Origin of the sequence: Kitasatospora sp. RG8 (assembly GCF_017813315.1) — a bacterium.
GTDB lineage: Bacteria > Actinomycetota > Actinomycetes > Streptomycetales > Streptomycetaceae > Kitasatospora.
The window spans coordinates 1-49,164 of record NZ_JAGIYX010000048.1 but is presented as its reverse complement, the minus strand read 5'-3'; the positions used below and the strand labels follow the sequence as shown (position 1 = coordinate 49,164).

44 protein-coding genes and 1 pseudogene are annotated in these 49,164 nt (G+C 73.0%); 24 read left to right on the top strand and 21 right to left on the bottom strand.

Annotated elements, in window-relative coordinates; all coding sequences use genetic code 11:
* Positions 1-980: pseudogene (locus tag J5Y04_RS38985) on the top strand (protein phosphatase 2C domain-containing protein); the annotation flags it as partial.
* 52 nt (positions 981-1,032) lie between these two features.
* Here J5Y04_RS38985 and J5Y04_RS38980 read toward each other — a convergent pair.
* Positions 1,033-1,638 (bottom strand): TetR/AcrR family transcriptional regulator, encoded by a 606-nt coding sequence (locus tag J5Y04_RS38980; protein WP_209417281.1) that lies wholly within the window; start codon positions 1,636-1,638, stop codon positions 1,033-1,035.
* A gap of 152 nt (positions 1,639-1,790) precedes the next feature.
* On the opposite strand from J5Y04_RS38980, the gene J5Y04_RS38975 reads away from it, so the two are divergent.
* Positions 1,791-2,015, top strand: coding sequence for a hypothetical protein (locus J5Y04_RS38975; protein WP_209417280.1), 225 nt, complete (start codon positions 1,791-1,793; stop codon positions 2,013-2,015).
* 120 nt (positions 2,016-2,135) lie between these two features.
* Here J5Y04_RS38975 and J5Y04_RS38970 read toward each other — a convergent pair whose 3' ends face one another.
* The 3 genes from J5Y04_RS38970 to ureA form a co-directional block, all read right to left on the bottom strand.
* The gene (locus J5Y04_RS38970) at positions 2,136-3,179 is read right to left on the bottom strand and encodes an agmatine/peptidylarginine deiminase (RefSeq protein ID WP_209417279.1); all 1,044 of its coding nucleotides are present in this window, start codon (positions 3,177-3,179) and stop codon (positions 2,136-2,138) included.
* Between the two features lie 32 nt (positions 3,180-3,211).
* Entirely contained in the window at positions 3,212-4,933 is a 1,722-nt protein-coding gene (locus tag J5Y04_RS38965) for an urease subunit alpha (protein WP_209417278.1), read from the bottom strand.
* 70 nt (positions 4,934-5,003) lie between these two features.
* Entirely contained in the window at positions 5,004-5,714 is a 711-nt protein-coding gene (gene ureA, locus J5Y04_RS38960; protein ID WP_209417277.1) for an urease subunit gamma, read from the bottom strand.
* Positions 5,715-6,304: 590 nt separating this feature from the next.
* Between ureA and J5Y04_RS38955 the strand changes: the two genes are divergently transcribed.
* Together J5Y04_RS38955 and J5Y04_RS38950 are read left to right on the top strand one after the other, a co-directional pair.
* Positions 6,305-6,754: an ATP-binding protein gene (locus J5Y04_RS38955; protein ID WP_209417276.1), complete on the top strand. Its 450-nt coding sequence runs from the start codon at positions 6,305-6,307 to the stop codon at positions 6,752-6,754.
* 332 nt (positions 6,755-7,086) lie between these two features.
* Positions 7,087-9,336: a SpoIIE family protein phosphatase gene (locus tag J5Y04_RS38950; protein WP_209417275.1), complete on the top strand. Its 2,250-nt coding sequence runs from the start codon at positions 7,087-7,089 to the stop codon at positions 9,334-9,336.
* Positions 9,337-9,454: 118 nt separating this feature from the next.
* Here the strand turns inward: J5Y04_RS38950 and J5Y04_RS38945 are convergent, their stop codons facing one another.
* From J5Y04_RS38945 to J5Y04_RS38925, 5 genes are all read right to left on the bottom strand, one after another.
* Positions 9,455-10,489: a DUF2637 domain-containing protein gene (locus tag J5Y04_RS38945; protein ID WP_209417274.1), complete on the bottom strand. Its 1,035-nt coding sequence runs from the start codon at positions 10,487-10,489 to the stop codon at positions 9,455-9,457.
* A 201-nt stretch (positions 10,490-10,690) separates the two neighbouring features.
* Positions 10,691-11,569 (bottom strand): (2Fe-2S)-binding protein, encoded by an 879-nt coding sequence (locus tag J5Y04_RS38940; protein WP_209417273.1) that lies wholly within the window; start codon positions 11,567-11,569, stop codon positions 10,691-10,693.
* 178 nt (positions 11,570-11,747) lie between these two features.
* On the bottom strand, positions 11,748-12,599 hold the full coding sequence (locus tag J5Y04_RS38935; protein ID WP_374106212.1) for a hypothetical protein: 852 nt from the start codon (positions 12,597-12,599) through the stop codon (positions 11,748-11,750).
* A 180-nt stretch (positions 12,600-12,779) separates the two neighbouring features.
* Positions 12,780-13,649, bottom strand: a complete 870-nt coding sequence (locus J5Y04_RS38930) for a hypothetical protein (protein WP_245206346.1) — start codon at positions 13,647-13,649, stop codon at positions 12,780-12,782.
* 187 nt (positions 13,650-13,836) lie between these two features.
* Positions 13,837-14,436 carry an NTP transferase domain-containing protein gene (locus J5Y04_RS38925; protein WP_209417272.1) on the bottom strand — a complete coding sequence of 200 codons (600 nt, stop codon included), beginning with the start codon at positions 14,434-14,436 and terminating at the stop codon, positions 13,837-13,839.
* 145 nt (positions 14,437-14,581) lie between these two features.
* Between J5Y04_RS38925 and moaA the strand changes: the two genes are divergently transcribed.
* Positions 14,582-15,577, top strand: coding sequence for a GTP 3',8-cyclase MoaA (gene moaA, locus J5Y04_RS38920; RefSeq protein ID WP_209417271.1), 996 nt, complete (start codon positions 14,582-14,584; stop codon positions 15,575-15,577).
* Positions 15,578-15,616: 39 nt separating this feature from the next.
* Here the strand turns inward: moaA and J5Y04_RS38915 are convergent, their stop codons facing one another.
* The gene (locus tag J5Y04_RS38915) at positions 15,617-15,883 is read right to left on the bottom strand and encodes a hypothetical protein (RefSeq protein ID WP_209417270.1); all 267 of its coding nucleotides are present in this window, start codon (positions 15,881-15,883) and stop codon (positions 15,617-15,619) included.
* Between the two features lie 127 nt (positions 15,884-16,010).
* Between J5Y04_RS38915 and J5Y04_RS38910 the strand changes: the two genes are divergently transcribed.
* The 3 genes from J5Y04_RS38910 to J5Y04_RS38900 all read left to right on the top strand — a co-directional run bounded on the left by J5Y04_RS38910 (position 16,011) and on the right by J5Y04_RS38900 (position 19,000).
* Positions 16,011-16,358, top strand: a complete 348-nt coding sequence (locus J5Y04_RS38910; protein ID WP_209417269.1) for an NAD-dependent epimerase/dehydratase family protein — start codon at positions 16,011-16,013, stop codon at positions 16,356-16,358.
* 176 nt (positions 16,359-16,534) lie between these two features.
* The gene (locus tag J5Y04_RS38905) at positions 16,535-17,284 is read left to right on the top strand and encodes an HNH endonuclease family protein (RefSeq protein ID WP_209417268.1); all 750 of its coding nucleotides are present in this window, start codon (positions 16,535-16,537) and stop codon (positions 17,282-17,284) included.
* 99 nt (positions 17,285-17,383) lie between these two features.
* Positions 17,384-19,000, top strand: coding sequence for an alpha/beta hydrolase (locus tag J5Y04_RS38900; RefSeq protein ID WP_209417267.1), 1,617 nt, complete (start codon positions 17,384-17,386; stop codon positions 18,998-19,000).
* A 112-nt stretch (positions 19,001-19,112) separates the two neighbouring features.
* Here J5Y04_RS38900 and J5Y04_RS38895 read toward each other — a convergent pair whose 3' ends face one another.
* Both J5Y04_RS38895 and J5Y04_RS38890 read right to left on the bottom strand, forming a co-directional pair.
* The gene (locus J5Y04_RS38895) at positions 19,113-21,476 is read right to left on the bottom strand and encodes a glycosyltransferase family 39 protein (protein WP_209417266.1); all 2,364 of its coding nucleotides are present in this window, start codon (positions 21,474-21,476) and stop codon (positions 19,113-19,115) included.
* Positions 21,477-21,887: 411 nt separating this feature from the next.
* Positions 21,888-23,006: an alpha/beta hydrolase-fold protein gene (locus tag J5Y04_RS38890; protein WP_307853528.1), complete on the bottom strand. Its 1,119-nt coding sequence runs from the start codon at positions 23,004-23,006 to the stop codon at positions 21,888-21,890.
* Between the two features lie 242 nt (positions 23,007-23,248).
* Between J5Y04_RS38890 and J5Y04_RS38885 the strand changes: the two genes are divergently transcribed.
* The 3 genes from J5Y04_RS38885 (at position 23,249) to J5Y04_RS38875 (ending at position 25,401) form a co-directional block, all read left to right on the top strand.
* The gene (locus tag J5Y04_RS38885) at positions 23,249-24,208 is read left to right on the top strand and encodes a hypothetical protein (RefSeq protein WP_209417264.1); all 960 of its coding nucleotides are present in this window, start codon (positions 23,249-23,251) and stop codon (positions 24,206-24,208) included.
* A 294-nt stretch (positions 24,209-24,502) separates the two neighbouring features.
* The gene (locus tag J5Y04_RS38880; RefSeq protein ID WP_209417263.1) at positions 24,503-24,952 is read left to right on the top strand and encodes a MarR family winged helix-turn-helix transcriptional regulator; all 450 of its coding nucleotides are present in this window, start codon (positions 24,503-24,505) and stop codon (positions 24,950-24,952) included.
* Complete coding sequence (locus J5Y04_RS38875) at positions 24,949-25,401, top strand: hypothetical protein (protein WP_209417262.1); 453 nt, start codon at positions 24,949-24,951, stop codon at positions 25,399-25,401. The genes J5Y04_RS38880 and J5Y04_RS38875 overlap by 4 nt, the downstream gene beginning before the upstream one ends.
* 69 nt (positions 25,402-25,470) lie before the next feature.
* Here J5Y04_RS38875 and J5Y04_RS38870 read toward each other — a convergent pair whose 3' ends face one another.
* Together J5Y04_RS38870 and J5Y04_RS38865 are read right to left on the bottom strand one after the other, a co-directional pair.
* Positions 25,471-26,259 carry an isoprenyl transferase gene (locus J5Y04_RS38870; RefSeq protein WP_148645674.1) on the bottom strand — a complete coding sequence of 263 codons (789 nt, stop codon included), beginning with the start codon at positions 26,257-26,259 and terminating at the stop codon, positions 25,471-25,473.
* 143 nt (positions 26,260-26,402) lie between these two features.
* On the bottom strand, positions 26,403-27,137 hold the full coding sequence (locus J5Y04_RS38865; RefSeq protein WP_209417261.1) for a dienelactone hydrolase family protein: 735 nt from the start codon (positions 27,135-27,137) through the stop codon (positions 26,403-26,405).
* Between the two features lie 230 nt (positions 27,138-27,367).
* Between J5Y04_RS38865 and J5Y04_RS43810 the strand changes: the two genes are divergently transcribed.
* From J5Y04_RS43810 to J5Y04_RS38845, 4 genes are all read left to right on the top strand, one after another.
* Entirely contained in the window at positions 27,368-28,912 is a 1,545-nt protein-coding gene (locus J5Y04_RS43810) for a putative Ig domain-containing protein (protein WP_209417260.1), read from the top strand.
* Between the two features lie 312 nt (positions 28,913-29,224).
* Positions 29,225-29,386 (top strand): HNH endonuclease signature motif containing protein, encoded by a 162-nt coding sequence (locus tag J5Y04_RS44095; protein WP_209417259.1) that lies wholly within the window; start codon positions 29,225-29,227, stop codon positions 29,384-29,386.
* Between the two features lie 456 nt (positions 29,387-29,842).
* Entirely contained in the window at positions 29,843-30,598 is a 756-nt protein-coding gene (locus tag J5Y04_RS38850) for a DUF6879 family protein (RefSeq protein WP_209417258.1), read from the top strand.
* Complete coding sequence (locus J5Y04_RS38845) at positions 30,595-30,978, top strand: helix-turn-helix transcriptional regulator (protein WP_209417257.1); 384 nt, start codon at positions 30,595-30,597, stop codon at positions 30,976-30,978. Before J5Y04_RS38850 ends, J5Y04_RS38845 begins: the two co-directional genes overlap by 4 nt.
* 121 nt (positions 30,979-31,099) lie before the next feature.
* Here J5Y04_RS38845 and J5Y04_RS38840 read toward each other — a convergent pair whose 3' ends face one another.
* Positions 31,100-31,717 carry a hypothetical protein gene (locus tag J5Y04_RS38840; RefSeq protein WP_209417256.1) on the bottom strand — a complete coding sequence of 206 codons (618 nt, stop codon included), beginning with the start codon at positions 31,715-31,717 and terminating at the stop codon, positions 31,100-31,102.
* Positions 31,718-32,007: 290 nt separating this feature from the next.
* On the opposite strand from J5Y04_RS38840, the gene J5Y04_RS38835 reads away from it, so the two are divergent.
* Both J5Y04_RS38835 and J5Y04_RS38830 read left to right on the top strand, forming a co-directional pair.
* Positions 32,008-34,809 (top strand): PKD domain-containing protein, encoded by a 2,802-nt coding sequence (locus J5Y04_RS38835; protein WP_209417255.1) that lies wholly within the window; start codon positions 32,008-32,010, stop codon positions 34,807-34,809.
* 204 nt (positions 34,810-35,013) lie between these two features.
* Positions 35,014-36,261 (top strand): hypothetical protein, encoded by a 1,248-nt coding sequence (locus J5Y04_RS38830; RefSeq protein ID WP_209417254.1) that lies wholly within the window; start codon positions 35,014-35,016, stop codon positions 36,259-36,261.
* A gap of 48 nt (positions 36,262-36,309) precedes the next feature.
* Here J5Y04_RS38830 and J5Y04_RS38825 read toward each other — a convergent pair whose 3' ends face one another.
* Complete coding sequence (locus tag J5Y04_RS38825; RefSeq protein ID WP_307853527.1) at positions 36,310-36,894, bottom strand: hypothetical protein; 585 nt, start codon at positions 36,892-36,894, stop codon at positions 36,310-36,312.
* Between the two features lie 166 nt (positions 36,895-37,060).
* Between J5Y04_RS38825 and J5Y04_RS38820 the strand changes: the two genes are divergently transcribed.
* The gene (locus J5Y04_RS38820; protein WP_209417253.1) at positions 37,061-37,645 is read left to right on the top strand and encodes a SigE family RNA polymerase sigma factor; all 585 of its coding nucleotides are present in this window, start codon (positions 37,061-37,063) and stop codon (positions 37,643-37,645) included.
* Positions 37,635-38,843, top strand: coding sequence for a hypothetical protein (locus tag J5Y04_RS38815; protein ID WP_209417252.1), 1,209 nt, complete (start codon positions 37,635-37,637; stop codon positions 38,841-38,843). Before J5Y04_RS38820 ends, J5Y04_RS38815 begins: the two co-directional genes overlap by 11 nt.
* 45 nt (positions 38,844-38,888) lie before the next feature.
* Here the strand turns inward: J5Y04_RS38815 and J5Y04_RS38810 are convergent, their stop codons facing one another.
* Positions 38,889-39,608: an aspartate/glutamate racemase family protein gene (locus J5Y04_RS38810; protein ID WP_209417251.1), complete on the bottom strand. Its 720-nt coding sequence runs from the start codon at positions 39,606-39,608 to the stop codon at positions 38,889-38,891.
* 101 nt (positions 39,609-39,709) lie between these two features.
* Here J5Y04_RS38810 and J5Y04_RS38805 point away from each other — a divergent pair, with 101 nt between their 5' ends.
* The gene (locus J5Y04_RS38805; RefSeq protein WP_209417250.1) at positions 39,710-40,714 is read left to right on the top strand and encodes a phosphotransferase; all 1,005 of its coding nucleotides are present in this window, start codon (positions 39,710-39,712) and stop codon (positions 40,712-40,714) included.
* A 358-nt stretch (positions 40,715-41,072) separates the two neighbouring features.
* Here J5Y04_RS38805 and J5Y04_RS38800 read toward each other — a convergent pair whose 3' ends face one another.
* From J5Y04_RS38800 to J5Y04_RS38790, 3 genes are all read right to left on the bottom strand, one after another.
* Positions 41,073-41,546 carry a hypothetical protein gene (locus tag J5Y04_RS38800; RefSeq protein WP_209417249.1) on the bottom strand — a complete coding sequence of 158 codons (474 nt, stop codon included), beginning with the start codon at positions 41,544-41,546 and terminating at the stop codon, positions 41,073-41,075.
* Between the two features lie 42 nt (positions 41,547-41,588).
* Positions 41,589-43,448: a CocE/NonD family hydrolase gene (locus tag J5Y04_RS38795; protein ID WP_209417248.1), complete on the bottom strand. Its 1,860-nt coding sequence runs from the start codon at positions 43,446-43,448 to the stop codon at positions 41,589-41,591.
* A 272-nt stretch (positions 43,449-43,720) separates the two neighbouring features.
* The gene (locus J5Y04_RS38790) at positions 43,721-44,686 is read right to left on the bottom strand and encodes a hydrolase (RefSeq protein ID WP_209417247.1); all 966 of its coding nucleotides are present in this window, start codon (positions 44,684-44,686) and stop codon (positions 43,721-43,723) included.
* A gap of 280 nt (positions 44,687-44,966) precedes the next feature.
* Between J5Y04_RS38790 and J5Y04_RS38785 the strand changes: the two genes are divergently transcribed.
* Entirely contained in the window at positions 44,967-46,088 is a 1,122-nt protein-coding gene (locus tag J5Y04_RS38785) for a HoxN/HupN/NixA family nickel/cobalt transporter (RefSeq protein WP_209417283.1), read from the top strand.
* 124 nt (positions 46,089-46,212) lie between these two features.
* Here J5Y04_RS38785 and J5Y04_RS38780 read toward each other — a convergent pair whose 3' ends face one another.
* Positions 46,213-47,199 (bottom strand): LuxR C-terminal-related transcriptional regulator, encoded by a 987-nt coding sequence (locus tag J5Y04_RS38780; RefSeq protein WP_209417246.1) that lies wholly within the window; start codon positions 47,197-47,199, stop codon positions 46,213-46,215.
* Between the two features lie 318 nt (positions 47,200-47,517).
* Between J5Y04_RS38780 and J5Y04_RS38775 the strand changes: the two genes are divergently transcribed.
* The 3 genes from J5Y04_RS38775 to J5Y04_RS38765 form a co-directional block, all read left to right on the top strand.
* Positions 47,518-47,754 (top strand): hypothetical protein, encoded by a 237-nt coding sequence (locus J5Y04_RS38775; RefSeq protein WP_209417245.1) that lies wholly within the window; start codon positions 47,518-47,520, stop codon positions 47,752-47,754.
* Positions 47,755-47,791: 37 nt separating this feature from the next.
* Complete coding sequence (locus J5Y04_RS38770; protein ID WP_209417244.1) at positions 47,792-48,067, top strand: hypothetical protein; 276 nt, start codon at positions 47,792-47,794, stop codon at positions 48,065-48,067.
* A 236-nt stretch (positions 48,068-48,303) separates the two neighbouring features.
* Positions 48,304-49,164, top strand: an 861-nt coding sequence (locus J5Y04_RS38765) for an FG-GAP-like repeat-containing protein (protein WP_245206345.1), incomplete at its 3' end; no start/stop codon positions are given.

Here is a 49,164-nt window from a genome sequence, read left to right as displayed (position 1 = left end):
CCACCCCCGCCCCCGAACCCGCCCCCGCGCCGCGCCCCGCTCAGCGGTCGGTGCTCGCCGGTGCCGGGCCCGCCGTGCCGCACGTCGGCGAGCGCCCGCCCACGTACGCGCCCGAGCCGACCGCCGTGCCGGAGGCGGACCCGGGCATGCTGGGCGCCGTCGTACCGGACACCGTGCTGGAAGGCGCCCAGTACGGCGCCGCCACCCTGCGCGCCGTCTCGGTCCGCGGCGACTCCGCCCGCTACCGCGGCGAGCCGCGCCGGGACACGTTGCTGGTGACCAGGTTCGGCGAGGCGCCCGACGGCCTGCTGCTCGCCGCGCTCGGCGGCTTCGACCGCAGCGCCGCGGACGGCGAGGTGGCCCCCGAGGCCGTCGCCACCGCCACCGCCGAGGCCGTCCGTCAGCTCGCCAGCGCGATCGGCCGCAGCCGGACCGGGCTCGCCGCCGACCTGCGCGACGGCGCCCGCGACCGGCTCCGGTACGGCCTCCAACGGCTCGCCACCAGCGCCGCCGCCCCGCTGCGCGCGCTCGCCCCCGAACCGGAGGGCGACGACGGCGCTCAGTCCCCCGCCGCGTTGCACTGCATGCTGCTCTCGCTCGACCCGGAGGCGTCCTACCGGGCGGCCTTCGGGGTCGGACCGGGCGGGCTCTACCTGCTGCGCTCCGGCCACTGGATCGACGCGTACGCCGCGCGGCTGCTGCACCACCCGGACGGTCAGCCGCCGGTGCCGGACACCCCGGTGCCGGACCCGCGCCCGTTCCGCTTCCGGATGGTCCCGGCCACCGTCGGCGACATCCTGCTGCTCTGCACCCCCGGCCTGGCCCGTCCGATCGCCGACGAGCCGGCCGTCGCCCACTTCCTCTCGTCCCACTGGGCCCACCCCCACCCGCCGGGCACCGTCGACTTCCTCCGCCAGGTCCAGGTCAGGGCGAGGGGCTACGCCGACGACCGCACGGCCGCCGCGATCTGGACCGGCTGAGGGCCGACCCGGAGCAGGTCCCCCGGAGCACGCTCCCCGGAGCGGGGGCGCGTCAGCGGCCGGCGCCCAGCAGGGTGCCGCATGCCGACTCGGCCAGGTGCAGTGCCCGGGGGCGTCCGGAACCGGGGAGGCCCAGGGCCAGGGGGACGGCGAGGCCGTCGAGGAGGGCGCGGATCTGGGCGGCCCGGTCCGCGGCGGTCCCGGGGGTGAAGCGGCCGGAGGCGCTGCCCTCCTCCAGGAGGGCGACGAGGTCCGCGTCCCACGGGGCCTCGATCTCCAGCTGCCCCTGCCGGAGCTCCTCGCTGGCGGGGGAGCGGCCCCAGACCTCGACCCAGAGGATCCACCGGGGGTCGCCGGGGCCCTCGGGGAGGTAGAGGCGGGTGTAGGCGGTGAGCCGGTCCCAGACGTCCCGGGTGCCGTCGGTCAGGGCGGCGTGGCGGCGGGTGCCGAGCTGGTCCTCGCTCCAGCGCAGGGTCTCCAGCAGGAGCTGGTCCTTGCTGCCGAAGTAGTAGAGCAGGTGCCCGGCGCTCATCTGGAGCTGCTTGCCGAGGCCGGCCATGGTGAGTTTGGCGAGCCCGTGTTCGGCGATCGCGGCCCGCGCGGTGGCGAAGACCTCCTCGCGGGGGCGCGCCGGGCGGCGCGGGCGGGCGTCCGCCATCTGCTGTTCTCCTCTGTGCGGTGGCGGCCGTGCCGCCTGCTGCCCACGATACTGGCCGTGCCCGCAGGGGCACGGAGCGGGACGACGTCCGGTTCGGCCGCCAGTCCTCCGGGTACGTACCAGTGGGGGAACGACGACCTTGAGGGGTGGCCATGGCCACGTTGATCGCCCTGATCACCGGTCTTGCCGTGATCGTGACCGGCCTGGCGGTGTACCTGCACCACCGCCGCAACGGACCGACCGAGAACGTGGACGGCCTGCTCGCCGAGCAGGCCCACCTCGCGCAGGCGCGTGCCCGGCGCGCCGCCTGCAGTTCGATCGCGATGCACAGCACGCACGGCCTCACCACCGACGACCTGGGGAGGCATCTCAAGTGACGGTGACGGAGACGTCTGTCGTCCCCTGGTACGGGGGCGATGTGACGGAGCAGTGACGGGGGCGTCGGGTGGTGCGGCGCGACCCGACGGGTCGCGCCGCACCACCCGACGGCCGGCCGGTCAGGCCTTCGGCTGCTGCTGGGTGATGCAGTGGATGCCGCCGCCGTTGGCGAAGATCTCGCGGGCGTCGACCAGTTCGACGGTCCGGCCGGGGTAGGCCTCGCCGAGGATGGCGGCGGCCTCCTGGTCGCGCGGGTCGTCGAAGCCGCAGAGGATCACGGCGCCGTTGGCCACGTAGTGGTTGATGTAGGAGTAGTCGACCGGCTCGCCCTCCTCGTCCAGCAGGACGGTGGGGGCGGGCAGCTCGATGACCTGGAGCTCCCGGCCCTGTGCGTCGGTGGACGCGCGCAGGATGGCCACGAGCTCCTTGCACACCTCGTGGTCGGGGTGCGACGGGTCCGGCTGGACGTGGGCGACCACGACGCCGGGGCGGACGAAGGAGGCGACGATGTCGATGTGGCCGCGGGTGCCGAACTCGTCGTAGTCGCGGGTGAGTCCGCGCGGCAGCCAGACCGCCTTGGTGGTGCCGAGGAAGGCGTGCAGCTCGGCCTCGACCTCCTCCTTGGTCCAGTCGGAGTTGCGGCCCTCACCGAGCTGGACGGTCTCGGTGACCAGCACCGTGCCCTCGCCGTCGACGTGGATGCCGCCGCCCTCGTTGATCAGCCGCGAGACGAAGCGCTGGACGCCCGTCAGTTCGCCGATGTGCTCGGCGATGTGCTGGTCGTTGTCCCAGCGGGCCCAGGACTGCGCGCCCCAGCCGTTGAAGATCCAGTCGGCGGCGGCGAGCGAGCCCTTGCCGTCGATCAGGAACGACGGGCCGATGTCGCGCATCCAGGCGTCGTCCAGCGGGCGCTCGACGATCTCGACCTGCTCGGAGACGTACTTGCGGGCCTCCCCGGACTCACCGGTGTTGACCACCAGGGTGACCGGCTCGTACCGGACGATCGTGTTGGCCACCGCGGCCCAGGCCTCGCGGCCGGCGTGCAGGCTCTCCGGGCTGTCGAAGGTCGGGTTGGAGGTGGGGAAGGCCATCCAGGTCCGCTCGTGCGGGTGCCACTCGGCGGGCATCCGGAAGCCGAGCGAGGCGGGGGTGGGGGAGGTCATCGTGGAGTCCTAGTGGTGGAGGTGAGGGCGGGTCAGAGGAAGTACAGGCGGCTGAGCGAGACGCTGTCGGCCGGCTCGGAGCGCAGCGGGGAGCCGTCCAGCGAGACCAGGCCGGTCTCGGTGACCTGGACGTTGCCGACCCGGGCGTTGCGCACCATGTCGCGCGGGCCGATGCCGCGGGTGCCGCGGACGCCGACGCGCCGGCGCCGGGTGGGCATGCCGTCGGCGGCCCGGTCCAGGTAGGCGCCGTCGGCGGCGGCCTGGGCGACGAAGGCCACCGAGATGTCGGCGGCGGTCGCGCCGTGGGCGCCGAACTGCGGTCCCAGGACGAGGGGTTCGCAGCGGTCGGTGGAGGCGTTGGGGTCGCCGACCACGCCGTACGCGGGGAAGCCGGCCTTCAGGACCAGCTGCGGCTTGGCACCGAAGTGGTCGGGGCGCCAGAGCACGATGTCGGCGAGCTTGCCGATCTCGATCGAGCCGACCTCGTGCGAAAGGCCGTGCGCGATGGCGGGGTTGATGGTGAGCTTGGCGATGTAGCGCAGCACGCGCTCGTTGTCGTCGCCGCCCTCGGTGGTGCCGTAGGAGCCGGTGCCGTCGAGGGGGCCGAGTTCGGCCTTCATCTTGCCGGCCATGGCGAAGGTGCGGCGGACGGTCTCGCCGGCCCGGCCCATGCCCTGGGCGTCGGAGGAGGTGATGCCGATGACCCCGAGGTCGTGCAGCACGTCCTCGGCGCCCATCGTGCCGGCCCGGATGCGGTCGCGGGCCATCGCGGCGTCGCCGGGCAGGTCGACCTTGAGGTCGTGGGCGGAGACGATCATGCCGAAGTGCTCGCCCAGCGCGTCCCGGCCGAACGGCAGGGTCGGGTTGGTGGAGGAGCCGATGACGTTCTCGACGCCGGCCATCTTCAGCACGTTGGGGACGTGCCCGCCGCCGCAGCCCTCGATGTGGAAGGCGTGGATGGTCCGGCCCTCCAGCACCTTGAGGGTGTCCTCGACCGAGAGGCACTCGTTGAGGCCGTCGGTGTGCAGGGCGACCTGGACGTCGTACTCCTCGGCGACCCGCAGCGCGGTGTCCAGCGCGCGGGTGTGCGCGCCCATGTCCTCGTGCACCTTGAAGCCGGAGGCGCCGCCCTCGGCGAGGGCCTCGATCAGCGGGGCCTCGTCGGAGGAGGAGCCGCGGCCGAGGAAGCCGATGTTGACCGGCCAGGCGTCGAAGGCGTTGAAGGCGTGCCGCAGCGCCCAGGGCGAGTTGACGCCGACGCCCCAGACCGGGCCGAACTCCTGGCCGATGATCGTGGTGACGCCGGAGGCGAGCGAGGCCTCCATGATCCGCGGCGAGAGCAGGTGGACGTGCGTGTCGATGGCGCCGGCGGTGGCGATCATGCCCTCGCCGGAGACGATCGTCGTCCCGGTGCCGACCACCACGTCCACGCCGTCCAGCGTGTCCGGGTTGCCGGCCCGGCCGATCGAGGCGATCCGGCCGCCGATCAGACCGATCGAGGTCTTCCGGATGCCCTGGACGGCGTCGATCACCAGCACGTTGCTGATCACCACGTCGCAGGTGTCGCGGACGGCGGCGGGCTTGAGGTGCAGGCCGTCGCGGGCGGTCTTGCCGAAGCCGGCCAGGAACTCGTCGCCCGGGGCCTGCGAGTCGGACTCGACCCGGACGATCAGGCCGCTGTCGCCGAGCCGGATCCGGTCACCGGCGCGGGGGCCGTGCACGGAGATGTAGTCGTGGGGGCTGATCGCGGTCATGCTCCGGCCTCGCTTCGCTCGGTGGGCCACGCCGGCGCGGCCGCTCTGTCCAGGTGCTCGCCCCGCTCGCTCATGAGGGCACCTCGGCGTCGTCGAAGCTGGTCAGGTAGCCCGTCGCGCGGGCCTTGGCCAGCGCGGCCTCCTTGGCGCCGGGGGCGTCCAGCGGGCCGTCCACCAGGCCGGCGAAGCCGATGGCGACACGCGCGCCGCCGATGGGGACGAGGCCGACCTCGACGGTGGCGCCGGGGTCGAAGCGGACCGAGGAGCCGGCCGGCACCGCGAGGTGGGTGCCGTAGGCGGCGGCGCGGTCGAAGGCCAGGCGCGGGTTGGCCTCGAAGAAGTGGAAGTGCGAGGTGACCGAGATCGGCACCTCGGAGGTGTTGTGGACGGGCACCACGACCGACTCCTCGACGGGGTCGTAGCCGGTGCCTTCGCCGATCAGCGCGCCGCCGGGGGCCTCGTCGCCGAGCGAGCCGGCGCCCTTGAAGGGGTCGTTGACCACGGCGAGGCGGGTGCCGTCCTCGAAGACCGCCTCGACCTGGATCACGGTGACCACGTCGGGCACGCCGGGCAGGACGTCGGCGGCGGTGAGCACGGAGCGGCCGGCCTCGATGGCCTCGGCGAGGCGCTTGCCGTCGCGGGCGGCCTCGCAGACGGTGTCCGCGATCAGGGCGTGCGCCTCGGGAATGTTGAGGCGTACGCCTCGGGCACGGCGGGCACGGGCCAGCTCGGCTGCTGTGAAGATCAGCAGCCGGTCCCGCTCGGTGGGGGTCAGTCGCACGGTTCCTCGCTCGCGGTCGCCGGGGAGGGTGGGGGGTTGAAGTTAGAACGGCGTTCAAACATCCCGGGCCATTGAACCCGGACCCGGCCGCCCTGTCCAGCGTTGCCCGTCCCCGGGTGTTCGGCTCGCCGGACGCCGCCATCGGGTCCGCGGGCGTGTCGCGGGCCGCGGCGGGACCGGGTCCGGCAAGGCAGGGCGGGACCGGGCCGGGCTGGGCCGGGCCGGACCGGGCCGCAGGCCGGGGTGCGCCGGGCGCGCGTCCTGCCCCGCGATGACCGGACGGCGTCGAAAGCCGCCCGTACGCTTCGCAAACCTGTCCGGCCCCGGCAGTTGGATCACGCGGACCGTCCCGTGCCCCTTTCACCACGGGTGATCGCACGCGCACTGTTGCAAACGCCGAAAGCTGGGCATGAGGATGGTGGTCAGAACGAGGGGGCCACCCGGCCGGCGGGGGATCCGGCACCGGGTGCCCGGATTGAGGGCGGGGGCATGTGTTGATGGACGGTCAGTCGCGATTCCCGCGGCAGCGGACGAGTTCGGGGGACGCATTCCGGCCCAGGGCCCACGGCGGCGCACCGGGCGTACCGGGAATGCCCGGCGTCACCGGCGCAGCGGGCCCGGCGCTTCCCGGCACACCGGCGCCCGGCTGTGCGCTGCACCGCCGGCTCCACCTGGCGGTCGACGCGGCCGACCTGGTCGCGGTCGGCGCGGTCCGGCACCGGCTGCGCACCGCGCTCGGCGACTGGGGGGTGCCCGAGCTGGCCGACACGGCCGAGCTGCTCTCCTCCGAGCTGGTCACCAACGCGCTGCTGCACACCGGCCAGGGCGCGGTCTTCGACGCGGTGCTCACCGCCGACCTGCGGCTGCGGATCGAGGTCCGGGACGGCGCCGGCCGGCTGCCCGGCCGCCGCCGCGACCCGGACGCCGAGTACGCCACCTCGGGGCGCGGGCTGGTGCTCGTCGAGGCGCTGGCCGACGCCTGGGGGGTGCAGCTGCGCGGGGACGGCAAGGTCACCTGGTTCGAGCTGGCCTCGCCCTGATCCGCCCTGCCCGGTCCACCGCCGGGGCCGCCGGGCCTGCCCGGTCCACCGCCGGGGAGCCTTGCCGGGGCCGGGGTGAATAACGTCGTTCGCCATCGAACGGAACGCCGGGCCGAAGGGACGGCGGAAGATTTCCGGCCCGTTGCCATTGCCGCTCGGCCGAACATTGGCCAGGATGGTGGGAATGTGTGTCCGCGTGCGGGAAGCAGCGGGGAGACCTCACCTCGACTGACCACCGCCGTCGCACGGCATTGTCCAGCACCACCCATCACACCGCCACGCGGCCCGCCGGAACGGTCGGCGCGGTCCGCCACGGCAGCGGCAGGAGCAGCATGCCCACTGAGCCCGAGTCCCCGGGGTCGGCGCTTCCTCCCGGCCAGTCCACGGCCGGGTCGGGGCGGGCGAGACCACCCGCCCAGGCGGTGCGCAGGCACGCGCTGAGGACAGCGCCGGGGCTGGCGGCCGGGCGGCTGGCGCCGATGCTCTCCGGCGGCCTGCCGGTCCCCTCGGGGGACTCCACGCCGGACTGGCTGGAGCCCGCGATGGCCGCCAACGGCATCGGCTCCTTCGACTGGGACATCCGCCGCGACGTCCTGGAGGGCGACCAGCGGGCCTGCACGATCATGGGCCTGGACGCGGCCGAGAAGAGCCGCTTCGACCGCACCTCCGCCTCCTTCCTGGCCCTGCTGCACCCCGAGGACTCGCCCGTGGTGCGCCGCCGGGTCGAGCGCGCGGTGGCCGAGCTGGGCCAGTGCGGCGCCTACTACCGCACGGTCGGGCCGAACGGGGCGATGCGGGCGGTCCGGTTCCGCGGCAGGGTCCTCGCGGACGCCTTCGGCCGCGCCTCCCGGATGGTGGGCTTCGTCTGGGACGCCACCGTCGAGCTGCACAAGCGCGACCGCGCCGACCGGATGGCCCTGCTCCGCGAGGAGCGCTCGCGGTTCATCAAGGAGGCCGCCCGCGCGCTCTCCGAGGCCGTCACCGTCCGCGACGTCGCCCGGGTCTTCACCGAGCTGCCGTTGCCTGGCCTGCCGCCGGACGGCCTGGTGCTGGCCTCCTTCGAGGCCGGCCGGGTGCAGATGCTCGGCGCCTCCGGCTACCGGCCCGACGAGCTCGCCGTCTGGGACCGCTCGGTGCTGCCCGCCGCCCACCCGGCGGCCGAGGCGCTGCGCAACCGCGCCCCCGTCTTCATCGCCAGCCGCGACGAGTACCGCGAGCGCTACGCCGAGGTCTGGGAGCCGACCAGCCGGACCGGCCGCAGCTCCTGGGCCTTCCTGCCGCTGGTGGCGAGCGGCCGGGCGATCGGCGTCTGCGTGGTCAGCTTCGACGACGACCGCGAGCTGGACGCCGACGAGCGCACCCTGCTCTCCACCCTCGGCGGCCTGGTCGCCCAGTCGCTGGCCCGCGCCCGGCTGCACGACGCCGAGCACGAGCTGGCGGCCGGCCTCCAGCGGGTGATGCTGCCGCGCACCGTGCCGTCCGTGCCCGGGGTCTCCACCGCCGTCCGCTACCTGGCGGCCGGCTCCGGTCTGCAGATCGGCGGCGACTGGTACGACGTCGTCCCGCTGCCCGGCGGCCACGTCGGGCTGGTGATCGGCGATGTCCAGGGGCACGACGTGCACGCCGCCGGGATCATGGGCCAGCTGCGGATCGCGCTGCGCGCGTACGCGGCCGAGGGCCATCCGCCGGCCGCCGTGATGGCCCGGGCCTCCCGCTTCCTCGCCGACCTCGACACCGACCACTTCGCGACCTGCACCTACGCCGAGGTGAACGTCGACTACGGCGTGGTGTACGCCGTCCGGGCCGGTCACCTGGACCCGCTGGTCCGCCGGGCCGACGGCACCGCCTCCGTGGTTCCGGTCGCGGGCGGGCTGCCGCTGGGCATCGCCCCCGACGAGGAGTACCGGGTCACCCGCTTCAGCCTGGACCCGGGCGAGACGGTGCTGCTCTGTACCGACGGCCTGGTCGAGGCGCGCGGCATGGACCTCGACGACGGCATCGCCCGGCTCACCTCGGCGCTCGCCGGTCCGCTCGACGGCCACGCCGCGCAGGCCCGCGACCCGCTGGAGGGCCTCGCCGACCGGATCGCCTCCCAGGCCGCCGACGACAGCGAGCGCGAGGACGACATAGCGCTGCTGCTCCTGCGCTGGGACGGCCCGGAGGGCGGCCTCGCCGCCCAGCAGTTGCGCCGCCGGATCGGCCAGGCGGACCTCGCCCGGATCTCCGAGGTGCGGGCCGAGCTGCGCGACGCGCTGCGGCGCTGGGGCGTGGCCGAGCTGGTGGACACCGCGGAGCTGCTCGCCTCGGAGCTGGTCACCAACGCGATCCGGCACACCGACCGGGACGCCATGTTCACCGCCCGGCTCTACCGGGAGCCGGTGGCCGACGGCGGCCGGGCCCGGCTGCGGGTCGAGGTGGAGGACGAGTCGGACCTCTGGCCCACCCGCCGGACCCCGGGGGAGCAGGCCTCCTCCGGGCGCGGGCTGATGCTGGTCGAGGCGCTGGCGGACGGCTGGGGCGTGGAGCCGCGCGGCTCGGGCAAGCGGATGTGGTTCGAGCTCACGGCCACGCCCGCGGCCTAGGGTCCGGCTTCACGCTCCCGTGGTCCGCCCGGAGGGCAGGCGGGGGCTTCGGACGGGACCTGAGGCCCGTCCCGGCGGGGCGTCCCGGTCGGGTGCTCCGGCCGGGACGCCGGGAGTCTCAGCCGAACTGCTGCTCCAGGTCCTTCAGCTTGCGCTCCAGCGAGTCCAGCCGGGGCAGTGCGACGGTGTCCTCCTCCGCCGTGAGGTCGATGGTGCGCCGCTCCGGGCGGGCCGGCAGGCCCTGCTGGGCGACCGGGCCCTCGGCGGGCGCCGACGCCTCGACGGCGGGCCGGTCCGCCGCGGGCGCGCCGGCTATGGCGGACTCCTGGCCGGACTCCAGCTGCCGGGCCGCGCCGCGCGGGCGCCAGACGCTGTTGGTGCGGTTGATGGCCCTGATCTCGGCCCGCTCGCGGCGGCCGGCCAGCCTGCGGCGCTCCTTCTCCGCGGTCTTCTCCCGCTTGTCCTCGCGGACCTCGTCCACCGCCTCGTCCAGGCTGCGGACGCCCTCCAGCAGCATCAGCGACCAGGCCGCGTAGGTCTCGCGAGGGGCGCGCAGCCAGCGGACGATCCGGATCTGCGGCAGCGGGCGGGGGACGAGCCCCTGCTCGCGCAGGGCGGCCCGGCGGGTCTGCTTGAGCGCCCGGTCGAACAGTACGGCGGCCGAGAGCGACATCCCCGCGAAGAACTGCGGGGCGCCGGCGTGGCCGAAGCCGCGCGGGGCGTGCACCCAGTTGAACCAGGCGGAGGCCCCGGCGAACAGCCAGACCAGCAGGCGCGAGCCGAGGGCGGCGTCGCCGTGGCTGGCCTCGCGGACGGCGAGGACGGAGCAGAACATCGCCGCGCCGTCCAGGCCGAACGGGACGAGGTACTCCCAGCCCCCGGACAGGTTGAGGTTCTGCACCCCGAATCCGACCAGGCCGTGGAAGGAGAGTGCGGCCGCGACGGCGGCGCAGCAGAACAGCAGCGTGTACGAGGCCCCGCCGTACAGGGACTCCTTGCGGCGGCGGCGTTCCTCGGAACGCTCCCAGGAATCCACGCCGCCCGGTCCGGCGGCGGATCCCCGGCTCCGGGCCAGGACCACCAGCAGGCCGGTGACCAGCAGGACCGCCACGCCGGTGACGGCCCAACCGAGCGGTATATCGGACAGTTTCATCGCTTGGACCAGCCTCGCTTTCCTGCGTCGTGATGGCGGGGACCATCATGACGGATATGCGGGCGGGTATTGGCCGATTCGCCGTCAATGCGCTGAGGAGAGGGATTTCTGACGTGGGAGAAGTCGCATTGTCTTACTTATGAAGGGTCATTGGTTCCCGGAATTCCGGGGCCGCCGAGGCGGGGCCCGAAGGGAATCCGGTCAACCTCGCGTGATGCGGGGGCAGCCGCCGCACATCGCCTCGGGCCGGGCGGTGTAGACGAGGCAGCAGCTGGCCCGGGAGCGGTCGCCGTCCGGGGGGCCGGGGTGCGGAGTGCCGGGGGCCGCCGGCGCCGGGTGGGTGAAACCCGCGCCCGGCGTGAACGGTGAGACGGATGCGCCGGGCGTGCACTCCGCGGGCGCCGGCGCGAACAGCGCGGTCAGCTCGGTGCGGGCCCGCTCCTCCTCGCCGAGCAGCCCGCCGACGTGCCAGAGGCCCTCCACCGCGGCGTCGGTGGCCATCGCCCAGAGGGTGCGCGGTCCGCGCCGCACCTCCGGGCGGAAGGCCGCCAGCACCGGCGTCAGGAACCCGGCCAGCGCCGTCCGCAGCCCGGCGGCCAGCTCGGGTTCGCCGTCCGCCGTGCGGGCGCCGGGCAGGCCGGCCGCCGGGTCGCCGGGCAGGCAGACGAAGGCGCCCGGACGGGCCGTCAACTCGCCGGAGGAACGGCGGACCGAGACGTCCGCGGGGGTGAGCAGCGGCACCCGGCGCTCCAGGAACCAGGGCAGGGTGAACAGCAGCGCGGTCGCCCAGGTGAAGCGGTGCAGGCCGAAGCCGGCCGCCACGTCGGGGCGCAGCGGCCGGCCGTACTGGACCAGGCCCTGCCGGGCGTCGTGGGCGATCAGTTCGCGCAGCGCCTCCGGGCGGGCGAGCAGGTCGGCGCCGCCGAGCCAGCCGTCGCCGGTGCGCGGCGGGGTGCAGTGCACGCGCAGGGCGGGGAACAGCTCGCCGATCCGCCGGTGGCTCGCGGTGCACGGCTGCGGCGCGCGGGCGGCGGCCGGCACGGCGGGGGTGGTCCAGTGGACGGTGCTGCTCGCGGTCATGGTGCGGCCCCATCGGGTCGACGGGCGCCCGTGCGGGACCGCCCGGCCGGTCCCGGCCGGAAGTCGTGCGGGCGCGCGCCCGTGGCCAGGCCCCGGCCGGCCGGGGCCTGGCTGAGCCCGGGAACGGCAAGGCGAACCCGGCCGGGGTACTGCTCCCCCCGGCCAGGTTAGGCTCACCTTAGCTGATAGTTCCCCGCGGGTCCCGCCCGATGAGCCCGTCCGGGGGAGCGCCCGGCGTGCGCGCCGCGCTCAGCTGGCGCGCGAGCCACACCGGTACGCCTCCGAGCGCCTGCACCAGCCTGGTGGCCTCGGCCCGCATCCGGGCCGCCTCGCCCGGTTCGGAGACCTCGGCCAGTGCCGCCAGTGCGGGCGCCACCCCCACCGTGAAACCGAGTTGCTCGCGCAGTCGCAGCGAGGCGTCGAACCCCTCCCTGGCCCGGTCGTGGTCCCCGGCGGCCTGGGCCAGTGCGGCCAGGTGGCGCCAGGTGTAGGAGCGCAGCAGTTCGTCCCCGCGCTCGCCCGCGCCCTCGTGGGCCCGGCGGTAGGCGATCCAGGCGGCCGTCCGGTCGCGCAGCAGGTTCTCCGCGACCAGGCCGCGACGGAAGTCCAGCAGCGGGCGCCCGGGGGCGTCCGGCGGGAGCAGCGCGGAGGTGCGGCCGAGCGCCGCCTGGGCCTCGTCGAGCCGGTCGCGCGCGCCGAGCACGCTGGCGACGTACGCCAGGAACCCGCGGGCGCACGCGGCGGCCGCGCGCTGCTCGGTGGTGGTGACCACGGCCTCGGCGAGGCGCAGCGCCTGCTCCGCCTGGGTCCAGTGGGCGGCGGTGAACAGGCACTGTTCGATGAGGAGTTCGGCCCGGCCGAGTGCGGCCGCCGGGTCTCGTTCGGCGGCCGGGCGTAACAGCTCCGCGGCCTCCTGCCAGCACGCCCGGGACCGCAGCCGCCACACGGTGTCCCCCGGCTCCGCGGGCGCCGCCCGCCCGCGCCCCTCCCGCCCGTCCCGGCCGCTCGGGCCCCATCCGTGCTCCGACAACGCCACCTCCTTGTGTGCGCCATCCAGCAGGGCACGGGCCTCTACCCCCAAGGCCCGCGCTGTGGCGGCAATTCAACACGGGGGTGAGCTTGTGCACCAGATCACGAGCGCAGGTTGTTGCGTTCGGAGGCGGAATGATCTAGAGAGCGTTCCGGGGCCGGCCGTGCGGGCCGGGCCGGCTCAGGACGTCCAGCCGGTCTCCATCAGGGCCTCGGCGGCGCCGTTGGCGGGCTGCGGCACCCCGGCGAGGTCCAGGCTGAACAGGGCGACCAGCAGCTGCTCGCCGCGGACGGTGGCCTGGTGGGAGTAGCCGGCCAGGGTGAACATCGCGGCGGCCATCTCCTCGGCGTGCAGGGTCTGGAGCCAGAGGCACTCCACGGACTTCACGTCGGCCGGCTCGGTCCAGGTGTCCACCTGGGCGACCATCCGGCTGCCCAGCAGGGTGACGCCGTCGCGTTCCTGGGCCTCCGTCAGTTCCAGGTCCTCGAAGCCGAGCCACTCCAGGTAGCGGGCGGCCGTGAACACGGCGTCCTGGGAGGTGCGGACGGGGTGCGGGCGGAACGGCGCCCGCCGTCGCCAGGGCGTGGCGGTGGCACCGGACCCGCCGGGCGCGGCGGGCGCGGGCGCGCCGTGCGGGTGGGCCGGGGACGGGCGGGAGGAGTGCGGCCCGGCGGGGCCGAGCTGCCCCGCGGAGGCCCGGCCGGTGGTGGCGCTGCCGCCGAGGCGGGTGGTGCGGTCCACCGGCAGGCGGACGGTGGCGCCGCAGTTGCAGGTGAACTCGGGCTGCGGCCACTGGTCCGAGCGGCCGCAGTGCGGGCAGCGCATGTTCAGCCAGGAGTCCTCCCAGGACCGGAACCGGACCTGCACCGGAACGCCGCCGCGCAGCAGCGGCACCTTGAGCGAGGCGCCGCAGGGGCAGGGCAGCGACGGCGGCTCGTACAGGTGCTCGCGCCGGCAGGCGGGGCAGCGGATCGCCCGGGCACCACCACCCGCCCCCGGCCCGTGCTGCGCGGGATCGTGTCCGGTGAAGTCGTCGGGCAGTCCGGACATCGCGGGCACCGTCCGTTCGAATCGGGGTGGAGGGTCGTGTCCCATGCTCCCCGAAACGCGGGGGCCGCGGCGCGGAATGCCGCAATCCTCAGGGACAGATCAGGGGTGTACGGCTGATCCCTCGCCAGGGAGGAGGAGGTCGGGCCACCCCCGAGGGGGATCGGGAGCCGGCGCCGGCCGCGGGCGGTCACCCGGCGGACCAGCGGGCCAGGTCGGCGGGGGTGTCCAGGTCGTCCGGCACGGCGACATCGGCGCACTCGACCAGCGCGAGATCCCCGGCGTGCGCCGCCAGCAGCGCCCGCGCGCCCGCGTCTCCGGTGGCGCCCGCCGCCGCCTCGTCGAAGTAGCGGGCCCCGATCAGCACCGGGTGCCCGCGCCGCCCGCCGTACGCCGCCGCGGCCAGCCCGGCGCCCGCCCGGTGGGCGGCCACCAGCCTGGCCACCGCCGCCGCGGTGACCCCGGGCGTGTCCACCAGCATCACCAGCACGGCCGGGACCGACGGCGGCAGCGCGGTGAGCCCCGCCCGCAGCGAGGAGCCCATGCCGTCCGCCCAGTCGGGGTTCTCCACGAGCCGGCAGCCCGGCAGGTGCGCGGTCGCCCGGACCCGATCGCGGGCGGCGCCCAGCACCACCGTGACGTCCGGGCAACCGCCCGCCCGGACCGTCGCCACCGCGTGCTCCACCAGCGGCCGCCCCCGGTACGGGATCAGGGCCTTGGGCCGTCCGCCCAGTCGCCGGCCGCCGCCGGCGGCCAGGACGAGGGCGGCGACGGGTCGTTCGAGCTGCATGCGCCCAGCCTGCCCGGCCGGGGCCGCCCGCGCAGCCGTACGAACCCACAGTTGGACGAATGCACAAGGCGAACCCGCAGGTCGCGGCCGCTCCCCGGCGGTTCGGCCGCTGGATCTCCCGCCCGGCTGCCCCTGTACTTGGCAGATGAACACCGCACCGCGCCCGCTGCTGGACCGCTTCGGCAGGGTCCACACCGACCTGCGGGTCTCGCTCACCGACCGCTGCAACCTGCGCTGCACCTACTGCATGCCGGCCGAGGGCCTCGACTGGCTGCCCAAGGCCGAGGTGCTCAGCGACGACGAGGTGGTCCGGCTGGTACGGATCGCCGTGGAGCGGCTGGGCATCGCCTCGGTGCGGCTCACCGGCGGCGAACCGCTGCTGCGGCGCGGACTGCCGGAGCTGGTCGGGCGCATCACCGCGCTCGGCCCCGAGGTCTCGCTGACCACCAACGGCATCGGGCTGGCCCGGACGGCCGGTGCGCTGAAGGAGGCCGGGCTGCACCGGGTCAACGTCAGCCTGGACACCCTGCGCCCCGAGCGGTACGCCGAGATCACCCGCCGCGACCGGATCGCCGACGTCCTCGCGGGCCTGGCCGCCGCACAGGCCGCCGGGCTCGCCCCGGTCAAGGTCAACGCGGTGCCGGTGCGCGGCGTCAACGACGACGAGATCCTCGACCTGGCCGCGTTCGCCGCCGAGCACGGCTACCGGATGCGGTTCATCGAGTCCATGCCGCTGGACGCCCAGGGTGCGTGGGACCGGGCGAAGATGATCACCGCCGACGAGATCCTGGCCGTGCTCTCCACCCGCTGGGACCTCGTCCCGGTCGGACGGCACGGGAACGCCCCCGCCGAGGAGTGGCGGATCGCCGGCACCGACACCGTGATCGGCGTGATCGCCTCCGTCACCCGCCCGTTCTGCGGCGGCTGCGACCGCGTCCGCCTCACCGCCGACGGCCAACTGCGCAACTGCCTCTTCGCCACCGAGGAGTCCGACCTGCGCGTCCTGCTGCGCGGCGGGGCCGGCGACGACCGGATCGAGGAGGCCTGGCGCAACACCATCGCCCGCAAGGGCCCCGGGCACGACATCAACTCGGCCGGCTTCGTCCGGCCGGACCGGCCGATGTCCGCGATCGGCGGCTGATCCGGCACTGCGGGGGTCACGGCGTCCGCACGGCCGGGGTCACGGCGTCCGCGCGGCCGGCCGGCGCGCGGCCCGGCCCGTCAGGGAGAACCGCGCACGGTAGGCGCGCGGGGTCATGCCGACCCGCTGCAGCAGGTGGCGGCGCAGGGAGTCGGGGGTGCCGAACCCGGTGCGGTCGGCGATCAGGTCGACGGGATGTGCGCCGGCGCGTTCGTCCTCGCCCAGGCCGGGCTGCTGGACGGACGCCGCGCCACCCGGGGGGACGGCGAGCACCGCGATCCGGTGGATCCGCTCGGACGAGGGCATGGCCAGAACCTCCGGAAGCCTGGCAGCCGCGGCGCTGTTCCGTGGCGGCGCCCGGTCGGACAGTGGAGCACGACGGCGCGCAGCCCGCGCCGCGACACCCATCACCCTGCCAACCCGGAGTAGCGCCATGTCCTTCCACGTCGTCACCGGTGCCGGTTTCACCGGCACCGCCACCGTGCTTCGGCTCGCCGAGTCCAGGGAGCGGGTCCGCCTGGTCACCCTGCGCGGCAGCGGGCCCGAGCACCCCGGCATCGAGCGGATCGCCGCCGACGCCACCGACGCCGACGCGCTCGCCGCCCTCACCGAGGGCGCGACCGTGCTGATCAACTGTGCCGCGCCGGCCTGGGCGTCTCGGCGACGCCGCTCGACGAGGTGCTCGCGCGGACGGTGCGCTCGCTGCGGGGGTGACGGGCGCCCGGCCGACGCCGGGGTGCGGGCTTCGATCCGGTACGTGAACTTCGCTCCGGACGCGTGATTTCACGCTGGATGCGTACTTTCGCACCGGGTACGGGATTCGCGCCGGATGGTGGATTCGGGCCGGGATGTGAGCTTGGACATGCTCGAACGCCCCGCGCTGCGCCGCCTTGACGCGGTAGGGGGCGGCTGGTCTGCTGGTTCGCCGTCAGCCGCCCCCCACTTCGGGAGTCCTCCGTGCCCGCCCGCCGCGCCGCCGTGTCCGCCGCCGTCCTCCTGATACCCGTCCTGGCGCTGGCCGGCTGCTCCGGCGCCGGGAAGCCCTCCGCCGGCGGCGCCGCGCCGGCCGGTGGTGCGGGTACCAGCCCGCTGCAGAACCCCGACGGCACCAGGCCCGGCCTGGCGCCGCTCACCTCGCCGCAGGACCAGAAGGCCGGCCGGGACCTCATCGCCAAGGTCGCCACCGCCGCCGCCGGCCCGAAGGACGGCTACGACCGCAACGAGTTCGGCCCGGCGTGGACGGACAACGTGGACTCCGTCCCGGGCGGCCACAACAACTGCGACACCCGCAACGACCTGCTGGCCCGCGACGGCCGGGCGGTGGAGCGCAAGGACGGCTCGAACTGCGTGGTCACCGCGATGACCATCGACGACCCGTACACCGGCAAGACCGTCCAGTGGACGAAGCAGCAGGCCACGAGGATCCAGATCGACCACGTGATGCCGCTCTCCTACGACTGGCAGATGGGCGCGGCCAAGTGGGACAAGGGCAAGCGCGTGCAGATCGCCAACGACCCGCTCAACCTCATCCCGGCCGACGGCTCGCAGAACGCCTCCAAGGGCGACTCCGGCCCGGCCACCTGGCTGCCCGCCAACACGACGATCCGCTGCGCGTACGCGGTGCGGTTCGCCCAGGTGTCGCTGAAGTACCAACTGCCGGTCACCGAGGCCGACAAGAAGGCCATGCTCCAGCAGTGCGGCGGCTGAGGAAACGTTTCGCCAGTCTTTGTCCGCATTGCCTCCCGGGGCCTCGCCGGCGATGTGACTCCTGTGATGAACGGGTGATATTCGTGTGCGGTGCATTCGATGATCACCCGGTTCTCACGGCGCGCGCTGCCCGCCGCCGTTGCCGCCGCCCTCCTGGCCGGCTGCACCAGTTCGGCCGGCTCCGGCGACGCGGCCTCCGGTACCACGTCGCCGGCCGCCGCCCCGGCCACGACCGCCGCGCCGCCCACCCCGACCGCCACACCCACCCCGACGCCGAAGCCGACCGGCCAGGCGGACCCGGCGCTCAAGCCGTTCTACGGCCAGCAGATCGCCTGGACGCAGTGCGCCGACGACCCGCAGTCCACGAAGATCGACGAATCGGTGGTGCAGTGCGCCACCCTCAAGGTCCCGCTGGACTACGCCAACCCGGCGGGGGAGGCGCTCGACGTCGCCGTCGTCCGCAACCCCGCCCTCAAACAGGACCAGAGGGTCGGCTCCCTGCTGGTCAACCCCGGCGGGCCCGGCGGCTCCGGCGTCAACATGGTCAAGCGAAGCCCCGACGGCTACGCGGGCCCGCTGCACGACCGCTTCGACATGGTCGGGTTCGACCCGCGCGGCGTCGGCCTGACCAGCCCGCTGAACTGCCTGGACGACAAGGCCCGCGACGAGTGGGTCACCACCGACGCGCCGGGTGCGGACCACGGCAAGGTGCTCGCCGAGGCCTGCCAGGCCAAGTACGCCAAGGTGCTGCCGTTCGTCAGCACCCGCAACACCGCCCGCGACATGGACGTGCTGCGCGGTGCCCTGGGCGACCAGAAGCTCAACTACCTCGGCATGTCCTACGGCACCTACCTCGGCAGCCTCTACGCCGAGGAGTTCCCGGACCGGGTCGGCCGGCTCGTCCTGGACGGTGCCACCTCCCCGTCCACCTCGCTCGTCCAGCACAACATCGAGCAGTACGCCGGCTTCGATCGGGCGCTCAAGGCCTTCGCGGCCGACTGCGTGACCAAGGACCCGTGCTCGCTCGGCAAGGACCCGGACAAGGCCGCGCAGAAGCTCGCCGGCTTCCTCGACGGCCTCAAGGACCACCCGCTCAAGACCGCCAACGGGCGCACCCTCACCGCCAACGCCGCCTGGACCGGCGTCATCAGCAGCCTCTACGGCGGCGAGAAGGCGTGGACCAATCTGCGCAACATCCTCGCCTTCGCCATGCTCCGCGACAAGGGCGAGTACCTGCTCGACCTCGCGGACGGCTACAACGGTCGTGACGGGGACGGGAAGTACGGCGCCTCCGCGGACGCGTACACCGCCATCCACTGCGCCGACGGTGCCACCGACGCGCCCACCGGTGAGCAGTTGCAGGCCGCGCTCGCGGAGCTCGCCGCCAAGGCGCCGCTGGTCAGCGGGCATGAGCCGACGATGGCGCTGTTCGACCCGGACTGCCGGATCTGGCCGTTCCGCTCCGCCGAGAAGCCGCACGCGGTCGCGTCCAAGAGCGACGCCACCATCGTCGTCGTCGGCTCGACCGGCGACCCGGCCACGCCGTACGCGTGGTCCGAGAAGCTCACCACCGAACTCGGTCACGCCGTGCTGCTCACCCGTGAGGGAGAGGGCCACACCGCGTACGGCAAGAGCGCGTGCATCCGCAGCTCGGTCGACGCCTTCCTGGTGGACGGCACCGTGCCGGCCGCCGGGACGCGCTGCAAGACGGACTGACCCGCACGGCGAAGGGGCGTACCGCGATGGTTCTCGCGGTGCGCCCCTTCGCCGTTGCCCAGGGTCCGCCGTGCTCGGGAGCTTCGCCGTCGCTCAGAGGCTTCGCCGTGGCTCAGGAGCCGGGCGCCTGCGTCAGGTCGTAGAACGTCGCGCCGCCCACCGTCTTCGCCGTGAAGTGGCTCGTCACCCAGTTCTCGATCTGTGCGGTCTGCGACTCCTGCGCCTCGCCGCCGGCGTTGGCGCCCACCGCGCGCCGGGAGCCGCCGCCGATGAACCAGTGCACCTTGCCCTCCTGCACGTACTGCTGGAAGGCGCTCAGACTGAGCGACGGGTCGGTGCTGTTGAAGCCGCCGAGGGCCATCACGGGGACGCCGGAGGCGAGTTGGTAGCCGGCGGCGTTCTGCGAGCCGCTGGTCGCGGCGGCCCAGGTGTAGCGGTCGGCGTCCTGCCTGAGCGCGGCGGCGGCCTCGTCGCTCACCCGGGCGCCGTTCAGCAGTCCGCCCATGCCGCCGGGGGCCCCGCCCGTCTGGCCGCCGAACCCTCCGGCCCCGCCGCGGCCGCCACGGCCGTCCGTGCCGGTGCCGGTGCCGGTGCCGTTGCCGTTGCCGGGCAGGCCACCGCCGTTCGCGCCGCCCTGGCCGCCCGGAGCACCGCCCGGAGCACCGCCCGGCGCACCCCCGGGTACGCCGCCCGGCACGCCGCCCTGACCGGGGGTCATCTGCCGGCCGTTGAAGAAGAACTCGCCGTTGCCGCCGGGCGGAAGGCCGCGCATCCCGCCCGGGCCCATGCCCCGGCCGCCCGCGACCGCCGGGCCGGCCGTCACGATCGACCCGGTGTGCGGCGTGTTCACGGTGTCCACCGCGTACGCGGCCGGACCGCCGAGCGCCGCGGCCAGGCCCACCAGCCCGACGACCGTCGCGAGCCGCGCTGCGAGCCGCCCGGCCAGCAGCAGCGTCGCCGCCGCCGCGAGCCCGCCCACCAGCACCGCCCAGCGCAGCCACGGCAGGAACTGCGCGCTGCGCCCGAGCAGCACGTACGCCCAGACCGCCGTCACCGCCAGGGTGACCGCCAGCACCGCCGCGTACGGCAGCCGGTGCCGGGCCCGCCAGAGCCCGTCCACGCCCATGCCGACCAGCGCCGCGACCGCCGGGGCCAGTGCCACCGTGTAGTACTGGTGGAAGATGCCGGACATGAAGCTGAAGGTCAGCGCGGTGCAGAGCAGCCAGCCGCCCCAGACCAGGAACGCCGCGCGGGCGGTGTCCGTCCGGGCGTGGCGGCGGGTGGCCCACAGGGCGGTCAGCAGCAGGAGCAGCGCGGCCGGGATCAGCCAGGCGATCTGGCCGCCGATGTCCCCGTCGAACATCCGGGTGATGCCGGTCTCGCCCCAGCCGCCCATCGCCCTGCCGCCACCGGGCGGCGCCTCCATGCCGGCCGGGAGCCTGCCGCCGCCGCCCACGCTGCCGGTCTCGTTGCCGTTGAGACGGCCGAGGCCGTTGTAGCCGAAGGTGAGCGAGAGGAAGCTGTTGTCCTGCGAGCCGCCGACGTAGGGCCGCGACGACGCCGGCACCAGTTCGACGACCGCGACCCACCAGCCGCCGGAGACCACCATGGCCAGCCCGGCCGCCAGCAGCTGGCGCACCCGGCGCCAGAGCCCGGTCGGCGCGGCCACCAGGTAGACCAGCGCGAAGGCCGGGAGGACGAGGAAGGCCTGGAGCGTCTTGGTGAGGAAGGCCAGCCCGAACATCACCCCGGTGAACACCAGCCACCGGGTGCCGGCCGCCTCGATCGCGCGGACCAGCCCGTACGCGGCCAGCGTCAGCAGCAGTACCAGCAGTGCGTCCGGGTTGTTGAAGCGGAACATCAGCGCCGCCACCGGGGTCAGCGCCAGGGTGGCGCCCGCCAGCAGGCCGCCGAGCGGGGAGAAGCGGCGGCGCACCGTCGCGTACAGGGTGGCCACGGTGGCGACCGCCATCAGCGCCTGCGGGGCCAGCACCGACCAGGAGGAGAGGCCGAAGACCCGGGCGGCCAGCGCCATCGGCCAGAGCGAGAGCGGCGGCTTGTCGACGGTGATGAAGTTCCCGGCGTCGGAGGAGCCGTAGAAGAAGGCCTTCCAGCTCTGGCTGCCGGCCTGGGCGGCCGCCGAGTAGAACGAGTTGGCCCAGCCGGAGGCGCTCAGGCCCCAGAGGTAGAGGACGGCGGTCGCGGCCAGCAGGGCCAGCAGCGCGGGCCGTACCCACCGCGGGTCGTCCGCGCGGCCGCGCCAGGCGCGGGCGGGGAGCGTGCGCAGCCGGCCGGCCCAGGACGCCGGGCCCTTGGGGCCGACGGGCGGCAGCGGGAACTCGGGGAAGAGCGGTGCGGCCGTCGCCGCCGCGTCCGCGGGTGCGTCAGGGGCCGGCTGCGGCACCTCCGGCGGCGGGTAGTTCGCGGCCTCGGGCCACGGTTCGCCGGCCGGTGGGGAGAAGCTGGTCGTGGTCATGGACGATACGCTCGGCCGCGTGGCTGAGAGGACCGTGAGACCCGGCTGTGAGGGGCCTGTGATCCCCGCCGGAACCACCCGGACGGGTCAGCGGGACGGGTCGGCGGACGGTCGGCGGACGGGCCGGCGGAGGGTTCTGCGGCCGGGTCGACGGACGGCAGGGTTCCGGCGGACGGCCCTGCGGTCGGGTCGACGGATGGCAGGGTTCCGGCGGACGGCCCTGCGGTCGGGTCGACGGACGGCAGGGTTCCGGCGGACGGCCCTGCGGTCGGGTCGACGGACGGCAGGGTTCCGGCGGACGGCCCTGCGGTCGGGTCGACGGACGGCGCTGCGGACGGCTTGACGGAATGGCCGCCCGACGCGCGGCGGGCGGGCGGCCCGGGTGGTGGTCCTTCCGGGAGGCCCGGGGGCTCAGGCCGGCTGGGGCATCGTCAGGTGCTTGCCCAGCCACTCCAGCGCCGGGGGGATCTCCCGGGTCCAGGTGTGGAAGTTGTGCCCGCCGGTGTCCAGGGTGATGGTGGAGAGCTTGGTCGGCGCCTTGAACGACTTCACCATCTCCTGGGTCGCGGCGTAGTTGTTCTCGTCGTAGGCGGTGCCCAGCAGCAGCGCGACGGGTGCGGCCGGCTTGTTGTGCAGCCGCCAGAGCAGGTCGTTCTCCTGCTTCAACTGCCCGTTGCCGGCGAAGAGATCGCCGGTGGTCTCGTCGATCGGCGCGGTGTAGTAGCCGGAGAGCGAGACGGCGGCCGGGTACGAGTCCGGCTTGCGCAGCGCGAACTTGAGCGCACAGTAGCCACCGGTCGAGTTGCCGATCACGGCCCGGTTGGACGGGTCGCTGCCGAGCCGGTAGGTGGTGGCGAGCGCCTTGGGCAGGTCACTGGTGAAGAAGGTCTCCACCTGCGGGCCGTTCGGGACGTCCACGCACTCGGTGTCCCGGTTGTTGACGAGGGTCGGGCGCAGCATCACCAGGACGGTCGGCGGAAGCTTCTTCTGGTCGATCGCCTCCAGGGTGGAGGCGGGGTACTGCATCAGCGAGATCAGCTTCTCCGGCGTCCCGGGGTACCCGGCCAGGACCAGGGCCATGGGGAACTTCCGCTGCGCGTACTCGGGCTGGAAGTACTGCGGGGGCAGATAGACGAAGCCGTCGGTGCTCAGACCGCTGGTGGCTCCTTTGACGGCGACCTTGTGGATCAGGCCGACGCGCTCCGGGTTCGAGCCCTGCTCCGCGTAGAACTTCTGCTCGCCGGTGATGGCGACGGCGGCGTTCGGCTGGTGGTCGACGACCGTGCCGGGACCGCCGTTGGTGCCGAGCAGGTCGGTCCAGGAGCTGTAGAACCCGAAGTAGCCGTTGGCGATCAGGCCCATCGCGACCAGTACCGAGACCTGGGTAGCGAGGAAGGCGCCGATCCGCCCGAGCCAGGCCTTCCAGCCGCGGCCGCCGAATCTCGGCCAGAGCCACATCGTGGCGGCGAACGCGCAGATCGCGACGATGGAGGCGATGATCTGGAGGGGGAGTCCCGTAAGCCTGAGCACGTGCCTGATCGTAGTTGACCGTGACATCTGCTCTGCGCGCCCCCGTGTACGCCCCTTCCGCGCTTCCGTACGCCCTTTGTGCGCCCTGTTGACCGCGTCCCCCAGGGTCGGGATCATGTCCGCGGGGAGTGCACGGAGCGTGCACGAGAGATCACCGTGCATCAGTGGCCACGTCGCGACCGCGGCGATCGCGACGTGCACGGGGATCACAGGGATCACAGGGATCACACCGGGGGAGCGGCATGAAGTCCTTCACCAAGTCCGGCCTGGCGGTCGGCGCCACGCTGTTGCTGGCAGCGTGCTCCGGCGGGGGGTCGGGGGACACGGACGGGTTCGGCCTGAAGCCGGGGAAGACCGACGCGGCCTCCACGACCGCGAGTCCGACCCCCACGCCGACCCCGACCCCGACGCCGACCCGGCCGCCGTACGGTCCGGTGCTGGCGGGCTACATCGACCCGGTCAACACCGCGCTCGGCAAACTCAACGCGTCCGCGAGCCTCGACGCCTTCTCCACCGCCCTCCAGGAGGCGGCCACCGCCGCCACCAAGGCGGGCAGCGGGCTCGGCTACGCGGACGAGCCGGCCACCGTCACCACCGCCCGGCGCCAGCTGGTGGTGGCCCTCGGCCAGCTCTCCACCGACCTGACCAAGGTGCGCAACGACATCAAGAAGAAGAACGTCTGCGCCACCACCTCCGCCTTCGCCGAGGTCGGCCAGTCCGAGGGCCTGAAGGCGGTGCCCGCCGCCCTCGCCCAGATGAACGCCGCCGGCTACCCCGTCACCTTCAACGTCCCGCAGACCCCGCAGCTCCAGACCCGCAGCCAGGAGAACGGCACCCTGGTCCGCGAGGGCCGGCTGAACGGCTCGGGCGTCCTCAACGTGGACAACGGTGGCAGCTCGGACGCGGTGGTCTCGCTCGCGCAGAACGGCAAGTCGATCCACTCGGTGTACATCGGCAAGGGCAAGAAGGCGTCCATCGAGGGCGTCGAGGACGGCACCTACGACGTCTACTTCGCCGGTGGCGTCGACTGGGACCCGTCGCTCAAGGCGTTCACCCAGAGCTGCGACTTCAGCAAGTTCGACGACACCATGGCCTTCGAGACGGGCCGCACCTACACCTCGTGGTCGATCACGCTCCAGCCGACGGTCGGCGGCAACGCCAAGACCAGCGACGTCGACGAGGACAAGTTCCCGGAGCCGTAGGCCGGGCCGTGACGCCGTGACGTGGTGCCGTCGTGGTGGCGTGACGTGGTGAGGTCGTGTCGTGGTGGTGGCGCCGTGGGCCGGGATCGGCCGGCGGCGCCACCACTGTTTTCGTGGCGGCTCTCGCCACCCCCACCCCGGCGACCCGGACCTCCGCGCCCGCTCGCCCGCTCGCCCGCTCGCCCGCTCGCCGGTGCTGGTTGCCGGGATGCCGGTGCAGAGGCTGCCAGTGCGGCGGCGGCCGGGAGGAGCGCGTTTGGCGGCAAGTAGTACGAAATCGTATAGTTCGGAATCGTGAAGTCCGATTCCGTGAAGTCCGATTCCGTGCCGTCCGAGTGGTCGGCCCTGCTCGCGCTCCAGCGGGCCACCCATGCCACGCTCCAGGTGCTCGCCGCCGAGCTGGTCGACCTGGACCTGAACCCCTCCGAGATCAACGCGCTGGCCAACCTGGCCGACGGCCGTGGCCGTACCGTGTCCGAGCTCGGCGCGGCCGTGGGTACCCGCCCGACCACGCTGACCAGCATCCTCGACCGGCTGGAGCGGCGCGGCCACATCACCCGCGGCACCCGCCCGGGGGACCGTCGCGCGGTGCTCATCGAACTCACCCCCTCCGGCCGGGTGGCCGCCGACACGATCCGGCAGGCCATCAGCGGCCTGGAGCGCCGCGCGCTGGCCGGACTGCCGGCCGACGCCATCACCGGCCTCCGTGCCGCCCTGCAGGCTCTGACCGAGGTGTCCTCATGACCGCCCGGCCCCTGCACGACTCCAGCACGACCGAGACGCCCGCGCCCGAATTCGGGGCGCTGCTGGCCGAGGTGACCGCGGCCGCCGGGCGGTTCGGCCACCGTGAGCACGTCCACCTGACCTGGCTGGCCGTGCGGGCGGTCGGCGTCCCCGCGGCGGTCTCCCTGGTCGGCGACGGCATTCTGCGCACCGCCACCAAGGCGGGGGCGCCGCAGAAGTACCACGCGACCCTCACCCGGGCCTGGGTGGAGCTGGTCGGCCACCACGCGGCGGAACACGGCGGGGACGACTTCGCGGACTTCGCCGACCGTCACCCCGACCTGCTCGACAAGGACCTTCCGGCCCGCTACTACCGTGCGGCCACCCTGGACTCCCCGGAGGCGAAGGCCGGCTGGGTCGAGCCCGACCTCGCCCCCTTCCCCTGGCGACGGGACGCCGCTTCCGCCTAGCCCGGCTGTCCGTCGGCTGTCCCGCTGTCCCTCTGTCCGGCCGCCTTACGTCCGGCCGCGGCCTCCTGCCTACTTGCCGAAGCGGCGCTCCCGGCCTGCGTAGGAGCGCAGGGCACGGAGGAAGTCGACGCGGCGGAAGGCGGGCCAGTAGCAGTCCACCCAGTGCATCTCGGCGTAGGCGGACTGCCAGAGCAGGAAGCCCGAGAGCCGCTGCTCGCCGGAGGTGCGGATGATGAAGTCGGTGCGGTCGGCCGTCGGCGAGTGCGAGTAGAGGTGCCGGGAGATGTCCTCGACGTCGAACCGCTCGACCAGCTCGACCGGGTCGCCACCGGCCGCGATGTGCTCCCCGAAGGCGCTCTTCACCGCGTCGACGATCTCCCGGCGGCCGCCGTAGCCCACGGCCACGTCGACCTTCAGCCCGCCGCGCCCGGCCGTCGCCGCGGCGGCCTCCTTCAGCGTCCGGGCGCTGTCGCCGGGCAGCAGGTCCAGCGAGCCGATGACCTGGACCTCCCAGGGGCGGCCGGGCGCGGAGATGGCCCGGACGGTCTCCTCGATGACCGAGATGAGCGGCCCGAGCTCGTCCGCCGGGCGGCCGAGGTTGTCGTCGGACAGCATGAACAGCGTCACGTGCCCGATGCCCGCCGCCGTGCACCAGCCCAGGAACTCGCCGGCCTTCGCCCCGCCCGCCCGGTAGCCCTCCCGGACGTCCTCGTGCCCGGCCTGCCGGGCCCACCGGCGGTTCCCGTCCAGCATGATCCCGACGTGCTGAGGGCGCGGGAGCCCCACCAGCGTGGCGGCCAGGCGGCGCTCGTACACCGCCTCCATCGGCCGGCGGAGCACCAGCGGCAGCAGCCTCATGAACCGTCTCCATCCTCGTGCGACATCCGGTCGACGGTACCAGCGCTCCGCCCGATCCCCTTGCCACGACGGGTAGATGATGATCACGGTGGTGCGCGGGGGCGCCGGCCCGCCCCCGCGCGCCGGCGTCGTGACCGTTGCGCCTACAGGTACGTCTGCAGCGCCGCGTACACCCGCCGCCAGGCGTCCGCACCGGCCTCGGGGTCGTAGTCGGCGGGGCGGTCGGAGCACGCGAAGCCGTGGTTGGCGGCGGGGTAGGTGACGAGGTCGTGCGCGACCTTGGCCTCGGTCAGGCGCTGCCCGGCCTGCTCCCACTCCTCGGCGGGGATGATGTGGTCCAGCTCGCCGCGGAAGCCGAGCAGGAACACGCCGTTGGCGGCGATCCGCTCACTCGTCTCCAACGGCGGGACCGGGCCGACCAGCGGGAAGCCGCTGTTGAGGAGCCAACCCGGGTAGAAGACGGCGGCGAGTTCGAAGCGGAGCTCGGTGGCCGCGCGCACCGCGATGTGCCCGCCCATGCTGAGCCCGATGAAGGCGACGCCGCGGCCGCCGGCCTCGGCCCGGGCGACCGCGAGCGCGGCGGCCGCGTCCGCGACCAGCTCGTCGCGGTCGAGCGCGCGCATCAGCACCAGGCCGGACTCGCGCTCCTCCGCCGTGTAGCCGAGTTCGGTGCGCCGGGCGTTGCGCCAGTAGTAGTCGGGTGCGATGGCGACGTACCCGGCCGCCGCCAGTTCGGCGCAGGTGTCGCGGACGTAGGTGTTCACGCCGTAGAGCTCGGAGCAGACGACGACCGCGCCGCGGACCTCGCCGTCCTCAGGGCGGTGGACGTAGGCCTCGACGCCGCCCGGTTCGCCGAGCGTCTTCCACTGACCAGGCATCAATTCCCCCGTGTGGCTTGCGGAAATGTTCCGCCCGCATCCTAGACGCCTCCACGGGCGGGTGAGGGATGACGGGGGCCGTCCGGGTGGCCGGCGGGGGTCGGGCGAGCGGAATCCGGTCGGACGAGTTCTGCCGGCATGGTTGACGCATTGAGGTGGTCATGGCACTTTCGTGCGGCGCGGGCGTCCGCAACCGGTCGTACGCCCCGCAATCCCCCACAAGGAGAGCCATGTTGAAGAGACTTGCCGCCGTCGTCGGCGCGAGTGCAGTCGTCGCAGGTGGGCTCACCCTGGCCGCCACCCCCGCGCAGGCGGTCCAGGCCGGTGACCTGACGTCCACCATTGCACTGAGCAACTGTTCGGCCTCGCTGGTCCGTTACCCCTCCTCGGTCGACACCGACCGGGCCATGATGCTCACCAACGGCCACTGCCTGCCGACGATGCCGGCCGCCGGCGTGGTCATCCAGAACCAGAGCGCCAGCCGCAGCGGCACCCTGCTCAGCTCGTCCGGCTCCTCGCTCGGCACCGTCCAGGCGGACAAGGTGCTGTACGCGACGATGACCGGCACCGACGTCGCCCTGTACCAACTGACCGACACCTTCGGATCGGTGACCAGCAAGTACGGCGCCACCGCCCTCACCATCAGCGACACCCACCCGGCCGACGGCTCGGCGATGTACATACCCTCGTCGTACTGGAAGCAGGTGTGGGACTGCTCGATCAACGGCTTCGTCCCCACCCTGCGCGAGGACGCGTGGACCTGGCACGACTCGATCCGCTACAGCTCCGGCTGCAACACCACGCACGGCACGTCCGGTTCGCCGATCGTCGACGCCGCGACCAAGAAGATCGTCGGCATCAACAACACCGGCAACGACGACGGCGCGATGTGCACCCTCAACAACCCGTGCGAGGTGGCGGCCGACGGCACCACCACCGTCACCAAGGGCCAGAGCTACGGTGAGCAGACCTACTGGTTCACCACCTGCCTCGGCAACGGCCGCGTCATCGACCTCAACGTCAGCGGCTGCCTGCTCACCAAGCCGGCCGGCAGCGGCGCCGTCTCGGTCACCAACCCGGGCCCCCAGTCCACCGGCCTGAACGCCCCGGTCAACCTCCAGATCTCGGCGAGCGGCGGGACCGCACCGCTCACCTACTCGGCCGCCGGGCTGCCGGCCGGGCTCTCGATCAACGCGTCCACCGGCCTGATCACCGGCACCGCGACGACGGCGGGCACGTCCACGGTCACGGTCACGGTCAAGGACTCGGCCGGCAAGACCGCCACGACGAGCTTCAGTTGGACGATCAGCCGGGGCGACGGCTGCATCCCGGCGCAGCTGCTCGGCAACGCGGGCTTCGAGACCGGCTCCGCCGCCCCGTGGACCGCCTCCAGCGGCGTGGTCGACAACAGCGCCTCGCAGGCCGCCCACGGCGGTTCCTGGAAGGCCTGGATGAACGGCTACGGCTCCACCCACTCGGACAACCTGTCCCAGACGGTGACCATCCCGGCCGGCTGCAAGGCGTCGCTGAGCTTCTACCTGCACATCGACACCGCCGAGTCCGGCTCCACGCAGTACGACAAGCTGACCGTCACGGTCAACGGCACCGCGCTGAAGACCTACTCCAACGTGGACGCGGCCGCCGGCTACCAGCTGCGCACCTTCGACCTCTCGTCCTACGCGGGCCAGGCGGTCACCCTGAAGTTCGCCGGCACCGAGGACTCCTCGCTGCAGACCAGCTTCGTGATCGACGACACCTCGATCGCCACCAGCTGACGCCTGTGCAGTAACCCCCTGTGGCCGCCCGGTTCTTGACCGGGCGGCCATTTGCGTTTGCGCATATCCCAATCTTCAGGTCGGCGTGCACTCGTGGCAGCGCTCGGAATGAGGTCGTCCGCATACTGATATCGCAGTCGAGCCTCAAGAAGTGCTCAACTGTCGGGCGAGCGGGGATCGGCCAGGGCCATAAGGCCGGAGCCTCACAGTTCCCTCGTATCGGCAACTCAGTAGAGTCGCTGATACGAGGGATTGAAGGGGCCGCGCGGCGGCACCGAGAGGCTTCGCCGGCGGATCGACCGAGCGGGCTCCGTGGTGTGCGGGCTGTGCACCGGGTTCTTCCCGGCCGAGCTGGTTGACGTGGACTACCGGACCCCGTTCGCCCTCGGCGGCGAGGACACGAACAGCAACGTGTGGCCGTTGTGCTGGGAGTGCCACCGAGGGGAGACGGAAGGGGAGTTCACCGATGGGTGAACTCCCCTTCCGCGAGGACGCTTCCGCTGGTTGTCGTGGATGCAGCGAGCAGCCATTCAGGGATGCGCTGGATGGTCAAGTGCAGGCCACCCAAACGCAGTTCGAACTTAGGGGGTGTAGGCGGCTTGCTGCGGCTTGTGGTCATGAGGCAAGTGAAGCCGTCAATCGTCTGGCGCGGGAGGCTCTTTTTGGGGGGCACATTCCAGCGCAAGGGGAATAAGCCCTACCTGATCGGAGGTGTCCATGCCCCGCGGAGCGGTTCTGCTACCTGATGGCAGCTTCGCCGGTCAGCGCTTCATGCTGATTCCGTGGCAGTGAGCGCTGTTGGTCGAACCGTATGAGTTGCTACAGGGCAGTTGCGGCGAGGCGTCTGAGAATAATCGAGAATCACCGCTGACATGGCGTCAGTCGAGACCGATCATGGGACCTTCCTGTCTGTCGGCGAGAGGAACGGCTATGGCAAGGCGGCTGTGGGTCATCGGCAGTACGTCGGGGGTCGGGGACTGCCCGACGCTGTACGAGGACGTGGACACCGGCGAAGTGGTTGTGCAGGGGTACGCCGTGACGGACCCGGAGGACGTGGCGCAACTGAAGTACGTGAAGGACGATGAAGGCTTCGTAGTCGTGCCCCGCGAACTGCTCGTGAGGTTCGCGCCGAAGGAGTCAACGCCAGTGCCGGAGTTCGTTCCCCAGCAGAAGATCACCGAGTTCATCAACGACGGTTTTGAGCACACCGCGTGGCGGTTGGAGACAAGGACCGGGTACCTCTCCGACAAGCAGATGCCCTCCTACTCCGAGTTCCTTCGGACGGGGGACACCGCCGGAGAGGTCGGGCACCCCTGGTTCGAGAACGTGCGCCGCATGGTCGACAAAGGCAAGAGGTTCGAGCGGGTGCGCCTGGTGGATGATCCGCCGACCGAGGGGCAGCGATACCTGCTGGCGTGCGCCCGCACCAATGTGGCGGCCGGCGAAGACATCCGGTACATGTGGCGCTCGGATGCCGAGGTGGCGGGGCTGGCCGGGCTGTCGGACTTCTGGCTCTTCGACTCCCGTACGGTCGCGCGCTTTCACTTCGAAGGAGAGCGCACCATCGGAATGGAGTTGGTCACCGACCCGCTGGAAGTCCTTCGCGCCTGCCAGGCCCGTGATGCCGCCTGGCACCACGCAATGCCTTACGCGGAGTTCCGGGCTCAGGTACCTTCCGGCATGTGAGCACCGACTATCAGCAGGCGCGTTCTGCTCGTGGTGCCCGGATGCGTGAACTCCGCACTGAGAGCGGGTTGTCCGGACGTGCCTTGGCCGCGCGTCTGGGCTGGCCCCAGTCCAAGGTCAGCAAGTTGGAGATCGGAAAGCAGTCACCCACCAGGGTCGATGTGGTCGCGTGGGCCGAGGCCGTTGGCAAGCCCGATGCTGCCGCTGAACTGGTGGGCCGACTGCGGACGGTGGAGACTCAGTACCGATCGTGGCGGCGCCAACTCGCCGGTGGTGTTCGGCCGGTGCAGGAGGCGCATGCGGCGCAGGGGCGAATGACCAGCGATCGCCAGTCGTTCGACCCGACCTTGGTTCCCGGTCTGCTTCAGACCGCCGATTGAACCGCCTTCTCGACCACGAGAAGGCGGCCGAGCCCGCCCCGCGGAAAACCTGCCTGAGAAACACCGAAGCCGCCCGGCTCTCAGCACCGGGCGACCTCAACTGTCCTACGTCCCAAGCCTGCTACTCGGTCACCTTCAGGGCCAGCGTCCGGGAGCCGTACTCGGCCCCGGAGATCCGGTAACTCACCTTCGTGTCGCCGAGCGGTGCGTACGCGGCCACGACGTAGAAGGCCTGGTTCAGGCCCTCCCCGTTGACGGTGATGGTGCGCTCCACCTCGCAGCGGGCGTCGTCGTCCCCCTCCCACACCACCTGGAGGACGCTCCCCGCCGTCAGCGTCCCCATCGCCGGGACCACCACCGTGACCTGGGTCATCCGTCCCAGGGCGAGCGCGCCCTCCCACGCCCCCTCCACCAGCGGCGCCGGCATCAGGCGCTCCGCGGCGCTCACGGTGAGGCCGAACACCGCCCGGTCGTCGCCCCAGGTGGCGGTCACCTCCACCGCACCGGGCTCCTCGCCGGCAACGAGCTCGACGGCGGCGAACCCGTCCTCGTCGGCCTTGACCGTGACCGTCGCGCCGGCCGTCCCTGCCGCGCCGGCGAACGAAGCCGCTCCGGAGACCGTGAACGTCACCTCCGCGTCCGGCACCGGCATCTCGTCGGTGAAGGCCCGCACCCTCAGCGCGTCCGGGAACCGCGAACCGACCGGCATCGTCCAGTCGTCGCCTCCGGTGATCTGCACCCTGTCCACGGTCGTCACCCTGCGCCACCCCATTCTGCTGCCGGTTCCTGCTGTTGCGTACGGATCATTTCATCCAGCAGGCGCCGAACTGTCCGTCAGATAGGCCTATCGACCGGGCAGGCTGGGCGGAGCGGAACGTTTCCGGCCACCCCCGGTGGCTGAAACGATCATCCCTGCCCGCATAATGCTCACCAATGCTCCGCAGACGCTCCATCAGCGCGACCACGGCTCTCGTAGCGCAAGCGGGCCGAGCGCGACCGGGCCTCTATCACCCCTGGGGGAAGCACACCGTGCGTCTTCGTCATGCCGTCGGCCTGAGCGCCGCCGTGGTGTCCGCCGTTGTCGGGCTGCCGTTGCCCGCCGTCGCAGCCGAGCCGGCCGCCGTCCTGTACGTCAGGGCCAGCAACGGCTTCTGCACCGACAGTGGTCCGGGCACCGAGGCCAGGCCGTTCTGCACCATCCAGGCCGCCGCAGACAAGGTCCAGCCCGGGCAGACCGTGGACGTCTTCCAGGGCGACTACCTGGAGGACGTGGTCGTCCGGCGGTCCGGCGAGCCCGGTAAGCCGATCACCTTCCGGGGCCGGGGGCGACTGGGCAGGGCCGCGTTGCACAGCCAGCCGACCATCGCCGGCCCGTCGCGGCTGCCGGTGCGGATATCGGGTCAGCACGACATCGTCTTCTCCGGCTTCGAGGTGAAGGGCTTCGCACTTGACAATGTGAGCCGGGTCGAGCTCTCGGGCAACTGGATCGGGAGGTCGGACAGTGAGACCGTCCGGCCTGGTGTCAGCGTCACGGGTCCGAGCGAGCAGGTCACGGTCGAGCGGTCGGTCTTCTACGAGCCCACGGGTGGTGGTGTGAAGCTCGATGCGGGCGTCATTGGGACGAGGATCTCCGGAAACGACTTCGCGAGGGTCTTCGGTGCGCCCGCCGTCTCCGTGACCGACGCGCCTGGCACGCTGATCACCAGCAACACCGTGCACTGGCAGTGGTCGACCGCGATCGCCATCGACCTGGCCGGCGCCTCCGATCACGCGACGATAGCCAACAACCTCGTGGCCAGGGGGACGGTCCAGGTGTCCCCCGCCTCGACGGCAGGGACCAGTCTCGACTACAACAATGTTCTCTCCGCCTCGCCCGGGGAGTTCTATCCCGCCTACAAGTGGGCCGGGGTGTCGTACATGTGGGCCGCGAACCTGGCTGCCGCGACGGGGCAGGGCAAGCACGATGACAGCGCCTACGTCGAGTTCGACGACACCTACTCGCCGCTGTCCGTACCCCTGGTGAACCCAAATCAAGCCCGTCCCGCCCTGATCGACTCCGCCGATCCGCAGGCCCCCGGCGTACCCGCCACCGACCTGCTCGGGCACGGCGCCGCCGACCACCCGGACGTCGCCAACACCGGCCCGGCCGGCAGCTTCCGCGACCGCGGGGCGTACGAGGTCGTCGGCCTCGACGACGTGCGGCTGGAAGCCAAGGGCACCGTGTACGAGCCCCCGACCGGCCCCGCCCCGTTCACCGTGGAGCTGAAGGCCACCGCCACCAACACCTGGCCGACGAAGCTCGCCTACACCTTCGACTTCGGTGACGGCACCGCGCCGGTCACCACGGCCGATGCGACGGTCCGTCACACCTACGCCACCCCGGCCGAGTACCACCCGCAGGTCACCGTCACCGACGACCGCGGCGGAAAGGTCACCGACCGGCTGGAGTGGCCGGTGCGGGTGGGCGAGGACAAGCCGCTGACCGCCAGCCTCACGGTGGCCGCGGACAGCGGGCGCGACCCGCTCGCCGTCACGGCCGACGTCACCGCGACGGCGAGCAGCCCGTGGCCGATCGCGAACCTCTCCTACGACTTCGGCGACGGCACGGCCCAGCCGGTCGACGGCTACGGCCCCGCCCGTCACGTGTACGCCAGGCCCGGCACGTACACCGTGAAGGGCACCGTGACCGACGCGTCCGGTGCCACCGTGACCAGCACCGGTCAGGTCACCGTCGCCTACACCCCGTCCGGCTTCACCGCGATCGCGCCGACCCGCATCCTGGACTCCCGCGAGCCCGGGAGCCGCTACCCGCGCCTCGGCCCCGGCGAGACCATGGACCTGTACGTCCGCGGCCGCAGCACCGGTGCGACCGACATCGTGCCGCCCGGCGCCACGGCCGTCGTGCTGAACCTGACCGCCACCGGGGGCACCGCCAACAGCCACCTGGACGTCTACCCGTCCCAGCTCGCCCGGTCGGCCACCTCGAACGTCAACTTCGGTCCCGGCCAGGACGTCGCCAACCTGGTGACGGTCCCGATCGGCCCCGACGGGCTGGTGGTGGTCCGCAACAACGCGGGCTACGTCCACACCGTCGCCGACGTCCTGGGCTACTTCAAGGGCGACAGCCCCGACCGCTTCACCTCCGTCGCCCCGGCCCGGCTGCTCGACACCCGGAGCGACGACAGTGCGCTCGGCCAGGGCGCCACCCGCCGGCTGAAGGTGGCCGGCGCCGGCGGCGTCCCGGCCAACGCCACCTCGGTGGTGCTCAACGTGACGGCCACGGAGTCCACCTCCACCGGCTTCTTCACGGTCTACCCGGCGGGCACCGCGCGCCCCGCCGCGGGCTCCAACCTCAACACCGTCCCGGGCCGGAACATCCCCAACCAGGTGGTGGTCCCGCTGGGGGCGGACGGCAGCGTCGAGCTGTACAACCGGGCCGGCCGTTCGCACGCCGTGGTCGACGTCTTCGGCTACTACAGCCCGGACGGCAAGGGCCTGTTCACCCCCGTCGCGCCCACCCGGCTGCTCGACTCGCGCGACGGGTCTCCGTTCGGCCCGGGCTCGGTCCGCACGGTGGGCGGCGTCCCGGCCGGCGCGACCGCCGCGGCCGTCAACCTGACCGCGACCGAGACCACGGCGCCCACCCACCTCACGGCCTGGGCCGGCGGCGGCGTCCGCCCCGGTACCAGCAACCTCAACGCCACCCCGGGGCTGGACGTCCCCAACCACACCACGATCCCGGTCGACGCCCAGGGCCGGTTCGACCTCGCCAACAACGCCGGGACGACGCACGTCGTCGCGGACCTCTTCGGCTACTACCGGAACCAGTAGCGGCCCGAGCGCACGAAGGCCCGAGGCCCGGCACCCCGTCCGCGGGGTGCCGGGCCTCGGTCGTTGCGGGTCGTTGCGGGGGCCGGGAGCCGCCCGCAGAGAACTTTCGGACCGACCTGCAACCTCGGCCGGGGTCGGACGTCCTAGAGATACCGGAGCATCCGGAACTATCAGTCCAGCAGCCTTACTTGGGGGGAACCAAGCATGCGCGCCCGCAACACGACCGCCTTCGCCGTCCTCACGGCCCTCGCCCTGACCGTTCCCGTTCTGGCCGTCTCGCCGGCCGTCGCAGCTCCGACCGCGGCGTCGGGCTGGTCCGACAGCGTCACCGACGCGGGCGGCTTCGTGGGGATGGCCCCGACCCGGATGCTGGACACCCGGACCGACAACACGCCCAACCACTCGCCCCGCACGCCGATCGGCCCCGGTGAGCACTACGTCGCGCCGCTGCAGGGCGATGTGATCCCGCACGACGCGACGGCCGTGGTGGTCAACGTGACCGCTACCAACCAGACCGCCAGGGGCTACCTCGCGCTCGGAGGCGGCGCGCCCGCGGGCGGTGGAGCGCCGGAGACCTCCAGCGTGAACTTCACCCCCGGTCAGACGATCTCCAACCTGGTCACGGTCGCGCTCGGTCAGGGCACGAGCCGGCCCACGGTGGACATCTTCAACAGCGCCGGGCAGACCGACGTCATCCTCGACGTGGTGGGCTACTACCAGCCCGGCGCGGGCGACAAGTTCGCCCCGCTGACCCCGACCCGGGTCACCGACACCCGGACCGGCCCCGCCGGTCCGATCGGCGGCCGCACGGCCCGCACGATCCAGGTCGCCCGTCCCGAACTCGGTACCGCGGACGCCCGCGCGGTGGTCCTCAACGTCACCGCCACCGACGCCACCGCCGACACCTTCGTGACGGTCTACCCCGGAGGCACGGCCCGCCCGGCCGAGGGCTCGAACATCAACGTCCCGATCCGGCGCAGCACTCCGAACCAGGTGGTGGTGCCGGTCGGCGAGGGCGGGCGGATCAACATCTACAACAACGCCGGCGCGGTGAACGTCGTCGTCGACGTCGTCGGCTACTACGGTCCCTCGGGCACCGGCCTGTTCCGTGCCCTCAAGACGCCCGTCCGGCAGTTCGACAGCCGCGTCGCCGGCCGCGCGCTCGGCTCCTACGAGACGAAGCAGATCCCGGTCCTCTCGTCGGACGGCTCCACCCCCGTTGTCGTGGCCGTCGAGACCAACGTCACGGCCACCAACGTCTCCACCCAGGGACACCTCAGGGTGTATCCGGGCCCGAGCCGGCCGGACACCTCCAACCTCAACGTCTATCCGGCGTTGACCTCGGCCAACTCGGTGACCACCGGGGTGAACGGGGGCACCTTCTCTGTCTTCAACGCCGGCGGCCCGCTCGACCTGATCACCGACCTGACCGGCTTCTTCACCACCAGCTGACCCCTCCGGCCCTGGCACCCGGCAGGGGTGCCGGGGCCGGCCGCGCGGTCAGAGCCCCTGCGGGTGCTCGGAGAGCCAGTCCGCGTGCCGTTCGCGGAGCCGGTCGCGCTCCTCCGGGCTCGTGAGCAGGACGTCGGCGCCGCCGTCGTACGGGTGGTGGATGCGCTCCAACTCCGTGTCGGTGATCAGCACATCGGCGGCCGCGTCGTCGGCCACGGCGCGCAGCAGTCCGTCCAGGCAGCCGCGCTGCCAGGTCCGCCGGGTGGCGTAGAGGTGTTGGTAGGTGCGGAAGTTCGGGTTCGGGTCGTCGCTCGTGAGCAACGTCTGCCAGTAGCCCGCGCGCGGCCGGTGCCGTGGCGCGTCGGGCCCGGTCGTCCACTTGGAGGTGATGACGTGGACGTCCCGCCCGGCGAACAGCTCGTCCAGGACGGTGTTGTAGCGCTCCAGGACGACGGCGTACTCGCCCTCGTCGTCGGGGTAGCGCTTCGACTTCGGCAGGCTGTGGAAGCGCACCCACACCTCCCAGTACGGGTCGCTGACCATGTGCCCGACCGGCGGGCTGGCGGGCCAGCGGCTCTGCCAGAGCGCGGTCAGCTCCGGCTGCGCGTCGCGGACCAGCCGCGGGAGGCTCACTCCGCCGCCCCGGTGGCCGGGTCGAAGCTGGGACGGAACGGGTCGTTGCTCATCCGGGGAGTCTAGAACGCCTGATCGACGCGCCCGCCCTTGGCCGGTGGCGCACCGTCCCGGATCATCGTCCGGAGGGTGCCACATGACCACGGGTCAACGGCGTTAAAGGGTTATGAGTCAATCACCGAGTGCGGACACACCGGCCGAGCCGGCGCCGCCCGACTTCCCGGCGTTCGTGGCGTCCCGGGGCCGGCACCTGCAGCGGACCGCCTTCCTGCTCACCGGCGGCGACGCCCACCTGGCCGAGGACCTCGTCCAGGAGGCGCTCGGCCGCCTCTTCGTGAAGTGGCGCAAGGTCTCCCGCCTCGACAATCCGAGTGGGTACGCGCAGACCGTGCTGGTCAACACCTTCCTGTCGTACCGCAGGAAGCGCAGCAGCTCCGAGCGGGTCACCGACTGCGTGCCCGAGACCGCCGTGGACGGTCCCGACCCGGCGCTGCGGCTGACGCTGCTGAGGGCGCTCGGCGAGATACCGGCGCAGGACCGGGCCGTGCTGGTGCTGCGGTTCTGGGAGGACCGCAGCGTCGAGGAGACGGCCGCCGCACTGCGTCTGAGCAGCACGGCCGTCCGCTCGCGCAGCAGCCGGGCGCTGGCCCGGATGCGCGCCACGCTCGGCGACGACCTCGCCACGGCCGGGCCCGGCCGGGAACCGAACGCTCCGACCAGTGTGAAGGCGGTTGTTCGCCATGCCCTTTGAGGACGACTTCGCGGTGGCCCTGCGCGCTGCGGCGGACCTGGCACCGGACCCGGCCCCGTACCGGCTCGTCGCCGACGCCGAGCGGCGTGCCCGGGTCCGGCGCAGCCGCCGGCTGGCGGTCGTGGCCGGCGGGCTGGCCGTCGTGGTCCTGGCCGTCGGGAGCTTCGCGGCCTTCGGCGGCGTCGGGGCGGACGACGCCCGCCCCGCCACCGAGCCGGTGCGGCCGATGACCTCCGCAGAGGTGGTGGAGCTGGTCACCTCGCTGCTGCCGCAGGGCAAGGTCAGGTTCGAGAACGCCGGGACACCCGGTGTGCCCGGCGCCACCGGCGACAGGTACCGGACCGACGGCGGGCTCTACCTCGACGACGGCAAGGGGGAGAGCATCATCCACTACACCGTCGACCGCACCGAGCTGACCCCGGACGCCGCCGCCGTCTGCATGGATCCGTTCAGCATGCCGACGGACTCCTGCGAGCGCACGGCCGGCTCCGACGGCTCCGTGCTGGTGATCGACAAGTTGCGGGACCGGTCGGAGGAACGTCTGCGCGAATGGCGGGCGACCTGGGCAGCGGCGGACGGCCGGCGGGTGCAGGTCTTCGAGTACAACGGGCAGCGGGAGAACACCAACCGGGAGAACCCGCCGCTCGACGCCGACCAGCTGCGCGCCCTGGTCACCGCGCCGGCCTGGGAGCGGGTCTTCGACGCGCTGCCGGCCCGGGAGAACCCGCCCAAGCCGCCGACCCCGGAGCCGGGCCCGAAGGCCGAGGAGCTGCTGGCGAAGCTCGTCCCGCTGCTGCCGCAGGGCGCGGTGCCGTCCGGGCAGGACGGGAAGACGGGGCCGCACCTCCTGGTGACCTACGAGGGCCGGACCAGCATGCTCACGTTGGACGTCACCCAGCCGGGCAAGCGGGGGCAGGAGGACAAGGAGTACGCCGGGTCGCAGGGCTCGGCCGGCCCGCTGGCGGTGCGGGAGCAGCGGGCCGACGGCAGCCTGCTCGTCACCAACAGCTTCGGGAACGGCAAGACGGCGACCGATCCGCTCCTGCACTGGTCGGCGGCGGTCTACTACGCGGACGGCCGGAAGATCGAGATCTTCGAGCAGAACGGCGAGAACGGCTACACCGCCCGGCCCGGCCAGCCCGCGCTCAGCCTCGAACAGCTCAAGGCGATCGTCACCGCTCCGTCCTGGCGTTCCTGAGCCCGTGGGCCTCGCGCCGCCGCGCAGGGGACGGCGGCGCGGGGCCTACCGTCCGTCGCCCGCGAGCCGTCCGTCGCCCGCGAGTGCCGCCCCGACGGCGGCCTCGGCGTGCAGGCGGGCGGTCGGGAAGAGCGGGACGGGGCTGTCCCCGTCGCCGACCAGCAGCTCGATCTCGGTGCAGCCGAGGATCACGCCCTCGGCGCCGGCGGCGACCAGCTCCTCGATCACCCGCCGGTATCCGGCGCGCGACTCCTCGCGGACGACGCCCAGGCAGAGCTCCTCGTAGATGACCCGGTGGACGAGGGCGCGCCCGGCCGCGTCGGGGACGAGGACGGTGAGGCCGTGCGCCTCCAGCCGACCGCGGTAGAAGTCCTGTTCCATCGTGAACGCCGTTCCCAGCAGGCCGACCCGGCGCAGGCCGGCGGCCCGGACGGCGTCGGCGGTCGCGTCGGCGAGGTGGAGCAGCGGGACGGAGACGGCTGCCTCGACCTGGTCGGCCACCCGGTGCATGGTGTTGGTGCAGATCAGCAGCAGTTCGGCGCCGGCGGCCTCCAGCGAGCGCGCCGCGTCGGCGAGGAGCTCGCCGGCCTCCGTCCAGCGGCCCTGTGCCTGGAGGCGCTCGACGGCGGCGAAGTCGACGGAGTAGAGCACCAGCCGGGCGGAGTGCAGGCCGCCGAGGCGCTCGCGGGTGAGCTGGTTGAGCGTCCGGTAGTACTCGGCGGTGGACTCCCAGCTCATGCCGCCGATCAGGCCCAGTGTCTTCATGGATATATATAAACACTTCCTTGATGAGCCGGTAAAGTCATAAGTAATGCTTTGAGTCTCTATGCTGTCCTCCGCTTCGACGACGAGGGGGAGAGCGGCGCATGGGTGTGACGACGGGTGTGACGCAGGGGCAACTGGCGGCTCTGGCACGGGCGGCGTACGGGGCCGGGCGGCGGCTGGACGGCGTCGAACGGCTGCGGGGCGGGAGCAAGAAGGGCGTCTACCGGCTCGCGTTCGACGACGGCGGGACGGCGGTCGCGTACGTCTGGGGCGACGCCGAGAACTACTGGCCCGGCGCGGTCGCTGACGACGCCGACCCGCTGGCGCACGCCTCCGGACTCGACCTCTTCGAGGCGGCGCACCGGCGGCTGACGGCCGTCGGCGTGCGGACACCGCGCCTGCACCTCGCCGACCGGAGCGGGGACCACGTCCCCGCGGACGCCGCGGTGGTCGAGGACGTCCCCGGCGAGAACCTCGAAACCCTCCTCGATCGCGACCCGAGCGCGGCGCAGCCGGTCCTGGCCCGGCTCGGCCACACCCTCGACGTGCTGCGCCGAAGCGGCGGCACGGCGGCCTACGGCAAGCTCGCGCTGCTCGACAACGGCGGTACGTCACACGGCCGTTCCTGCGAACAGCTGGTCCATGACCGGGCCCTCGCCGACCTCGCCGAGGCGGCCCGCCGGGACGCGCGGATCGCCGCCGCCCGCGACCGGCTCGCGGCCCTGCTGCACACCCGGTACGCGGCGGTCCGCCCGCGCACCCGGTACGGGCTGGTGCACGGCGAACTCGGGCCCGACCACGTGCTGCTGGACACGGCTGGCGAACCGGTGCTCATCGACATCGAGGGGCTGATGCACTTCGACCCCGAATGGGAGCACGCCTTCCTCCGGATCCGCTTCGGCAGCCACTACCACCACCTGCACACCGAGGACCTCGACCGACACCGCCTCGCCCTCTACGCGTTGGCGATGCGCCTCTCCCTCGTCGCCGGCCCGCTGCGCCTGCTCGACGGGGACTTCCCGCACCGCGACGCGATGCGGGCGATCGCCGAGTACAACCTGGGGGAGGCACTGGCGCTGGTGGCAGAGGGCCGACCGCAGCAGTGAGGTTGCGGGTCAGTCGGTGGCCTCGGGTGGCCGGTGCCGGCGTAGGTGATCCAGGCAGTCCGACCGGCGACGTCGACGAGGCACCAGACGCGCCCGCCGCCGGTGACCTCGTACTGCCAACGTTCGAGCTCCGCGCCTTTGAAGGTGCCGGTCCCCAAGGCACCCTTGAGACGGTGCCGGCGGCCGGGTTGGTCGCCGGCACGCGGCGTGGCGCGGATTCTCTCGAACGCACGGCGGAGGTTGCCGGGGGCCTGGCGGGCCAGCTGCTCCCAGCCTTCGGCGGCCTCGGAGCTCGCGAAGCGCAGGTCGTACTCGTCGTCGACGGGTGGAGGTGCCGCCCGGTCGCCGCGCTTGGGGCTCACCTGGCTTCTCCTGGCGCGGGAACGGGCCCGAGGTCACCTTCCGGTTCCCGGGTCAGGAGGGCGTGCAGGGCGGGGTCTGCGTAGACCTCCGCGCTGTGGCGCCACTGCGTGAGCAGGAGGGCGATCGGGGCGAGGTTCTCCAGGGCCACCGCGCCGCGTGCGACGTCCACCAACTCGCTGAGGAGGGCGTCCACATCCTCGTCGGGAAGGAACGTGATCCATGGCAGGGCCTCGGGCAGGGCTGCGCGCAGGGCGGTGACGTTCCCGGTCCGCACCAGGCCGGTCAGCAGGCGCGCGGTGAAGTCGACGACGGTGGTGTCCTGTTCCAGCTGGTCGACGCGCATCAGGGCGAGATCCCCGGCATCGCGGCGTCGCAGTCTCAGGGCTCGGACGGCGTCGAGTCTGCTGGTGGTGGCAGCGGGCCGGTGGAGCAGCTCGCTGAAGGGCACATCCTCGTAGGCCGCAGTCATGACATCCACAGTAGCTCGGATGTCTGCCCCCGAGGTGTCGGATCACGCTTCCCGGGGGATCTGCTGCTGCCAGTCGCGGGTGAAGACGACGTCGCCGGCTTCGAGGGCGGTCAGGCGGGTGTGGGCGAGGAAGTGGGTGGGGGTGCAGCGGAGTTCGGTGCGGGTCTGGAGGGTGATGTCCCAGCCGATGGCGGGGCGTTCGAGGCGGACGGTGCGGTCGGTGCGGGCCTGGGCGCTGGTGGGGGTGGCGGAGAGGATGCGGTAGGCGGTGACGGTGTGCTCGTCACGGACCAGGCCGTCCGGGTGGGTGCGGGTGCCGTCGCCGGCGGGGGAGAGCTCGATGCGCCACTCGTGGCGGGCGATGTCGTGGATGGTGAGGCGCTCGGGGCGGGCGGTGAGGGGCTCGGTGGTGTGGACGGGGGGCGGGAGCGGGAGGGTGGGGGAGGCGAAGGCGACGGGGGCGGCTCCGGAGTCGGCGGCGAGGTGGCGCACCGGGAGCGTCAGCGTGCTGTGCGACGGGTCGAGGCCGTAGCCGGCGGGGTCGGGGTCGGGCCAGAGCCACGGCCAGTAGGTGGAGGAGAGGGCGAGCCTCAGCCGGTGGCCGGGCGGGACCGTGGTGCCGGCGGCCGCGAGTTCCACGGTGGCGTCCGGCTCCGACGGGGAGGTGACGAGGGCGCCGCGGGTGAGCAGGACGGAGGTGCCGTCGGGGGCGACGTCGCAGAGGCGGGCGACGACCAGGCCGGGGGCGGGCGAGGGGCGCAGGCGCAGCCGCAGGGACGGCGTGCCGAGGAGTTCGAGCGGCTCGGGCAGCGGCTGGGAGTCGAAGCAGACGGAGCGCCCGTCCTCCTCCCGCTGGTCGGGCGGCTGGTCGGCGGGCCGGCCGGCCGGGACGTAGGCGCCGGCGTTGAGCCCGGTGTGCTGGGGGGAGCGGACCTGGACGTGGCGGTCGTCCGAGGCGGTGCCGGCGGTGCGCAGCGGGCCGTCGAGGCCGTAGTGGATGTCGCGGACGTCGGGGGAGGGCCAGGACTCCTCGCCGGTCCAGCGGGTGCTGATCCAGCTGCGCAGGACGGGGGTCTTGAGGGCGCCGGCGTCGATGTCCCGGAGCCAGTGGTCCCACCAGCGGAGGGTCTCGGGGAGGATCTCGTCGGGCAGGCCGTGCGGCCAGGGGCCGAGGACGGCACGGACCGGGACGGCCCCGGAGGCGAGCAGGCGCAGCAGCAGCGCGCAGGACGGGTCGCCCCAGCCGGCGACGGCGAGGGTGGGAACGGCGGCGGTGGCGGGCGGGTCGTCGGGCGGGGCGTCGGCGAGCCAGCCGGGGAAGGGCGGTTCCAGGGAGGCGAGCCGCTCCTGCCACCGGGGCCGCCAGTCGTCGCCGAGGTACTGCGGGTCCGGCGGGCGGGCCGCGTCGGCGAGGCGGGCGGTGGCGCGGGCGTGCAGGTCGGCGGCGGGGACGGCGCCGCCGGGGCGCAGGCCGGTCTCGGGGCAGGCGGTGACCACGGCGTGGACGGCGTCGGGGGCGTGGGCGGCGAGCCGCAGCGCGGTGGCGCCGTCGGGGCCGGTGCCGAGCAGGCCGATCCGGCCGCTGCACCAGGGGCGGCCGGCGAGCCAGGCGACGACGGCGGCCCCGTCCGGGAGGTCGGTGGCGTCGTCGGGGGTGCCGCCGGAGTTGCCGTGGCCGCGCCGGTCGACCCGGACGGAGGCGTAGCCGTGCCCGGCGTACCAGGGGTGGCGGCGCGCGTCGTCGGAGGCGGTCCAGTCGGTGAGGCGTCCGGCGGAGTACTCCAGCAGCGCGGGGACGGGGGCGTCGGTCACCGGGCGCCAGAGGCGGGCGTACAGCCCGGTGCCGTCGGGCAGCGGGACGCGCAGGTCCTCGCGGATGGTGCGGTAGGGGTACGAGGGCATGGCCGCTCCCATCGGGTCCCGGGAGTCCCGGGTCGGCGGGAGCCCGGCTGGGGCGGGTTCCCGCTCGGCGGGCCACGGTGCGGGGCGGGCCGGGTGGGCCCGCCCGCGCCGCAGGCGTCAGCATTCCGACCCTAGGGGAGGATGCCGCCGATTTCCTGGTGAGCCGGAGCGGGCCCGGGCGTCACGCCCTGCCGCGTCCGGGCGTCACGCCCCGGCCGGGCCCGGCGACCGGGCCCCGCAGGCCCGGTGCCGCGCCCTGACGGGCCCCGGCGTCACGCCTTGCTGAGCCAGGAGGTGGCGTTGAGCGCGAGGGCGGCGTCGGTGCCGGCCGGGTCGTTCCAGCCGTTGAAGAGGGTGTTGCCCGACTGCCCGGTGCCGTCGTCGGCGGGGGAGCTGTCGCCCCAGATCGCGACCCGGCCGGAGCCGTAGCTGCTGGTGACGAAGAAGGCGCCGGTGTTGCCGCTGTAGCCGGTGCGGTAGAGCAGGCCCTTGACCGACGGGTTGTCGGCCGGCTTGAGGGTGAACGTGGTGCCGGCGCGCAGGATGGAGCCGGTGACGGTGCCGAAGGGGCCGTGCAGCACCGGGTCGGCGGCGTCGTTGACCGCGCGCGGGTTGTCGGTGGAGATGTTGAGCAGGTCGACCGAGAAGCCGAAGGGGTCGTTGTTGTTCACCCCGTTGTTGGTGAGCAGGTCGTTGATGATCTTGGGGGAGTCCCAGCCGTCGTTGTTGCGGTCGCTCTGGTTGTGGTCGGAGATCAGGAAGAGCCCGCCGCCGTTCTGGACGAAGCGCATCAGGGCGGACTTCTCGGCCGTGCTGAACCGGATGTTCGGTTCGGGGATCACGAAGGTGTCGAAGTTGGCGAGGTCCAGCGCGGCGCCGGTGCCGTAGCTGATGGCGGAGCCGGCCGGGAGGGTCTTGAGGCTGTACTGGCCGGTCTTCTGGAGGGCGACGCCCCACGCGGAGAGGGCGCCGGTCCAGCTCTTCTCGGTGGTGGGGTTGGCGTTCTGGGCCAGCGGGTCGGGCTGGGCGGTGGAGATGATCCAGTCGGCGTTGCCGGCGGTCTCGCCCTTGCTGTTGTCGAACAGCACGCGGTGGGGGGTCGCGCTGACGGCGGTGGTGGCGGTGGCCGGGGCGGTCGCGGCCGCGGGGGTGGCCGAGGCGGTGGGGGCGAGGCTGGTGAGGCCTGCCGCGAGGAGAGTCGAGGCGGCCAGGGCAGCAGCCGTTCGAATGCGGATCATTTGCCGTTCCTCCGTGGGGAGTTGAGGTGTCGGCGCCCGAGTATTCGCGCGTAGAACCTGAGTATCCGCGCGTAGATGCGCAGGTGAAAGGTTTCGGAGGTTACGGGGATTTGTACGGTGCATGACGATCTTCGGGAGGGCGTACGCGCTTCCGGAACGCACCCCTTCGCGCCCCTGTGCACCGCTCGCCCCCATTCCGTAGTTGCGCATGACTTGCAAGTACTTCCTCATCGAGGGAAAGATGGCCCGGCTCCGCATGTACCGCCGAAAGGACGACACGATGTCCAGCCCCGCCGCAGGTGCCACCGCCGTCAGATGGCGCGACCGGCTCACCCGCGAGGAGTGGATCCGCCTGGCCGGCATGGGCGGCTTCATCCTCGCCCTGCACCTGATCGGCTGGGTCACGCTGCTCGCGGTCATCGCGCCCGAGCACTACGACGTCGGCGGGCAGGTGTTCGGCGCCGGCATGGGCCTCACCGCCTACACCCTCGGCATGCGGCACGCCTTCGACGCGGACCACATCGCGGCCATCGACAACACCACCCGCAAGCTGATGGGCCAGGGCAAGCGGCCGCTCTCGGTCGGCTTCTGGTTCTCGCTGGGCCACTCGTCGATCGTCTTCGGCCTCTGCGCGCTGCTGGCCTTCGGGATCAAGTCGCTCGCCGGGCAGGTCGAGGCGGACGACTCCGCCCTGCACGAGGCCACCGGCCTGATCGGCGTCACCGTCTCCGGGACCTTCCTGCTGCTGCTCGGCCTGATCAACCTGGGCGCCTTCAACGGCATCCTCAAGGTGTTCCGCAAGATGCGGGACGGCGAGTACGACGAGGCCGAGCTGGAGGCGCAGCTGGAGAGGCGCGGCTTCATGAACCGCATCCTGGGCCGGGTGACCAGGGCCGTCACCAAGCCGTGGCACATGTACCCGGTCGGCCTGCTCTTCGGCCTCGGCTTCGACACCGCGACCGAGGTCTCGCTGCTGGTCCTGGCCGGCGGTGCGGCGGCCTTCCAGCTCCCCTGGTACGCGCTGCTGGTACTGCCGGTCCTGTTCGCGGCCGGCATGAGCCTGCTGGACACCATCGACGGTTCGTTCATGAACTTCGCCTACGAGTGGGCGTTCTCCAAGCCGGTCCGGAAGATCTACTACAACCTGACCGTGACCGGCCTCTCGGTGCTGGTCGCGCTGGTCATCGGCTCGATCGAGCTGATCGGGCTGCTGGGCGAGAAGCTGGACATCACCAGCGGGCCGGTCGCCTGGGTCGGCGGGCTGGACCTCAACCTCGTCGGGTACGCCATCGTGGCCCTGTTCGTGCTGACCTGGGCGGCCGCGATCGCGTACTGGAAGCTCGGCAGGGTCGAGGAGAAGTGGTCGGCGGGGCTGGCCGCGGCGGCCACCGACGCCGAATAGCCGCCCGCCCGCCCATGACGCGGACGAGGGCCCGCCGGCTCCGGGAGACCCCGGGGTCGGCGGGCCCTCGCCGTACCGGCGGCCGGTCGTACCTGCGGCCGGTCGTCCCGGGGCCGGTGCCCTCCTACAGCCAGCCGCGCTGGGCCGCCTTGAGGCCGGCCTCGAAGCGGCTGGCGGCGTCGAGGCGCTCCATCAGGGCGGACATCTGGCGGCGTACGGTGCGCACCGAGATCCCGAGCCGCTTGCCGGCGGCCTCGTCGGTCAGGCCCGTCCCGAGCAGCCGGAGCAGGTCGCGTTCGGCCGGGGTGAGGCCGGTGTCGTGATGGGTGGGCTGGTCGGCGCCGAGCGGCACGGCGGTGGACCAGGCCTGTTCGAACAGGGCGACGAGGGAGGCGACCAGCCCGGGCTCACTCGTGCAGAGGGCCCCGAGCCTCGTCTGCGTCGGGTCGATCGGGACCACGGCGGTGTGCCGGTCGAACACCAGCAGCCGGGGCGGCAGCAGCGGCGCCGTCCGCACCTGGCCGCCGAGCCCGGTGAGCCACTGGGCGTACGCGTGGGTGGCCTGGTCGTTGCGGGCGCTGTCCTGGTAGAGCGTCCGCATGGCGACACCGCGCTCCAGCGCGTCCTGGTCGAGCGGGCGGGCGGCGTCCATGCTGGCCTGGGACTGCGCCCCGCCCGAGATCGCGGCGAGGAACTCCTGCTGCAGGTCGCGCGCCAGCATTTCGAGCTTGGCCTGGATCGCGTCCATGCCGACCAGGCGTTCGGTGGCGTCCGAGGTGGTGTTGGGCACCAGGTCCGCGTAGGCGGCGACGGCCTGCGCGACGGCGGCCTTGCTGGCGGCCAACTCCTGCTGGCGGCGGGCGAGTTCGTCCTCCTGGCGGCGGATCACGGCCTCCAGGCCGACGGCCGGGCTGACCGGCCGCAGCGCGCCGAAGACCTCCTGGGAGGGGCGCAGCAGCGTGAGGTCCGCGAGTTGGTCGAGGGCCTCCCGGACGGCGGTCTCGGAGAGGCCGAACCGGCGGCACAGGTCGGTGACCCGGCACCCGGGCTCGGCCAGCAGGGCCGCGTAGACGGCTTCCGCCGTTGGGCCAAGTCCCAGCACTTCGAGCACGATTACCCCCGGTCTCGACGATGCGCGCGGCCGTCTGTAAAGGCCGCATGTGCGATTCTCACAGTTCGTACATGTGTGTGCAAGGTGATCTGACGATGCGTCCGTGGGGCGGCGCGGGCGGCGGTGGCGAGTGGGGTGGCGCCATGCTGCCAGGCCTGATGATGCCTCAGAAGAGGCCTTCCGGAGTACCGGTCCGGGCTTGCAGGATGTGAATCACCGAGCCGCGGGGCGCAGAGCCCCGGAGCCGGTGGGACGGTGGGAACGAAGCCGCCGTCCGTCCGAAGTACCGACCGACCATCAACCAGGGGGTTGTTCTCCATGCGGATTACCGCTCGCGTCTCCGGTGTCCTCGCGGCTGCGGCAGTGGTGGCCACGCTCGCTCTGCCTGCCGTCGCCGCCTCTGCCGCACCGGCCACCGTGGCGGGCGTGTCCGCGGCGAGCGACCCCGGCCTGGGCGATCCCGGTCTGGGCGACCCCGTCACGGGTGACCTCTCCCGCGACGGCAAGGGTGGCCTGGGCGACCCGGGCAGCATCAGCTGGGACAACAAGAAGTGACCGCCGCCCGCGGCACCGGCCGCATGAACCGAGCCCGATGCACATTGTCCGACTCACCCTGACGAGCCCCGACCGGCGTGTGCCCACCGCCGCCGACGCCCATGTCCTGAAGGACGTGCTCTGGGCCCACGCCGATCCGTGCGGCGGCCTGGAGCACGTCCAGTCGAGAGCCGGGCGGGACTCGATCGACCTCGTCCTCTTCACCAGCGGCGGGAGCGGCGACAGCGCCCCCGCCCATTCGCTGGCCATGTGTTCCGCCGCCCTCTCGCGGTCCCCGGCCTTCCAGTCCTGGCGCGTCTCCCTCGCCTGCTGACGGCCGTCCACGTGGCGCTCCTCCATGGGGCGCGCGTCCGCGAAGTGGCCGTTCACGTCGCGCTCCTCCGCGCGGCGGCCCTCTGTTCGCGGCCCTCTGTTCGCGATTCTCCTATGCCGCAGCTCTCCATGCCGCGGCTCTCCAAGTCGTGCCGGAATTCCTCCGGCGCTCCCTCTCCGGTGGTCCGTGCGCCCTCGCGCCGCACCGTTCTTCCCCATGTCATTCCAGGAGTGCTCATGTCCCGCAAGGCTTACCTCCGCACGTCCGCCGTCGCCCTCGGCATAGCCGGTTCGCTCTCGCTCGGCCTGGTCGTCCAGGGCGGTACCGCGTTCGCCGCCGAGCCCGCCTCCGCTCCGGCCGCCGTCACCCCGGTCGCGGGCGGCGAGTACGGCGGCGCCGGCCAGCCGGTCGGAATCCCCCAGGCGCCCGCCGCTGACGGTTCGTCGGCGTCCGCCTCCGTCCTGGCCCCGGCGGTCACCCGGAGCGAGGCGGTCCGCCGCGCCAAGACCTGGGTCGGCATCGGCCTCGAATACAGCTGGACCGGCTCGCACAACGGCTACCGCACCGACTGCTCGGGCTACGTCTCGATGGCCTGGAAGCTCGGCGATTCGCTGACCACCGACACCTTCGGCCCGCGGGGCGTCACCGAGCACATCAGCAAGGGCGAGCTCAAGGCCGGCGACGCGCTGCTCAACGACAACAGCGGGGCCAACGGCCACGTGGTGCTGTTCGAGAAGTGGACCGACTCCAGCCACTACATGGGCTACGAGTTCACCGGCAGCGGCGTCCACTACCGCGAGATCCCCTACCCGTACTACTCGGGCTACGGCACCTTCGTGCCGGTCCGCAACAAGTCCATCCGTGAGGACGGCCCGGCCGACCCCGGGATGACGAACCTGACGGCGGGTGACTTCAACGGGAACGGCAAGAAGGACCTGGTGGCGGTCGAGGTGTCGACCGGCAAGCTGTTCTCCTACCCGGGGACCGGTACGGGGACGTTGGGCAGCCGGGTGGTGATCGGCAACGGTGGCTGGAACGGGATGGGCAACCTGGCGGTCGGTGACCTGAACCGGGACGGCCGGGACGACATCGTGGCC

What these genes read in the sequence shown, in the direction of transcription:
- J5Y04_RS38980 (WP_209417281.1), bottom strand. Translation starts at nt 1,638, where the DNA reads ATGGCGGACGCCCGCCCGCGCCGCCCGGCGCGCCCCCGCGAGGAGGTC.
- J5Y04_RS38975 (WP_209417280.1), top strand. Translation starts at nt 1,791, where the DNA reads ATGGCCACGTTGATCGCCCTGATCACCGGTCTTGCCGTGATCGTGACC.
- J5Y04_RS38970 (WP_209417279.1), bottom strand. Translation starts at nt 3,179, where the DNA reads ATGACCTCCCCCACCCCCGCCTCGCTCGGCTTCCGGATGCCCGCCGAG.
- J5Y04_RS38965 (WP_209417278.1), bottom strand. Translation starts at nt 4,933, where the DNA reads ATGACCGCGATCAGCCCCCACGACTACATCTCCGTGCACGGCCCCCGC.
- J5Y04_RS38955 (WP_209417276.1), top strand. Translation starts at nt 6,305, where the DNA reads ATGCCCGGCGTCACCGGCGCAGCGGGCCCGGCGCTTCCCGGCACACCG.
- J5Y04_RS38950 (WP_209417275.1), top strand. Translation starts at nt 7,087, where the DNA reads ATGCCCACTGAGCCCGAGTCCCCGGGGTCGGCGCTTCCTCCCGGCCAG.
- J5Y04_RS38945 (WP_209417274.1), bottom strand. Translation starts at nt 10,489, where the DNA reads ATGAAACTGTCCGATATACCGCTCGGTTGGGCCGTCACCGGCGTGGCG.
- J5Y04_RS38940 (WP_209417273.1), bottom strand. Translation starts at nt 11,569, where the DNA reads ATGACCGCGAGCAGCACCGTCCACTGGACCACCCCCGCCGTGCCGGCC.
- J5Y04_RS38930 (WP_245206346.1), bottom strand. Translation starts at nt 13,649, where the DNA reads ATGTCCGGACTGCCCGACGACTTCACCGGACACGATCCCGCGCAGCAC.
- J5Y04_RS38925 (WP_209417272.1), bottom strand. Translation starts at nt 14,436, where the DNA reads ATGCAGCTCGAACGACCCGTCGCCGCCCTCGTCCTGGCCGCCGGCGGC.
- moaA (WP_209417271.1), top strand. Translation starts at nt 14,582, where the DNA reads ATGAACACCGCACCGCGCCCGCTGCTGGACCGCTTCGGCAGGGTCCAC.
- J5Y04_RS38915 (WP_209417270.1), bottom strand. Translation starts at nt 15,883, where the DNA reads ATGCCCTCGTCCGAGCGGATCCACCGGATCGCGGTGCTCGCCGTCCCC.
- J5Y04_RS38910 (WP_209417269.1), top strand. Translation starts at nt 16,011, where the DNA reads ATGTCCTTCCACGTCGTCACCGGTGCCGGTTTCACCGGCACCGCCACC.
- J5Y04_RS38900 (WP_209417267.1), top strand. Translation starts at nt 17,384, where the DNA reads ATGATCACCCGGTTCTCACGGCGCGCGCTGCCCGCCGCCGTTGCCGCC.
- J5Y04_RS38895 (WP_209417266.1), bottom strand. Translation starts at nt 21,476, where the DNA reads ATGACCACGACCAGCTTCTCCCCACCGGCCGGCGAACCGTGGCCCGAG.
- J5Y04_RS38885 (WP_209417264.1), top strand. Translation starts at nt 23,249, where the DNA reads ATGAAGTCCTTCACCAAGTCCGGCCTGGCGGTCGGCGCCACGCTGTTG.
- J5Y04_RS38875 (WP_209417262.1), top strand. Translation starts at nt 24,949, where the DNA reads ATGACCGCCCGGCCCCTGCACGACTCCAGCACGACCGAGACGCCCGCG.
- J5Y04_RS38870 (WP_148645674.1), bottom strand. Translation starts at nt 26,259, where the DNA reads ATGAGGCTGCTGCCGCTGGTGCTCCGCCGGCCGATGGAGGCGGTGTAC.
- J5Y04_RS38865 (WP_209417261.1), bottom strand. Translation starts at nt 27,137, where the DNA reads ATGCCTGGTCAGTGGAAGACGCTCGGCGAACCGGGCGGCGTCGAGGCC.
- J5Y04_RS43810 (WP_209417260.1), top strand. Translation starts at nt 27,368, where the DNA reads ATGTTGAAGAGACTTGCCGCCGTCGTCGGCGCGAGTGCAGTCGTCGCA.
- J5Y04_RS38850 (WP_209417258.1), top strand. Translation starts at nt 29,843, where the DNA reads ATGGCAAGGCGGCTGTGGGTCATCGGCAGTACGTCGGGGGTCGGGGAC.
- J5Y04_RS38830 (WP_209417254.1), top strand. Translation starts at nt 35,014, where the DNA reads ATGCGCGCCCGCAACACGACCGCCTTCGCCGTCCTCACGGCCCTCGCC.
- J5Y04_RS38820 (WP_209417253.1), top strand. Translation starts at nt 37,061, where the DNA reads ATGAGTCAATCACCGAGTGCGGACACACCGGCCGAGCCGGCGCCGCCC.
- J5Y04_RS38815 (WP_209417252.1), top strand. Translation starts at nt 37,635, where the DNA reads ATGCCCTTTGAGGACGACTTCGCGGTGGCCCTGCGCGCTGCGGCGGAC.
- J5Y04_RS38810 (WP_209417251.1), bottom strand. Translation starts at nt 39,608, where the DNA reads ATGAAGACACTGGGCCTGATCGGCGGCATGAGCTGGGAGTCCACCGCC.
- J5Y04_RS38805 (WP_209417250.1), top strand. Translation starts at nt 39,710, where the DNA reads ATGGGTGTGACGACGGGTGTGACGCAGGGGCAACTGGCGGCTCTGGCA.
- J5Y04_RS38800 (WP_209417249.1), bottom strand. Translation starts at nt 41,546, where the DNA reads ATGACTGCGGCCTACGAGGATGTGCCCTTCAGCGAGCTGCTCCACCGG.
- J5Y04_RS38795 (WP_209417248.1), bottom strand. Translation starts at nt 43,448, where the DNA reads ATGCCCTCGTACCCCTACCGCACCATCCGCGAGGACCTGCGCGTCCCG.
- J5Y04_RS38790 (WP_209417247.1), bottom strand. Translation starts at nt 44,686, where the DNA reads ATGATCCGCATTCGAACGGCTGCTGCCCTGGCCGCCTCGACTCTCCTC.
- J5Y04_RS38785 (WP_209417283.1), top strand. Translation starts at nt 44,967, where the DNA reads ATGTCCAGCCCCGCCGCAGGTGCCACCGCCGTCAGATGGCGCGACCGG.
- J5Y04_RS38775 (WP_209417245.1), top strand. Translation starts at nt 47,518, where the DNA reads ATGCGGATTACCGCTCGCGTCTCCGGTGTCCTCGCGGCTGCGGCAGTG.
- J5Y04_RS38770 (WP_209417244.1), top strand. Translation starts at nt 47,792, where the DNA reads ATGCACATTGTCCGACTCACCCTGACGAGCCCCGACCGGCGTGTGCCC.